The following is a 57,671-nucleotide window of genomic DNA, read 5'->3' as shown; positions in this document are numbered from 1 at the left end:
TCATTGGAATCAAGTCCTGTGTCCTGAGCGAGGTATCCGAGAGTCGCTGTTTTATTTTTAGCAATCTTTCCATCATCTGGTGCTTCAATTCCAGCAATGATCTTCAATAAAGTCGATTTTCCAGCGCCATTTCTGCCAACTAAAGCGACACGAGCGCCTGTACTGATTTCTAAATGTATATTTTCAAATAAGACTTCTGCACCAAAATGGCGAGCAATCTGATTGGCTTGTAATAATATCATGGAATCCTCTTTTCTACTTTGTGAATTCTCCTCAAATAAAAAACTATTTTTCAATTAGTAGTCTACCATAAATTCCATCATACTGCGAGATTTGCAGAAATGATAAATAAATGAATAAAGAATAAAATTTCACAATATCTGAGCAATGGAATTGATTTTTTCCTATAAATACTGCTATGATGGAGAAATCAAAGATGTAATTAGACAATACGTGGAGGTCATTTCGTGAAAGATCATATTATTCCAAAGGCGACAGCTAAAAGACTGCCTTTGTATTATCGTTATTTAAGGATTTTAAATAATGCTGGAAAGAAAAAAGTGTCTTCAACTGAATTAAGTGAAGCCGTTCAAGTAGATAGCGCAACGATCCGTCGAGATTTTTCTTATTTTGGCGAATTAGGAAAACGTGGGTATGGGTATGATGTAGAAGATCTTATGCACTTTTTTGCGAAGACATTAAATGATGATCAATTGACAAATGTTGCGCTGATTGGTGTAGGGAACTTGGGAAGTGCTTTACTAAAATATAAATTCCATCAAAGTAATAGCATACGTATCAGTTGTGCTTTTGATGTGAATGAAGAAATTGTTGGACGCATCGTAGACGGTATCCCCGTTTATCCAATGGAAGATATGTCGGAACAAATCAAGATCCAGCAGATCGAAGTAGCGATTTTAACGATTCCCGCTGAAAGAGCGCAAGAAGTAGTCAATCAGTTAACGGAAGCAGGAATCAAAGGAATCTTGAACTTTACCGCTGCTCGATTGAATGCTCCGTCAGATGTATTGATCCAAAATGTTGATTTGACGAATGAATTGCAAACCTTGATCTATTTCTTGCATTCTGACGCAAATGCGCATTCCGAAAATACAGCAGAATAAAAATAAAAAGCGATTGAACAAATGAAGGCAAAACTTTCACTTGTTCAATCGCTTTTTTCTGTTTGGATAATGTTTATTCTGTTCGAAAGATTTCTTCATAAGAAAGAGAGTCATCTTCTGCTGTCAGTTCGTCTAGTAAATGCCGGATTTTTTTAAAGTCGATGAACCGCGCTTGTCGAAAGACCTCTTTTCCTTGATGAAAAATCAGAACAACTGGCGCAGTCAATACTTCAAATCTGCTAGCTACTTCTGGCGTTTCGAATGCATCCAAATGAAGTGCCGGAATATCATAATGGGTGAGCAGCTCCTCCAATCGTGGACGAACAGCGTGACAAACACTGCAATTAGGCATCGAAAGATAAACGATGGCAACGGATGATTGTTGCAGTATGTCTTGAACTTCAGACAAGTTAGTGGTTTGTTTCATTTTCATTCTCCCTTTTGTGATAGAAGTGATATGTACGAGACCTTAATTTAATGGGAATAATAGAAAAAGTCAATTGAAGTGCTTCGATAAAAAATAAGAGTTGTGTAAAAATTGACAGAGCAACTTGTTTTTTTTTGAATAAAAGCGTATATTTGCAAAGCGAATGAACTAGAAATGAAAAGGAGGAAACTCATGTTTTCTTTTATTCCCAATTCGGTTTTGCAGATGAGTACGATTTTCTTATCGATCGTTATCGAAGCATTACCCTTTGTACTATTAGGTTGTCTTATCTCAGGCGCCTTACAAGTATTTTTGACCCCAGAACGTGTGAAGCGATGGCTTCCTGAAAATCGTCTATTCTCTATTTTTACTGGTTCGATCTTAGGATTTTTCTTTCCATCATGTGAATGCGGCATCGTACCAATCGTTCATCAGTTTGTTAAAAAAGGCGTACCAGTCCACACAGCGTTTGCTTTTATGCTGACTGCTCCGATCATCAATCCAATCGTGATTTTTTCTACTTTTATCGCATTTGGCAATTCTTGGCAGATGGCAAGCTGGCGGGTGATAGGCAGCTTTTTTGTTGCCCTTGTGATTGGTGTCTGGCTTGCCTATTTTCAAAAAGACGCTGTATTGAAAGAAAAAATCTCCTCTAAAGTAGTAGAAGAACACCATCATCATGTCCATGAAGAAGAACACGGCGATAAGAATGAACCAAAAAATCGGCTGATCCATCAAACGGGGCATGTGCTGACACATTCAATCGATGAATTTTTTGATACAGGTCGTTATTTGATCATTGGTGGGTTAATCGCAGCTGCGATGCAGACTTATTTACCAACTAGAATGATGCTAACGCTCGGATCAACAAAGATTTTAGCCATCATTATCATGCTGTTATTAGCTTTTACGATGTCTCTTTGTTCAGAAGCAGATGCGTTTATCGGGTCTTCATTGTTAAGTCTGTTCGGCACAGCACCTGTAGCTGCCTTTTTGGTCTTTGGTCCAATGGTCGATATCAAAAATCTATTGATGATGAAACGATATTTTACAGGACGTTTTATTCTATCGCTGATCGGACTGATTGCCCTTAGCGTTGTTGGATTCACATTATTTATTTAGGAGGAAAAATATGCTGCGGTTTTTGATTTTATCTGGCTATTTCGAATTGATGATGTATTTGCAAGTCTCTGGCAAACTTGATCAATATATCAATGTCCACTATCGTTATTTAGCTATTCTTTCGATGATTTTATCCGCTCTTTTGGCTTTAGTTCAGCTGTATTTGTGGGTCAAAAACGGAAAAGCAGAGGAAGAGACGTACGAGCATGATCATGATCACGAGCATGGGTTATCGAAACCTTATCAACGTGGGATCGCTTATGTACTGCTAGCTTTGCCAGTGATCGTTGGTACGTTGTTTCCAACAGTTAGTCTGGATACTACGATCGTAGAAGCCAAAGGCTTTAATTTTCCGGTAAGCAAAGAATCAGTAGGGGACCCGGAGATGCAGACGCAATACCTAAAGCCAGATACAAGTATTTATTTCAACAAGTCAGACTACTTAGACCAAATGAATGAACTGAAAGAGAAGTATGGGGATAAGCAGACTATCGAGATCACAGATGAAAATTATTTAGAAGTCATGGAGCTGATCTATAATTACCCTAGCGAATTCATTGGCAAAAAAATCAGCTATGAAGGATTTGTTTACCAAACACCGAACGATAGCAATGCAGATGTCTTCTTGTTCCGATTCGGTATTATCCATTGTGTGGCAGATTCAGGAGTCTTTGGCTTGTTAACACATATGCCTGAAGGAGTAACGGTTAAAAATGATGAGTGGTATAAAATAGAAGGAACCATCCAATCGGACTATTATCAACCATTCAAGCGTGAAATTCCATCTGTAGTTGTGACAAACGCTGAGAAAGTCTCTGCTCCGAAAAATCAGTATGTGTATCGTTCTTTTTAAAAGAAAAAATAAATGAACATAGCTCAGACAGTTGACGTGTAAGGACGTCGGTTGTCTGGCTTTTTTTGTATGAGATATTTGGCTATTTGATATGTTTTGTAAAATGATATTTATTTTAGAAGTTGCATACTGAATGTAGTTAATAGCGGTTTCAAAGGTGTTGGAAAAGATTGTGAAGAGAATTACAATTTATTCCTAACATGTATGTTGAAAAGTTGTATGAAATGATTTTGATAGTAAAATATCGAGTGGAGGTACTTTGTATGATAACACGTATATTTATTTTGGATGACAGTTTGGTTTTTGAAAAAATGATAGAAGATATTTTGGAAGAATCCAGAAATTTACTGATTCCTTGGAATTTCGAGATAATCAAGGGATTGAACGTCATGCAGTTTGTTGAATTTGTCAAAAACAATGATATTCGTTCATCGGATATTTTTTTTCTTGATATCGATTTAAACGCTTATCACAGCGGGATTGAACTAGGAGAAATGCTTAGAGAAAAGAACGCGAAGTGTAAAATTGTTTATTTGACCTCTCATCCGAATAAAGCAATAGCTGTTATTAACCGAAATATTACGCCTAGCGGGTATTTGATAAAAGAATTCACTTATGAAAAAAATAAAAAAAACATCCAAAGTTACTTATTGAAAGAAAAAGAGAACGAGCCTGTTCAACAAGCGAACAAAAAAAAGTGGACGTCTGTTCGTTATGGCAATAGCGATCATTATATCCATTACGATGAGATTCTTTATCTAATGAGCATGCCAGGTTATAAAAATAAGATAGGCTTGGTATTGAAAGACGAAGAGACACTCATAAACGGTACAATAAAAAAATATAAAAAAACACTGGAATATGAGTATTTATGTAAAGATTTAAAAGCCTACATCATTAATACTGAAAACATTGCATCTATTAGCCGAGTAAATGAAGTAGTAACGTTTACGAATGGAGAACAACTAGAGATGGGTAAGAGAAGTATTGATAAACTAAAGAAATTTATTCAAGAAAAGATAAGGAATGAATCATTTTAAAAAATTAAAAATAAAGGATCATATCTCACTTTTTAGTAAACAGACTTAAGTTAATCATGCAAGTTTCTTTTTCCATTTTGTTTGCTAATACTCAGACCAAGACGCTGATCTCACCAATTCTACTAAACAGTGTTCCAGAAGTAGCTTCTTCGAAAAATAAGATAGGATTCACAAAAATTTAAGAAACCATTTTCGTGAATCCTGTCTTATTTCGTGAAGCTAATCACTTCTGTCATAACCTTTTCTTTGTTACACTTCGTTTATTTAAAAAGCCGTTTTTTTCGTTTCAACATGATGGCATCACGCTTTACTTTGAAGTTGCGGATGTTATGGTTAAAGACTTCCGATAATACGAGACCTAAAGCAATTGCTCCAGCTATCATGATTGCTTGGACCGCATAATGAGCTGCTTCTTGATAGGATTCAGTAACGAGATTCCGAACCGCTTGATAAGCCAAACCACCCGGAACTAAAGGAACCATCCCAGGAATATTGAAAATCGTTACAGGCATTCTCAAACGCTTAGAGAAAAGATCACTGATGAATGCGACTCCTAAAGAGCCAAGCAATGACCCGAAAGCAGCAGATCCGCCCATTTGAACACAGATCCAGTAGATCATCCAGCCGAAAGCACCAGAAAGACCACAACAAATCAATGAACGCCTAGGGACATTTGTAACAATGGCAAATGCCGCAGTCGCTAAAAAACTAAAAGAAAATTGAATAAATATCGTGCCCATACTCGTGCTCCTTTCTTAATAAAAAAGCTGGAAAATAAAAGCAATCGCAAAACCAATCATCGTAGCAGTCATCATCGCTTCTGTTCCGCGAGAAACCCCTGACACATAATGACCAGCTAGCAAATCACGGATAGCATTCGTAATTTGAACCCCAGGAACCAAAGGCATCACACATCCGATAATAATTAAATCCTGATTGCTTCCTAAGCCAAAACGAACACTGTAGATAGCAGCTATGCCAATCAATAAAGAAGATAAAAATTCCGATAAAAATTTGATTCTAAAAAATTTCAAACTATACAGATAAACTGCGTATCCCCATCCACCAATAATTAAAGTCACAGGCAAATCGGTCATCTTTCCGCCGAATAACACCATGATCGTTCCGCTGATAACTGCCGCACTAACGATCTGCAACCAGACAGGAAAGAACGAACGGTCTCGGTCGATTGCCTGCAATTCACTGTATAGTTCTTCTAACGTTAGTTCTGAAGCAACAAACTTACGTGAAAGATCATTCACTTTTACTACTTTTTCTAAATTGATCGAACGGTTGGTAATTTGTTCCATTCGAATGGTCGAGGTACGATCAAGACCAATAAAGAGACCAGTCTGCGTGACATAGCTGACCAAACGGAAATTTCCAGAAGCTAAAGCAATTCGACTCATCGTATCTTCTACCCGATACATCTCTGCATTGCTTTCCATCATGATTTTCCCAGCGAGTAGACAAGTGTCTAGCAGCAGATCTAATTCTTTTCCCGTCATAGCATCTTCTCCAATAATTGATTGATTAGTTTTATTTTACTACAAAACATATCGGAAGCGTAAAGAATAAAAAAACTTGAGGAAGGAGTGAAAGAGGCGTATACTGTTTTTGTATCGCGGGTGTAGTTTAGTGGTAAAATCCCAGCTTCCCAAGCTGATGTCGCGGGTTCGATTCCCGTCACCCGCTTAAAAGAGGCTGTGAAAAAGCTGCCCTGCATCAAGTAATAAGAATAGTCAAGCAAAAAAGCTTCTTATGTTTTTGACTTGGTTGGACTTATTACCGCAGATGCAAGCTTTTGAACACTGTTTACCAAGAGGTCGTACAGAAGCCGTTTAGTTTTGAGTATTAAGAAAAATTTTTTGAATGATAATAAATACCTTGTAAATAGTGTTTTGTGATTGAGTAGAGACGATGAATCCGTCTCTTTTTTGTATTCTTAAGCCGTCTAAAAACTGGTTTTATTTTTTTACTGTTTCTATTTCTTTCCAGTATTTATTTATAGGGGAACATATGTTAAGATTTAGGGAGCTGTTAGTAAAGGAGTAAAGAAATGAGCAAAAAAACAACCAAGGCGATCGTGGGGATCGTCGCTGCTGTGATTGCAGGGGCACTCGGTATTTCCACCACACAAAAAGATTCAGATATCTTCCAACAAATTACAACCATTTTTGATTCCACACCGCAAGCTTCTCAAGTAGCGGATGTGCCAGAATATGATGGAAAACATCAAGAAATAGAAATCAATGGGAATCAGCCGGAGTTTACAAAAGAGGATCTTAGTCTTTCCAAAGGGACATGGGAAAGCTATTCAAATATAGACAAATTGAACAGAGTAGGACAAGCCAATGCGATGTTGGGAAAAGACTTGTTTCCTACTGAAAAGAGAGAACCTTTGTATATTGATCCGACAGGTTGGAAACAAAAGAAATTAAGTGACGGACAATGGTTATACAACCGCAGCCATTTGATTGGTTTCCAGTTGACTGGTCAAAATAATAACATTAAAAACTTAATGACAGGGACACGTTCGTTGAATGCTCCGTACATGCTTGCCCACGAAAATGATATTGCGGCATATATCAAGGAAACAAATCATCATGTACGCTATCGTGTCACTCCTCATTTCGAGGGAAATGAACTGGTAGCAAGAGGTGTGCAGTTGGAAGCAGAAAGCATTGAAGACAAAAAAATTGAATTCAATGTCTTTATCTACAATGTCCAAGATGGCTACACCATCAATTATGAGACAGGGCAAGCAACGAAAACGAAAAATTAGTAGCAGCAATTCGAATTTTTTATGAACTTTATGAAAAAATTGTGTAAAAACATACTTTCAAAGAAATATAGCGTATACTTTATGGAAAGAGGGCTTTTGAAAAAGCCACAGAAAAAAGGAAAAATCAGACAAATCGTGTTTCTTAATTTATTCAGAAGTTTGGAATATTTGTTTGTAGTTTTCCCTTTCTTCGAGTAAAATAAGGGTGTAGAAGGTAAGCTGGAATTACCTTGCGGGAAAGAGGTGTAGAATCATGGGTTTTACAGATGAAACCGTACGTTTTGGTTTTGACGATAGTCGCAAAAAAGAAGTGAGCGAAACATTAGCGATTGTTTATCGGGCTTTGGAAGAAAAAGGCTACAATCCAATCAATCAGATTGTCGGCTACTTGCTTTCTGGAGACCCGGCCTACATTCCTCGTTATCGTGATGCACGAAATTTGATTCGCCGTCACGAACGCGATGAAATCATGGAAGTAATTGTCAAAGACTACCTCTCAAATCATGGAGTGAATTTATGAGAGTAATGGGCTTGGATGTCGGTTCTAAGACAGTAGGCGTTGCTGTGAGCGATCCCTTTGGCTGGACAGCTCAAGGTGTAGAAATCATTCGAATCAATGAAGCAGAAGAAGAGTTTGGCTTTGATCGGTTGAAGGAATTAGTGGCGCAGTACGAAGTAGACCGTTTTGTAGTTGGATTACCTAAGAATATGAACAATTCCATCGGACCAAGGGCAGAAGCTTCCATGTCATATGGAGAGAAGATCAAAGAACTATTCTCCTTGCCGGTTGATTATCAAGATGAACGACTAACCACTGTTCAGGCAGAACGTATGCTAGTAGAGCAGGCAAATACTTCAAGAGCGAAACGAAAAAAAGTCATCGATAAATTAGCAGCTGTGATGATTTTACAAAATTATTTAGACGGCTCAGGTAAGCAATTATTTTAATAATAAAAAGAAAAGAGGTAATCTTATGACAGAACATAACCATTCCCACGAACACGAAGGACACGAACACATCACATTGGTGGATGACCAAGGAAATGAAACATTATACGAAATCTTGTTAACAGTTGACGGACAAGAAGAATTTGGACGTAACTATGTTCTTTTATATCCAGCTGGTGTTTCAGAAGATGAAGATGTAGAATTACAAGCTTATGCATACATCGAAAACGAAGATGGAACAGAAGGCGAGTTAGAACAAATCGAAACAGACGCAGAATGGGATATGATCGAAGAAGTATTCAATACATTCATGGCGGAAGAAGAAGAATAGAACAAAAGAATCGATAAGGTGTAAGAAAAGCTGGACTCTCTGAAAAGTAGAGCCCGGTTTTTTCGTTTAGCACTAAATTTCCTTAAAAAGTAGAAAAGCTTTCGAAGCCTTGTTTGTTTCTTTTACTGTATAATAAAAGAAAAGAGTAAAAATCGCTAAAAGATATAAACAAGAGAAAGGAAATACAAGATGATTGGTCTGATTTATTTTGTGGTGATCGTTCTGGCGAACACAGTTGGCGCTATTTCCGGGATGGGTGGAGGCGTGTTGATCAAACCGATTCTTGATCTTATCGGTGCCCATTCTGTTGCAGGGATTTCTTTTTACTCAACAGTTGCGGTATTCACGATGTCCATTGTTTCGACTGTGCGACAAGTATCAAGCGGGAAATCACTGAATTGGCAGATTGTCGGTTGGGTATCTAGTGGAGCTGTTGTTGGAGGAGTAGTCGGCAACATTGTATTCGAAGTTTTTTTACAGTTATTTGAAAACGAGAAGCATGTGCAGCTGATCCAAATTTTTTTGACGGTATTGACCTTGGTTTTTGCGTTCTTCTACACCAAGCATCATCAGCCAAAATTTCATTTGACGTCATGGACTTGGTACCTTATATGTGGGGTGGTTCTGGGCTTTTTAGCTAGTTTTTTAGGTATTGGTGGTGGACCAGTCAATGTTTCTTTGTTGATGCTGATGTTTGCATTGCCAATAAAAGAAGCAACACTATATTCTCTATCTACGATTTTCTTTTCTCAACTGGCAAAATTGGTAACGATTGCTTTAACAAGTAGCTTTATGCGCTTTGATTTATCTATGTTGTTTTATGTTATCCCCGCTGCTATCATTGGAGGTTTGTGGGGAGCAAGTTTTAGCAGGATTTTGTCTCCAAAAAAAGTGACCTTTATTTTTCAAGCGATTGTCATTGTGGTTCTTTTGATCAATCTTTACAATGCTTTCGTCATCTTGCAAACATTAGAAGGATCTGGATTCAAGCAAGTCAAAATCACTGAAAAGTCTTTTTTTAAATGAAAAAAGGAGTATACTATGATAAAAAAATTCATTTAAAAAAATAGAAATTGGCTGGTGATTTGGATGTTGCGGGAAATGCGTTTAGGAGATGCAGAAGCACTACGAGAAATCAATGCGGAACAATTAGGGTATGATGTACCATTAACCGTTACGGTGAGACAAATGAAGAAACTGTTGAAGGAGCCAGAAAAAAATTTTTTCTTGGTTTATGAAGATCCTACTTCTAAAAAAGCAGCTGGCTATGTACAAGCGGAGTCCTATGAATCGATTTTCAGCGATCCGATGTTCAATATTATGGCACTTGCTGTGTCTAAACATGCTGAAAAAAGAGGAATCGGAAAGGCCTTGATGACTGGCGTAGAAGAAGAAGCGAAAAGACGAGGAATATCAGCAATAAGACTTAATTCTGCAGAATACAGAGTAGAAGCACACCGATTTTATGAACGCATCGGTTATCATTCCGATAAAATGCAAAAAAGATTTTTGAAAATCCTGTAAATTTTTATCAAAAAATACCTGATCATCAAGCCGATACTTGATGATCAGGTATTTTTTTGACTAAGAAAGTAATTGCATCAAGAAACCTGAGATGATCAAAACGATGGCACCACCAAGCCGATTGCCCATTTGAGCAAAAGCAATAAGTTCCATCCGATTAGCTGCAGATAAGACAGCTACATTTCCTGTACCACCCATCGAGTTGTTGCATAAGCCAGCAGTAATAGTTGATTCGATTGGATATAAACCAAACAAACGACCGACAAATCCTGAAACTACTGAAATCGCGATAACACTTGTCAAACATAAGACAACAAATTGCCATGTCAAAGCAGAAGCCAATACATTTAGATTCAATAACGCAATACCGATACCGGCAAGAACAGCTGCTGTCAAGTTTTTGACAATCAAGTTGTTGAACATGATAGCTGCATCTTCGTAATATTCTGGTAATAGGTTTGCGATTTTACAGATAACAACGATAATGATCATGAATGCGTAAGCATGGACTTTAGGAACAAAATAGTTACCGATTTGTCCTAAGATGAAGAAAGTCAATGATACCATCAAACCGACACCTAATTGTGGAATGGAAGGTTTTACATTTCTAGGTTTTCCATCGCCAAGGTCGCCTTTTTCCATTAATTTACCATTACCGTTGAATTTTGGCATTGATTGTCCCGCACGAGCAACTAACGCTGCACCAATGATAGCTAGGACATTTGTCATTGCTGTAGCAGGAATCAGGCGGGAAATGATAGAAGAAGCGTCCGTACCTAAAACATTTGCATAAATCGTTGATAAAGGTACAGCTCCGGCTCCAACACCACCAGCCATTGCGGGCAATGAGATATATAAAACGGAATTTGCAAAACCATTTCCGATAAGCATACCTACGAGTCCTACGGCAAAAAAGGAGACGACCATTGAAATAAGTGCAACGGGAATAAAACGAACAGAAGCTTTCATCAATAGATTACGGTTCATACCAAGGATGCTACCAGTAATCAAGGCAGCAATATAAAAGTCTAAAAAGCCCATATTGCTGACAAAGTTTTCTGTGGATTTTACTACATACTCAGGTAAGATCCCAAATGTAGCAATCGCGGCAGAGGCAAAGATCGCAAAAACGGAGCCACCACCTAAATAACTTTTGACGATAGGGATTTTTGTTCCGATAAAATGAAATAAATTACCGAAAATGACCAAAACAGCGATTGGGCCAATCATATTCGTCGGTAATTTTCCTAAAGCCATTGCAATGATCAGGACAAGGACCATGATCAAATAAAGGGGCAAACTTACGCCGGTAATTTTTGTTGACCAAAACCCTTCTTTTTTCTTTTCCTCAACTGCAGTTGCAGTTGTTGTTTTTTGTGCCATTTTTACAGATCCTTTCTTATTCTGTATCGTATGAAAAAAGCCAAAGAGAAGCGGCAAAAGAGCAGTAGTTGGCTGGCTGCTGTTTTGCCGCAGTCGCTTTTTTCTTTTTAGACGTCATACAAAGTTTCTGTATGTTCTTTTACTATAACAATCTTAATCTTCTAAAGATTTATATTCAGGAACCCATTTAGCAGATTCAACAGCTTCTTTGATATCCGTGATTTCTTCACGATTCAATTTTTGTGCAACAACTGATTTTGCGACAGTTTCAGCAATCGTTTGAGAGAATTCAGTGATTTTTGCTACTGGAGGCAAGATAGCTGCTCCTGGTTTTGTTACATCAACGATTCCGCCTAATGCTCGACTAGCTTGAGAAATGATTTCAGCATTTACTCGTGTAGCTGTTGAAGCAATCAAACCAAGCCCTAAACCTGGGTACATCAACGCATTATTTGCTTGACCGATTTGGTAAGTTACACCGTTATATTCCACATCAGCAGCAGGGATACCTGTTCCAACTAAAGCTTTTCCGTCCGTCCATTCAATCAAATCTTTTGCTTTTGCTTCTGCCAATTTTGTTGGATTAGACAAAGGCATGATGATTGGACGTGGGGTATGAGCCGCCATTTCTTTCACGATTTCTTCAGTGAATGCTCCAGGTTGGGTAGAAGTACCGATCATGATCGTTGGATGGATTGCTTTTACAACTGCTTCTAAGTTTGTCAATTCATCAGCATTAGTGAATTCTGAGCGTTTACGAGCGAATGGGATTTGACCAGGAGTCAACCCTTTTGTATCTTCAAACAATAAACCCTGTTTATCTACTTGATAGAAATGTTGGCGTGCTTCTTCTTCAGGTACACCTTGACGGATCATTTCATCTAAAAGGATGTTTGCGATACCTACACCAGCAGTACCAGCACCAAATGTCAAGATTGTTTGATTTTTCAATTGCTCACCTGATATATTCAATCCACCTAATACACCAGCTAGTACAACGATTCCTGTGCCTTGGATATCATCATTGAAAGTAGTGATTTTATCTTCGTATTTTTCTAAAATCGTTGCAGCATTTCCTCGTCCAAAATCTTCCCAATGTAATAACAATTCTGGGAATAATTCAGTAGCTGATTGAACGAATTGATCAATGAATTCGTAGTAAGTTTCGCCTTCTACACGAGCATGACGATTCCCTAAGTATAATGGATTATTCAATAATTCTTCGTTATTAGTACCAGCGTCAATCGATACAGGCAAGACTTGTGCAGGATTGATACCAGCCGCAGCAGTGTAGACCATCAATTTACCGATAGCGATGTCAACACCGTTCACACCCCAGTCACCCATACCTAAGATTCCTTCTGCATCTGTCACAACGATCAAACGAATGTCGCGTCCATCTGCTGCGTTTTTCAAACTTGCTTTGATATTTTCTGGTTCGTCGATTGAAAGAAATGCAGCATCTTGTGGTTTCAAGAAAATTTCGTTGTATTGTTCGATTGAATCCGCAACGACAGGATCATAAACGACAGGCATGAATTCAACTAAATGTTCGCCCATCAATTTATAAAACAATGTCCGGTTCGTATTGAATAGATTCATTAAGAAGATACGTTTTTCCAAATCGGTCTGTTTGCTTAAGTATTGACCGTAAGCTTGGACAGATTGTTGTTCCAATGTTTGGACAGTACTTGGAAGCATACCAGTGATTCCGTATTTTGCCCGTTCTTCTTTTGTAAAAGCTGTTCCTTTATTTAGAAAAGGATTATTTAATAAGTTTAACCCTGTAAGCATGAATGATTCCTCCTAAGTTTTAATACAAACGAAGTATAGGAGTCAGATGAGGATATAGTCAAAAAGAGCAGGTATAATAAATTTTATTTATATGAGTAATAGAGTCAAAAGAAATCAAAATAGCGGTATTTGTTCTTTTTATATCAACAATCCTTGCTTGATTACTATGCGTATCTCTTATATGCTAAAGAAAGAAAAGTAGAAGAATAAAAGATATGTTAATAAATAGAATCTCTGAAGAATAAATCACGTGATCGTGACGATAAAGTTCACTTACGTCAGGTGATAAAAAATACATAAGTAGAAAACTAAGAGGAGGATCAGAAAATGAAAGAAGTTCAATTGATCAAAAAAAGCGAACTATCAGAAGGTGGTTGCAATGCATGCGGCGTAGTAGAAGCAACAAGCTATACATTAAAGCTTGGTGCCAACAAAGCGATAATCTCTGAGTTGACAGTAGGCGGTCTTGTGGACAGTCTGGCGCTTGCTGAAGGTTTTATTGGAGAAGATATTTATGAGATGTTTTCAGAAATCCGTCAGTTAAAAAAAGGGGAAAACTGCATAGAGGTTCATCATGAGAGCCCGAATGTGAGATTCAAACGTGGTGATAATGAGATGATCTTCAATAATCATGTGTCCGATCACACCGAGCTATATGGAATCGTGAATCAAATACTAACTGAGCTTTTTGGATTGGGACCTTATGCGTTCAAGGAAGAAAACGGTAATCCAAAATTAAACGAAGAATGGCAAGAAACGATTGAAACACAAAGAAACAACCCGCACTTATTTCAATAGGCATCCACAGTATTTCGTAAAAGGGACTTTGACACGACTTTTGTCAAAGTCCCATCGTTTTTTATCTATTTGTGTTCTAAACATTTCTTTCAGAGTAGTAACAACTGGAATGACTGAAATGTAAACAGATTATTTGCCTGTATCAATACGGAAGAGTAATATAAAATGTGTAAACGCTATCATATTATTCATTCAATTTTTTATAGAGGGAAGGCATTGAAATGGAAAAAACGTATCAAGCAGGTACAAATGAAGGAATAGTGGATTTTATCAATATGGAAGATTTAGAAATAGCCGCTTCACAAGTGATTCCAGCTGGTGGTTATGGTTACATCAGCAGTGGTGCTGGCGACTTATTTACTTATCAAGAAAATGAACGGGCATTCAATCATCAGCTGATTATTCCTCATGTATTAAGAGATGTAGAATTACCCGATACAACTACACATTTTGACGAAGAAACGCTGACTGCACCAATCATCATGGCACCAGTTGCTGCTCATGGCTTAGCTCATGTGAAGGCGGAAAAAGCTTCTGCAAAAGGTGTAGCAGATTTTGGGACGATCTATACAGCAAGTTCTTACGCTTCTTGTACATTAGAAGAGATAAGAGAAGCAGGCGGGGAGAAAGCACCGCAATGGTTTCAATTTTATATGAGCAAAGATGATGGGATCAATTTGGATATTCTTGAAGTGGCCAAGCGTAATGGAGCAAAAGCAATCGTATTGACAGCGGATGCAACAGTTGGCGGAAACCGTGAAACAGACCGCAGAAATGGGTTTACCTTCCCACTGCCAATGCCGATCGTTCAGGCTTATCAATCAGGAGTAGGCCAAACGATGGATGCTGTGTACAAATCTTCCAAACAGAAGCTTAGTCCAAAAGATGTAGAATTTATTGCTGCTCATTCTGATTTGCCAGTCTATGTGAAAGGTGTCCAGTCAGAAGAAGATGTCTATCGTTCATTAGAATCTGGTGCTGGCGGAATCTGGGTATCTAATCATGGCGGCCGTCAACTAGATGGTGGTCCAGCAGCGTTTGATTCGTTGCAATATGTGGCAGAAGCAGTAGATAAACGTGTACCAATCGTGTTTGACAGCGGTGTACGACGCGGTCAGCATGTTTTCAAAGCAATCGCATCAGGTGCAGATCTTGTTGCTATTGGCAGACCCGTTATTTATGGATTGTCTTTAGGAGGAAGCACAGGAGTCCGTCAAGTGTTTGATTTCTTTAAAACAGAATTGGAAATGGTCATGCAATTAGCTGGAACACAAACAGTAGAAGATATCAAAAAAATAAAATTGCGTGAGAATCGTTTTATTTAAGATACAAATGACGAAAACAATAGGAGTGCGGCAGTTGATGCCGTACTCCTATTTGTATGGGTCAGAGAAGCATTAATAGAATAAGTTGAAATGAAAAAAAGAAAATTGAAATGTTTTTTCATACTTAATAAAAAAATAAGAATATTCATGTAAACGATTTTATTGCTTTTTTCTCTTTTATACAAAAAGGGTCAGAATTTCAAGTAAGCGGATGAATTCATGAGGATTTTTTGCATGCTGTCTCTACTATACTTAGGTCACTAAGAAAAAGGAGTGATTTATTATGAAAAAGAACATGATTGGGACATTATTACTTTCAACACTTCTTCTAGGCGGCTTGGCAACCCCAGCTTTTGCTGAAGGTCAAGCAACTTCAAAAGGAGATATTACCTTTACTGAGCCAACAAATACTGTCGTACCCCTTGATCCTACTGATCCTTCTAAACCAGTAGAGCCGGCAGATCCGGAAAATCCAGGAACTGGCCAGACAGGTCCTTTAACGCTGGATGTAGTTCCCGAATTGCCGTTTGGTACACACGAGATTGAAAGCGGAACAAAAACATATCAAATAGACGCTTCAAAAAATGATACACCTTATCTTCAAGTATCAGATCGTCGAGGTGTAGGTGCAGACGGGCAAGCGCAAGGATGGAACGTGACAGTTTCGGTTTCAGATTTTGTAAACGGTTCACAAGTTTTGCAAGGGGCTGAATTGGATTTTGGGACATCCACTGTGAAAAGTACCTCAGATAACGAAGCCACTGCACCAACTAGTCAAGCTGTGACTGGATTAAGTAAAGCAAGTGCAGCGACACCAATATTTACAGCAGCAAAAGACCAAGGTCTAGGAACATGGCTTTCTGTTTATGATCCAGCAAATATCACGCTGAAAGTACCTAAAGCAGCAGCTGGAACATTCACGGCTGATTTGACTTGGAACCTCGTGGCTGGCCCAGTAGCATAGAATATGAAATGAATTCAACAAACTGCGGTGAAAATACTATGGGTGAAGAATCTTTTTACCGCAGTTGTTGTTGAAAGGATGTGGTGGACAATGAATCAAAGTAAACGACTGTTTGTTTCGTTTTTTTCTATTTTAAGTCTATTTTTCATTTTTCCGTCAATCAGTCAAGCAGAGGATTCAGCAGGAGACTTTGGGATCAAACCGGTATTTCCAGAGAATCAAATAGATAAAGCAATCGGTTATTTTGATTTATTAGTGGCACCGGAACAAAATCAGACACTGGAAGTAATTATCAGCAATTCTTTAGATCAAGAACGAACATTTGAGGTCTCTGTTAATCCGGCGGTAACGAGTGATGGTGGAACGATCGATTATAGTCAAAAAAATCCAACGCTAGATGGGACCTTGCCGTTTGATGTCCGTGACGTTTTGACCGTTGCCAAAAAGGAAGTCAATGTACCAGCGCATGCTGAAACAACTGTACCTGTAGAAGTAAAAATCCCAGCTAAAAGCTTTAAGGGACGTGTATTAGCGGGTATTCATGTTTCACCTAAAGAAGAAGCTGAAACAGAAAATGCTACAGAAGGTGCACAAATAAAAAATCGTATTGCTTATAATCTCGCAGTCGTTTTACAAGAAAGTCAAGAGACGATAGAACCGGATCTGAAACTTTTATCAGGAGATTTGAACGAGGTCAATGCAAAGCCCACTGTCCAGCTTCGTTTCCAAAATCCTCAGCCTACGATTATCAGCAATTTGATATTTACGAGCAAGATCTATTATGAAAATCAGCTTTATATTGAAAATACGTCTAATGCATTTTTAGTTGCACCAAATTCGAATTTTCACTTGAATCTTGATTTAGCTGGTGATAAAGCAAAAGCCGGCGATTACCGCGCAGAAATCATAGCAAAATCAGGTGACAGTAATGAATGGCGATTTACACAAAACTTTACGATCAAAAAAGAAAAAGCACAGAAAGTAAATGAAAATTCCGTTTTTGAAGTACAAGAACAATCTTTCCCATGGCTTTATGCAGGATTGGTTGTTGCAGTTCTAGTGTTACTGTTGATTTTGCTGTTTTTATGGATCCACAAGAAAAAGAAAAAAGGAGAAACAATACGATGAGGTGATTTCGTTGAAAACATCAATCTTATTAGGAGGGATTATTGCAAGTTTGCTGTTCTTCAGCTGGCAAGAGCCAGTCCAAGCAGATACCAAAAGTTCAGGCACGATTACATTTTATGATCTAAGTCCAGTTCCGCATCCAAGTGGTTCAGTCAATGGCGCATCAAAACAGCAGACACAGCCATCGATTTATAAAGAAGCTAATCAACATGGCGTATTCCCGGAGACGAATGAACAAAGGATCCGTGTTCTTTATTTGATTATTGGTATAGAATTATGGCTTCTTGCGTGGTTGTTGTTATGGAGAAGAAAGGAAAAGGAGGATGAACATGTTGCTACAAAATAAATTTACATTTTTTCGCTCCTTCTTTTTTACTTCGCTTTTTGTTTTAAGTATATTTATCTTTTCACCTTCGGCAGAAGCTGTTGGAGCAACGCCTCCTACCATTTCTTATGATCCGTACACATACGAAAACATCGTACCTCCAAATGGTGGACGTAGTGCAGTGAATGGCGGGAAGCTTGTCCAACTAACTGGGGCTAACCAGTTGCCTAAATTGACTGCTACTTATTTGAACGATGGTTCAAATGATCCTTGGAAAGGTGGCACGGTCCGTTTTCATTGGGAAAGCCATGTGAAACTAACAAATGTACTTGATTTGGTGAATATCACTGCGCAAGGTTTTGCCTTCGTTGCAATCATCAATTTACCGGAACATGTATCAAGCAGTGATGTATTAAAAGCAATTGACTGGAACAACGCCTACTTGTATATTGCCGGTGCCCCCATCAAGGTTACTAGCGGAAGTTTATTATCAGCAGGAAGCCATACTTTACGTTTCGGGATGGGTTCATGGGATACAAATACTCTCCTGCCAGATATCATCGCTATTATTACGCGAGGCGAGTTCAATGTTGACGATGTCCCGCTTCAATTTGATATTACAGCTAATGTCGCGAAGATGACAGAAAACGGAGATAAATATGATACGAGTCCAAACAAAATTTTGACCAAAGGTAAATTACAACCTTCTATATCTAAAAAAGCTATTTTTTCTGTTGATTTTTATGACTCGAATAATATTATTCAAGATCGTATGTTCAATTCGATCTTAGCTCCAGCTGCAGGTAGATTTTATCCTAAATTAACTGGTGGAAAATTGAATCCAGGAGCGTATGCATTTTCTGCAAGTGCAGAGATAAATACGTGGAATAGTTACATTTCACCAAGTGATTCAACAGGAAAATATAATACATTTGCTGATACTACAGAATACGTGGATGGGAATAACCAGAACCTTCCAGGCTCAACCAATAATCGAACACTAACGATGGGGTTGACTGAAGGATGTTTTGATCAATTACCGTCTACTCGCTTTGAACGTGTAGTCAATTATTTTACAGGGAAAAACGTCACACAAGGAGCAACACTGACTCATACTCCAGCAGGCACAAGTGGATTGAATCAGTCAACCAATATCGTATATAGCGGGAAAGATGCGCAAGGTGGATTGCTTTCTCCCGTTGCTTTAAAGGTATTGGAGCAGTACAAGCTAGACGGTACGGTTCTACCAACAAACTTAACAGCCGATAGTCAGTGGGGAAAGCTCCTTTCTCCTGCGCCGTACCAAGTCACGGCCAATTGGTCAGCAACTGAATTAAAAACGGGGTCAATCCATTACAGGCTTTATTCGAAAGGAACCCAAAAATTAGCGGCAGGGTGGACAGATCAACTTTTCCAAACGATCTCATCAAATAATGGCGGCACAACTACAGCTACTGCTACACTACCTGCATTGGCTTCAGGGCAATATTATTTTGATTATCGCTTGGTGGACGATGTACTTACTAACCTGTATCCTTCTTTTGCGTACAAATGGCAGTCTGAACAAGCGGGAATCACCACTCTTCCCCAAATAACAGTGGCTAATTTTCCATCAGTGAGTGCAGACAGCCAGCTAAAAAATCTTAGCAGACAACCGGATGAAGGAACTCCCTTATCTGCACTATCAGGGGATACGATACAAGAAAATGTGACATTCACGTTGACAAAATCTGGGGATGCGATCACCGACAAAAAAATCACGATCTCACTTCCAGAAAATACTACTTATATCAATGGTACCTTAAAATTAAATGGTACAACTGTCGCAGATACCGGCGTTCAACAAGGAGTATCTGTCCCAGCAGATTTATTGAGCAAAGTCGGCGATACTATTCATCTTACTTACAACTATCAATTAAATACTGTAGATACTTCTGTGCAATCTGTCAGCATACCGACAAAGGCAGCTGTACTTTCTAGCAATCTTACATTAGCAGATGGTGTTAAGCTTCCTAATCCAGTTGTCCAAACATCTTCCAAAACAATTCTTGTCCCCAAACAAGAATTGACATTAGTTGATGTACCAGATGATTTTACATTTGGCAACGATCTCCCCAAACCGTTGAAGACAAGTTATTATGAAGCAAAAGGCGATTTTTCTTTTGATGTACGGGATACTCGGCTTCCAAGCACGTCTCCTTGGCAACTGACAGGTACATTGACTTCTTCATTTAAGAATGATCAAGGTCAAGAATTAAGCGGAACAAAATTGTACTTTAATCATGCTGGATCAAAGCAATTGATCCAACAAGGACAAAACACGATGATTTATCAAAGTGATGGCACAGCTAAAGGAGAGGTTCTCGTTGACTTTCCCGATACCGATGGTTTACTCTTAGAGGTAAATAGCAGTACGAACGCTCAACCTGGCGTAAGGTATCAAGGCACGATCACATGGGAACTGTCAGCTGGGCCAATCAGCTAAGTGATCAGAATTTGTATGGATCTGTGACAACTGTCGCAGATCCTCTTTTTCAAGGATGAGAAGGAAACTTCTGCTGTTAAAATCAGAAATGCTTGGAGGAGTGGACTTGGAACTTTTCAGTTTGCTTGAAAAAAATGAACAACGGCAAATCAAACTTTTTCAACTTTTATTAGAGGAAAAAGGAGAAATCTCTGTTAATGCCGTACTTGCCCGCTTATCAATCGATCGGTCTACCTTGAAAGAAGATTTATTTTATTTACAAGCTAGCTTGGAAAACATCGAACAACTGGAAATCGTTATCCAAGAAGGAAATATTTTATTGATCAGACATGGCAATATAGCAGCTATCGATGTTTATTATCATTGCTACTTGCGCTATTCTACAAAATATCAAATCCTTCTTTATCTGTTAGAATATGGCTCATTTGATCGGCAGAAACTTGTCATGGAACTTAATATCAGTTCGGCTACTTTGTCGCGTAGAGTGAAGGAATTAAATGATTCTTTAAAAGAGTTTCATTTGAAAATAAAAAGCGGGCGTTTGACTGGCCCAGAAAATCAAATCCGCTATTTCTATTTTCAATTATTCTGGTTTGGTCGCCCCTACCTTGAAAATAAAAAAGAATACAGCGATTTATCAGGAAACACTTTTTTAGATCTGCTACAAAAAGAGTTCAGTTTTGCCATTACAGAAGAAGGACGACTGAAATTTGAAATATGGCTTTCCATTATGAAGAAACGGATGCGCTGTACGAAAAAAGCCAAACCAGATTATAGTAATCTTCCTGTTGGATTGTTTCAAACGACACAATTTTTATTGGAGCTCCATACATTTTTGACCCGTTATTTCTTTCAATATGCCTTTCCTTGGGACCAAAACGAAACGTTGGTTTTTTATCTTTTCATGATCAGTAACTTTACATTAGATACACATAATTCACATGTTCAGGAATTTTTGATAAGCGAAAAATACAAAGATGACGTAGTGGCTCAATTGAATCGAACGTTTAAACAATCGATAGAAGAATATTTTTCTTTCTATGTTTTTCCAGAAGAGATTTCGCAAAAGATTGCGTTGACAGTGATGCAAAATCACGCTCATTTTGCCTATTTTAGAGGATGGATGAATATTTTTGGTCAAGAAGGATTGAAACAACGGTTAACTGAAGTAGAAGATAAACAATTCCTTGTTTTATGTGAAAGGCTGGTCAGACAAACATTTGCTATTGTGGATTTTACTGAAGCAGACGAGGAAAATGCCCGTTTTGAATTATTTGCTCGCTATGCATCTATTTTACGAACGCTAATCAAGCAATTGGAATTGCGTTTGCAAATTGCTTATGATCTTCCGTACGAAAGGCTAATGGCGGATATCGTGAAAGAAATCATTCAAGAACAGTTGTTGAATACGATCAAATATGATTTAGTGGAATACGAGAAAGACAAGCAATATGATGTTATTTTGACTAGCCAATTGAAAGAATACCCGTCACAGAAGTCCGCTAAAGTTTTTGTATTTACGAGTAATGAATTTAACTATGATTTTCCCTATTTGAACCAATTTTTAAAAGAATGCTATTTAGAAAAATTGAATTTAAGGATGAATAAAACATGAAAATCGTGATCATTGGTGCTTCCCATGCAGGCATCACCGCTGCCCTAAATCTACGCAAACTTCAACCGGAGGCAGAAGTTCTGTTGATCGATGAAAATCACAAAGATGGATTAGGCTATGTTTAAAATGGGATCAATCTTTATTTAAAAGGAAAGATACATAGTTTAGCTGAAGCTGCAAACAACGAGCGGACTCTTCAAGCAAGTGGTGCAAAACTGATCACCGAATGGAGAGTAACTGAACTTGATCCAGACAAGCATCAGCTCATCCTCACTTCTGAGGAAGGAAAAAAAGAACCCCTAACCTATGATAAACTAATCGTGGCAACAGGTTCATCTCCTGCTACTTTATATAAACAAATTGAAGCTGAAAATGTCTACACCTATAAAAATCTAGTGCAATCTAAACAAGTACTTGCCGCTTTGAAAGAAGCAAAAGAAGTAGTGATTTTTGGTGCTGGTTATATTGGGTTAGAATTAGCAGATGCTTTGAGAAATAAGGGACATATGATTCATTTAGTTGATTACATGCCGAATGTTTTATCAAGATATTTCGATAAAGATATGATTGGCAGTTTTCAAAATCAGCTGAAAACCAAGCAAATCAACTTTCATCCAAATGAATTTTTGATTGATTGGAAAAAATCAGGAGAAGAAGTAGTATCCGTACAACTTTTGTCTCAAACACTGAAGGCAGATATCGTCATTTTTTCTGCTCAAACTCGTCCAAATACGTCATTGTTAAAAGACAAAGTGGCATTGTATGAGGACGACACTGTGATGGTCAATGAATACCTGCAGACAAGTGATTCGGATATCTATGCGATTGGCGATATCGTTCCAGTCAGTTTTGACAAGAATGAACGGCATCTCTTTTTGCCCTTAGTTACTCGAGCTGTACATATGGCGAGAGCGGTAGCGTTGACTTTGTGCGAGCAGCCGACTGCTTATGATCTCAAACAAAAGATAACAGCAACGGTCATTACCGATTACTTTTTAGGAACTGTTGGGTTGACAGAAGACGAAGCACCATTTTTGGAACAAAGTGCCTGTTCTTGTTCAGGAGAGTTTGACCTATTTCCACAATACTATGAAGAAAATAAAACAGTAAATGCAAAACTGATCTATCATCCAGATACATTAGAAATCATTGGCGGACAGCTGATAAGCCAAGAATTTTTATTATCAGATTTGAACTTGCTTGCTGATATCGTGAAACAAAAAACCACGATTCCACAGTTAGCAGTTGAAAACTTTGGATTTTTGGCTGAATATACCCCACGTTTTCACTATCTCAATGAGTTAGCTTTTAAAGTACTAGCTAAGAGAGCAAATCGCAATAGAGTAGAAAAAAGACCGTGAGAAACATCACGGTCTTTTATTATGTGAAATGCTATTTTTATAATAAAAAAACTGAAAAACACTAACTAAAAAGCGTTTAGACATCATAAGGAGAGATAATAAAAAAGCGAAAATGTATTTTGAGCATAATATTCGCCAAAAATTTATCAAGTGATAAAATTATTGTATAAAATAATTATTTCAAGAGGAGGAATTAAATGTTTTTAGCATTAAATGAAATTATGCATTCAAAGTTACGTTACGCATTAGTTGCAGGGGTGATGTTTTTAATCGCCTACTTGGTATTTTTTTTGACCGGGTTAGCTTATGGCTTAGCTCAAGACAATCGAACGGCGGTTGACAAGTGGGAGGCAGATTCGATCGTTCTTTCAAAAGATGCAAATTCAAATCTAGGGATGTCCATGATTACTAAGAAGACCGCAGAAGAAGTCGAAGGTGGGAAAGTGGCGTATCTTGCCCAAACACCTGGAGTCGTGACTAGTAAAGACAGTACAGAAGAAGGAAAAATCAATGTTAGCTTCTTTGGTATCGATAAAGATCAGTTCATCATGCCGAATCTTGTTGAAGGAAAAGCTTTTAATAACGATGATGAGGCAATAGGCGATAGTAGCCTGAAGGAAGAATATGGTCTAGCCGTAGGAGATACGGTTAAGTTATCTGGTAGTGATAAGACGTTTAAACTAACTGGTTTTACGGATCATGCCAAGTTTAATGTTTCACCGGTTCTTTATACGACCATCAATGCTTACCAACAAATCCGTTTCGAAAAAGAAGACACAAGTGAGAATGCACGGATCAATGCAATAGTTGTCAGAGGAAAAATCAACGATTTACCTGAAGACTTGGAACAGATCAAAATTTCTAAATTCATCAATGAATTACCTGGATACAATGCACAAGTATTGACTTTTGGGTTTATGATTGGCTTTTTGATTGTTATTGCAGCTATCGTGATCGGGATTTTTATTTATGTACTGACGATGCAAAAAATCAATATCTTTGGTGTAATGAAAGCCCAAGGAATCACGGGAGGATTTATTGCACGCTCTGTAGTGGCACAAACATTCATTTTATCCTTTGTTGGTATTCTTCTTGGTCTAGTGGGAACAGTGGGAACATCTCTAGTTCTACCTGATGCGGTTCCATTCCAAAGCAATTGGCTATTTTTTGGCGTCATTAGCTTGTTGATGTTGGTAGTGGCTGTGTTAGGCGCACTATTTTCTGTTCGGACGATCGTGAAAATCGATCCGCTGAAGGCCATTGGATAAGAAGGAGGAAGAACATGAAAGCAATAGAATTTAAAGAAGTAGAAAAAAGTTTCCAAGATGGCGACCAAGTAGTAAAAGCATTGAAAGAAACAACAATGAGTATCGATAAAGGGGAATTTGTTGCAATCATCGGTCCTTCTGGTTCAGGAAAAAGTACCTTTTTGACTTTAGCAGGCGGATTGCAGACACCTAGCAGCGGCTCTGTATTTATCAATGATCAGGAATTCAGTAATCAAAAAGAAAGCGAACGCGTTAAACTCCGCTTCAAAGAAATTGGTTTTATTTTGCAGGCATCAAATCTGGTTCCTTTTCTGACAGTAAAAAAGCAGTTGTTATTAGTAGATAAAATCAAACATGAACATCGGCAAAAAGAAGCAAAAGAATTATTTGAGCAGCTTGGTGTGGATAAGCTGATTAACAAGTATCCAGAAGAACTATCTGGTGGTGAAAGACAAAGGGTGGCAATTGCTCGTGCATTGTACAATGATCCGTCTATTATTCTAGCAGATGAACCAACTGCCAGTTTGGATTCAGAAAAGGCAAGAGAAGTAGTCGATATTTTGGCAAAAGAATCAAAAGAAAAAAATAAAGCAACGATCATGGTGACGCACGACACACGGTTGATTGACAAATGCGATAGAATATTTATGATGGAAGATGGTGTATTGAAAGAAAAAGAATAACCAAAAAGTAGGTGGAAAAATGGTCCATCGATACAATAAAGACACGCAACAAAAAATTTTAAAAGAAGCGACTGACTTGTTCATGTCCAAGGGCTATGTCGGTACTTCAACAAGAGAGATCGCACAAAAAGTTGGGATCACCCAGCCCAATCTTTATCACTATTTTAGTGATAAAGAAAAGTTATATACAGCAGTATTAGAAAAACACTTAGAAGATGTTGGGAAAGCGTTGAGAGAAATCGTCCAAACAAGCGAAACGAGATTTCAAGTGACGTTGACAAAAATGGCTCAATTTTTGATTGAGACGCATCTTGTTGATTTATTTCTGATGCTTCACGACCTTGAAAGCAATCTTTCCAATGAAACGAGAGATCATCTTTTCTTTCTATGGAAGAAAAATTATCGTGAACCATTTGAAGAAATTTTTTCAACAAACCAATCCGTGTTAAGAAACGGGATTACCAAAGAAATCGCAGCAAGGCATTTTTTCTTAGTGTTGGCACCGTACATCACTCGATCAAAAAGACCTGTAGAAGAACCGCTAAATGTGGCACAATTGATCGATTTATATTTGAATGGTGTATTAGGACAAACGTAAAGCTGTTATATGTGGAGAAAAATAGTTAGGTAAAGAAACAAGATATGACGAAAATCGTTGTATCTTGTTTCTTTTTTATGCGGCTAGTTTTTCATGCATAAAATTTTGTTATTCTCTCATAATTATCAAGGGATATTTTATTTATTATTTCATTCTAATTGAATCGTTATCAAAAGGGATTTAACCAAAAAGTAGTTTTTGTTTACTTATAAATAACGTATACAATGCAAAAGAAAACGTTTGCAAACAGAATTACAGAATGTTACTATTTAGTTGTAATTATAAAGTCAATGTTTCTGGTGCGTTTGTTCTGTCGGTAATCTAGGAGGTGTTTTTATTTAATAACACAAATAATTAATTATTTGTAGAATGAAAGAAACTATTTATTTGGTGGATGAATCATAACGAATAGACAAAAGGAGGGTTCAAAATATGTCAAAAATGAAAAAAATCAGTTTAGCCGTAATGTTATTTTCATCGGTGATGTCTGTCACATCTCCGTTATTAGGACAAAAAGACTCTGTCTATGCCGAAGAAACAGCTCAAGTTGTTCAAGCAAAAGAATACCGGAATGTCATGTATTATGGAGATTGGTCCATCTGGGATGGTGAAGGGAAATTTCTTCCTCAAGATATTCCAGCGGATCAGCTAACACATTTGAACTTTGCCTTTTTAGATTTTGATAGCGAGGGGAATCTGAAATTTACAGATGCAGATGCTGCTGTAGGTGCATCTTTAGAACAACCTGGCGTAGGATGGAACACACCAAGTTCTGGGATTTTGAATGCAATCCAAGATTTACGCGGCAAAAATAAAAATCTAAAAATAGGCGTATCTTTAGGCGGATGGTCAAAATCAGGAGACTTTTCAGAAGTGGCAGCTGATCCAGTAAAACGTAAAAATCTAGTAGAAAATATCACGAAATTTATTAAGTATACCAATATGGATTTTGTCGATGTCGATTGGGAATATCCAGCTGATGTCCGTCAGCCAGATCTAGTAGATAATGTAAACGATGAAGGAACACCACATGCCAAACCGGAAGACAAAGAGAATTACATCACGCTTTTAAAAGAGATTCGCGAGTCAATTGATCAACAAGGAAAAAAGTTAGGGAAAACATATGAATTATCTGTAGCGCTTCCTTCTTCCAGAGAAAAATTAAATGATGGGATTGACATTCCTACATTATTCTCTGTGGTCGATTTTGCCAATATCATGACCTATGATTTGAATGGGGCATGGAGTCCAAACAGTGCTCACCATACGGCACTATATGGCAATCCAGCTGATCCTAATTATGAAGAAGGTCTTTCTGTCGATCAGACAGTCAAATTTTTACAAAAAGAAGGAGCTCCTTCCGACAAAATCGTGATTGGTGCAGCTTTTTATACACGCGGCTGGCATGAGGTAGAAAGCGGGGATAACAAAGAGCTACCTGGTTTGTTCCAATCAGCAAAAGCAAGTAACCAAGATGCCGATCAAACACCTTCTTACGGTGCCAAAAACAAAAACGATCTCGTTTCAGGAAATGGTGGTAGAGCTGGCGGCGTCTGGCCTTATCGGAATATCGCTGATTTGATTGATCAAACAGCAGACTTAAAAGAATATTGGGATGATGTAGCGAAAGCACCTTATATGTACAGTAAAACAACAGGAGAATTCTTTACTTATGACAATGTCAAATCTGTCAGCTACAAAGCAGAATATGTAAAAGAAAATGAATTAGGTGGAGTAATCTCCTGGATGCAATCACAAGATAAGGAAACCAACAGTAGTAAGAGAGACGAGCTGACTAATGCAATCAAACAAGGATTATTCGGTGACGAAAAACTGTCAGAACAAGAAATAGTTTCCTCCCCGTTAGCGATTGATGTGGATATTTCTACTTATAGTGAATATGGTGCGAATGGTTATAACATCACTATCAAGAACAACGAGCAGCTTAACGAAACTTCTAGTGTATTGAGTGCAGTGGAATTAGCCCAAGAAACAATCAAATTCCCTAAACTATATATTCCAATCCATTCAGCTGAAAGTCTAAGTGCGGGAGATTACAAAGCTGGAACAGTAACGATAGAAAATGGGTATGTCGTGATTGATTTAGCTTCTGTATATGACGGTAAACATATCGAGCCAGATGCTTCTTATGAATTTAGATTAAGATCAAGTGATGAAAATCCAACAGTCGATCGAATTGGCCATATTGCGTTAGTCCAAAGAATCGGAGATGAAGGAGCGGAAATCAATCGGCAAGTCATCTATGGAAAAGAACTGATACCGGATCCATCCGATACGCAACCCCCATCTGTACCCGAAAATCTAGCTGTTTCAGATATTCAAGGAACACAAGTTACTTTGAGTTGGGAAGAATCAACAGACAATAATCAGGTGGCAGGTTATTACATCTATCGTGATGGTCAGCGTGTAGCACAAACAGCTCATACTCGATATACAGATACAGGTTTGGAGACAAATACACCGTACACTTATACAGTCAGTGCATTTGACGCTTCTGGAAATGTATCTGAGAAAAGCTTGCCGATAACGATCACAACGAAAAGCGAAGACCCTGCTCCAGGATACGAAGAATGGAACCCAGAAAAAGCTTATGTCAAGGGAGACATCGTCACTTATAAAGGGAAAGTTTATCAGGCAAAGTGGTGGAATCAAGGGGAAGAACCAGGTTCTAATGAGTGGGGCGCATGGGAACTGATTGGTTAAATTTGCTGTTTATTTGAAAACACGGGGCTGTGACAAAACGTTTGTCGCAGCTCCTTTTTTGCGTACTTAAGCTGATTTTAAGTTTTGACCCTTAGTCTGGATCTACGAGGTGAGAGTCAAGCATGAAAAAAATAATTGGAGCTTTTGTATGTGCAATCATTATCATTATTATCTGTTTTCAAATAGATGTTTTTGGTCAAAAAAAGATAGTTGGGCAAACAGTCAGCAGTACGAACAGTACGGTTACAAAGACAAAGGAATCATCTGATGACACAAAACAAGAGACATTAGTCAAAATCGGAAAAAATGACCGTACACTATATACAGATGACTCGCTAACGACCCCATTAGCAACTATAAACGGCGGAGAACTGACGGAGTTTCTTTCCGAAACAAAAAATGCTTATCAGATCAAGACAAATGATGGCTATACTGGATATTTAGCCCTCGAAGATGGAACCAAAGTCACAAAGAATATACAAACAAAACCGAAAGAATTATCTGATGCAGTGATTGTATTAGATCCTGGGCATGGCGGAAATGATACTGGGGCATTAAGCAATGATGAACAAACAGAAGAAAAGGATATAACATTAAGTACAGCCATAAAAGTAAAAAAGGCGCTAGAGGATGCTGGAGCAACGGTTTATTTGACCCACACTACAGATGAATTAGTACAGCTTGGAGATATATGCGACTACAGTGAAGAAAAAAAGGCAGATGTCTTTATCAGCTTACATGCAGACTCTACGGAATATGCGAATGAAGCAACTGGGATCACGACATATTATTACTATGGACAAGAGGAAACATTAGCACAAATAATCGCTGATTCCTTCACTGATCTGCCTCTGGATTCAAGAGGAATCTCCACTGGGAACTATCAAGTTCTTCGAGAAAATCTTCAACCTTCTATTTTAGTCGAGATGGGTTATATGAATAATGATGGTGATTTAGAGGAATTAGTAACAGACAGTTATCAGCAGCAAATCGCTGCAAGTTTGACACAAGCATTGACCACCTATTTTCAGCAATAAATAAGGAAAGAGGTTGTGACAGAAGTGGTCAGCTTCAAGAAATAAGAAGGAATTTACGAAAATTGCTTCTCAAATTTTTGTGAAATTTCGGCTTATTTTTCGAAGAAGCTACTTCTGGAACACCGTTTAAGAAAGAGGTCGTGAGCCTGCCGTTCAGCTCCGAGTCACAAGGAGCAATTTCAAAAAACAGCTCCTCATGTTTGATGAATATTGTGACTTGTGACCGAGGAGTTGGCAGGAGAACACCGTTTAAGGAAGAGGTTGTGAAAAAGCTGTCCTGCATCAAGTAATAAGAACAGCCAAACAAAAATAGCTCCTCATATTTTTCGTTTGGCTGGGCTTATTACCGCAGATGCAAGCTTTTGAACACCGTTTAAGAAAGAGGTCGTGAAATCAGCGTTTTGAACTAATATCGAGGGTCAGCTAATTGAACACCGTTTATTCGGAATAAGGGACTGTGACACGACTTATGTCACAGTTTTTTTATTTTTTTAGTAGCTTCAACGCTTTTTCTGTATTGGCAAAGTGAAGTTTGGCATATTTTTCAAGCATAGGCATGCCGCCTTTTTCCAATAGTTTTGCCGCTACTTGATCAGATTTCGTTCCAGCTCCTGAGGGAAGGGTGATTCCAGCTTCAGCTGATGCTTTGTCTAACTCTTCTAAAAAGCTGGCACGACTGATGATAGAAGCAGCAGCAACAGCTAAATGATATTGTTCTCCTTTAGTAACGAAGTACAGTTTTTCTTGCAAGTGATTTTTTTCTAAACGCGCATATTTTTTAAAATTTGCTTCTGGTGTAAACTGATCGATCAAAATCGCTTCTGGTTTTTCTGGTGCGATTTTTTTTAACAGCAAATGGATTGCTTGATTATGCAAAGCGACTTTCATCCGAACGGCATTGTATTTTGGCTGGATCTCATTGTATTTTTCTGGGGGCAAGACAAGTAGTTTGTAAGGGATAGTTTCTTTTAAGATATCAGCAAGTTGGATGATTTGGCTATCTTTTAACTCTTTTGAATCTCGAACACCAAGTTTACGTAATTCTGCAAGCTGATCACGTTTCACATAAGCAGCACATACTGTTAGTGGACCGAAATAGCTGCCATTTCCGACTTCATCGCTACCTAAAACGGATAATTGACTGATATTTTTTGGCAAAGAAGAGACCGTTCTTGCTGGTTTGGCCTGTTTATCCTGTGCCTGTCCCCAGCGCTGAGCTTCCGTTTCTGCGTTTGCCCCTTGGAACATCACTTTTCCTGATGTGTAAGCAGTGATGGTCGTCCCGTCTTTTTTTGCAGCAAAGATAGTATAAGGAATCTGTTTATTTAACAAATAAGAGCGATAGTATGCTTTCATTTGACTAAGTTGGTCGTTCGTTGCTTTGATAATGACGTTGCTCATAAAATTCTCCTCGTTTTTATACATAAATCTATACCGCAACTCCTGACTTTTCGTTTTCTAAGAGGTTGCGAGACATAGCATTTTTTTAAAGTTTATCATATAATAGTTAAGTATGTGAAAAATATTTGTGGAGAACGGTGAAAGAACCAACTTCATGGTACACTAAATAAAACTTTCATCAAATAGGAGGAAATGATTCGTATGGCGCACGAAAAAACACGCTACAAAGCAGTGATTGCCAACCAAACATATACTATTATCGGACGGGAAACCAAGCATCATATGGATATCGTAACGAAGCTGATCAATGAGCAGTTAGCAGAATTGAAACAATTATCACCACAAATGGATAATGAACAAGCAGCGATCTTGATGGCTGTCAATGCGCTTTCGGATCAATTGAAGAAACAAGAAAGAATCTTGGAGCTAGAAGAAGAAACAGCAGAATTAAAGAAAAAAATGATCAAATTTACAGAGCTTGAAAATCGCGTAAAACGCATGGAAGCAATCGAGAATGAAGCTCGAGAAGTACTGAAAGAAAATGGTCAAGCAGATTATACTATTAAAAATCATGTGGAAGCACAACAGATTTTAAATGAAAAACGAAAAGGACAAATCAAACAAAAATCTTCTAATTAAGATCCTTTTATCAAAATAAGAAAAATTTAAAAAAGTTAGAAGAGAAAGGAACGTAGCATGCTGAGTTTGCTGATTTTATTTTTATTGCTAATTGCGTTTTTTTCTGGAGCACGTCGCGGGTTTGCTTTACAAGTCATATTCGCAATCGGATATGTGTTGTCATTTATTGCTGCCCAGCATTTTTACAAACCATTAGCAAGTCATTTGGAATTATACATTCCATACCCAGCTGTCACCCCGACATCAAAGTTAGCATTTTTTGATCAAGTATTTGCCTTTCACCTAGATGAAGCTTTTTATGCAGGAACGGCTTTTCTGATCATTTTGCTGATTGGCTGGCTGATCACCCGATTTGTGGGGGTCTTTGTCCATGGATTGACATATGTGCCGATCTTGAGACAGGTAGACTGGATTGCAGGAGGTATCCTGTCACTAATCATGGCTTACGTTACTATATTTTTGATTTTGCAGTTACTTGCCTTTGTTCCATTAGATGTGGTCCAAAATCAATTCGGCGAGCATAGTTTCGCTCGTTTTATCGTTGAGAGAACGCCCTTTCTTACCAACAAGATGTATGAGCTTTGGGTAACGAATATTTTAAATTAAGGAAATAGGGCTAGAAAATATTTTTTTAGAAAAACTTTTACAAGAATGTTTTGTTTTTTGTACACAGTAGTTTATTTAAGAAGGCTGCGCAACGTATGTCCGGCACAGCCCTTTTTTTCATAGTGAAAGATAAGGTGATAAAATGAATAACCGAATCCTTGAAACATTGGAATTTGAAAAAGTCAAACAGATGGTCAAACAATTTGTAGTGACTGCACAAGGAAAAGAAGAACTGGCAGAATTGGTACCAGTGAGCGAGAAACAAACGATCACAGAATGGCTTCAAGAAACTGAGGATGGGTTGAAAGTACAACGTCTGCGAGGCGGGATTCCTATACCAAAACTTGAAAATATCCGCGCTCATATGAAACGGATCGAAATCGGGGCAGACTTGAATGGAGTGGAGCTTGCACAAGTTTCCAGAGTGTTATCTACGACAAGTGAATTGCATCGGTTCATTGATGATCTTTCTGACAGTGAAATTGAATTTGCGCGTTTGTATATGTGGGCAGATCAGCTAGTCACGATTCCTGTTTTAAGTCGCCGTTTAAAGGAAGCAATCGATGAAGACGGACGCGTGACCGACGATGCTTCTCCTGAGCTAAAAATCATAAGACAGAACATTCGTCGAAGTGAACAAGCTGTTCGTGAACAGTTAGACGGAATCGTCCGCGGGAAGAACGCAAAATATTTGAGCGATGCAATCATCACCATGCGAAATGACCGCTACGTTATCCCAGTCAAACAAGAATACCGCGGTGTATTTGGCGGTGTAGTCCACGATCAAAGTGCTTCAGGACAGACTTTATTTATTGAACCAAAACAAGTGGTGGATTTGAATAATCGTTTGCGTCAATATCAAATCGCTGAACGAAATGAGATTCAACGTATTTTAAGTGAACTTTCTGCAGAACTTGTTCCACATCGTCAAGAAATCATCCACAATGCTTATGTGATTGGTAAAATGGATCTGATGAATGCAAAAGCACGATTTGGTAAAGAACTAAAAGCCATCGTGCCGGGAATCAGTGAAGACAATCATGTCGTCTTGAAACAAGCAAGACATCCGCTGATCGATCAGGAAAAAGTAGTTCCTAATGACATCGCAATTGGAAAAGACTATCAAGCCATTGTCATTACAGGACCTAATACAGGTGGGAAAACGATCACGTTGAAGACTTTAGGTCTGTTACAGCTGATGGGGCAAGCAGGGTTGCCGATTCCTGCAGGAGAAGAAAGCCAAATCGGTATTTTTGAAGAAGTATTTGCGGATATAGGAGACGAACAGTCGATTGAGCAAAGTCTATCGACCTTTTCTTCTCATATGACGAACACTGTAGATATTTTATCAAAAGTCAATGAAAAAAGTCTGGTACTATTTGACGAGCTTGGTGCAGGAACAGATCCGCAAGAAGGTGCTGCTCTAGCAATCGCGATCTTAGATGATCTTGGTAAAAAGTCTGCTTATGTGATGGCAACAACACACTATCCTGAATTGAAAGTTTATGGATACAATCGGGCAAATACGATTAATGCTAGTATGGAGTTCGATGTGGATACACTAAGTCCAACGTATCGTTTACTGATCGGTGTGCCTGGTCGGAGCAATGCGTTTGAAATCTCCAGCCGATTAGGTCTTGATACAGATGTTATTAATGAAGCAAAGCAGTTGATGAATGATGAGAGCCAAGATTTAAATGAAATGATCACAGATTTAGAGAATCGCCGGAAAATGGCAGAGACCGAATATCTGGAAATGCGTCATTTTGTTTCTGAGGCACAAGAACTTCATCATGATTTGAAAGAAGCTTACAGCTATTTCTTTGAAGAACGTGAAAAAGAAATAGAGAAAGCAAAGAAAAAAGCAAATGAAGTCGTGTCAGAGGCGGAAGAAAAAGCAGAAAAAATCATTGCTGATATTCGTAAAATGCAACAGCAGATCGGGCAAGGAAATGTGAAAGAGCATCAGTTGATCGATGCAAAGACCCAATTAGCAAATCTACATCAAGAAGAAACATTGAAGAAAAATAAAGTATTGAAGAAGGCGAAAGAACAAAAAACATTAAAACCGGGAGACGAAGTGTTGGTTACGACTTACGGCCAAAGAGGGACGCTTTTACGTAAAAACGGGAATCAGTGGCAAGTAGAAATCGGTATACTAAAAATGAATGTGTCCGAAGACGAACTGACGCCTGTTGCTCCTCAAAAAGAGCCGACACAACGAGTTGTCCATGCTGTACGCTCTGAATCTAGCAGTCATGTGCCGAATCAATTGGACCTTCGAGGAAAACGATATGAGGAAGCGCTAAGTGAAGTAGATCAGTATTTGGATTCTGCCATCCTAGCAGGTTATCCTCAAGTGACTATTGTCCACGGAAAGGGGACAGGCGCACTTCGCAAGGGAATTACTGATTATCTTAAAAACCATCGGAGCGTCAAAAGCTTTGAGTTTGCACCGGCAAATCAAGGCGGAAATGGTGCAACAATTGTTAAATTTAAGTAAAACTTACTAAAGGTAAGCAGATGGTTCGCTATCCAAGGATAGAAATGCTATACTGGTCATAGATTTTAAAAATGGAGGTCTTTGATATGTCACAAGTAATTACAGATAAGACATTTAACGAAGAAACAGACAAAGGACTTGTATTAATTGATTTTTGGGCAACTTGGTGTGGTCCATGTCGTATGCAAGCACCGATTTTGGATCAATTGGAACAAGAATATGATGAAGAAGAATTCAGAATTGCTAAAATGGATGTGGATGAAAATCCAGAAACTCCTCAACAATTCGGAATCATGAGTATTCCAACATTAATGTTGAAAAAAGATGGTCAAGTAGTAGAAAAAGCTGTTGGTGTTCATTCAAAAGAACAACTACGTCAAATGATCGACCAATATTTATAAAAGCTTAAAGCAAAAATAAGCTGAGGATGGGACTGAATTCAGTTCCGTCCTCGGTTTTTTTGCGGTTGAGTTAAGGTTATTCAAATTAACATTTTTTGAGTATAATTACGTTGTCAGGCTGGATTGTTTTTTTGACAGACATGCTATAATAACTTTAATTGAATATGAAGGGGAGTACCAGATGAACGAACGAATCAAAAACAAACTAGCTTTACTTCCTGATCAGCCCGGCTGTTACTTGATGAAAGATAAAAATGGAACGATCATTTATGTCGGAAAAGCCAAAATATTGAAAAATCGCGTCCGCTCATATTTTACTGGCAGCCATAATACGAAAACGGAACGGCTTGTTAGTGAAATTGAAGACTTTGAATACATCGTTACAGAATCGAATATAGAAGCTTTGCTCTTAGAAATCAATCTGATAAAGAAAAATGATCCTAAATACAATATTATGTTAAAGGATGATAAAACCTATCCTTTCCTTAAGATAACGAATGAAAAATATCCCCGTTTGGTGATTACTCGCAAAGTACTAAAAGACAAAGCACTGTATTTTGGACCATATCCAGATGTCGGTGCGGCGAATGAGACAAAGAAGATCCTCGACCGATTATTTCCTCTGAGAAAATGCAAACCTAGTCAGACGAAGGAGCCTTGTCTTTACTATCATTTGGGGCAATGTCTGTGTCCTTATTATTTCGACGTAGATCCGAAAGTCTATACGAAAATCGTTGATGAAGTGAAAAACTTTTTAAACGGAGGACACGAAAAAATCGAGTCAGAGATCCATCAGAAAATGGTAAAAGCTGCTGAAAACATGGAATTTGAAAAAGCTGCAGAATACCGAGACCAGATCCGTGCTATCGAAACAATCATGACTCGCCAAAAAATGACAAATACTGATTTACTGGATCGAGATGTATTTGGTTATGCGATTGATAAAGGCTGGATGTGTGTCCAAGTGTTTTTTGTAAGACAAGGAAAGTTAATTGAACGAGATGTTTCAATGTTTCCTTTCTATAACGAAGCAGAAGAAGATTTTTTGACTTATATTGGTCAGTTTTATCAGGAAAATGAACATTTCATTCCTAAAGAAGTCTTGATTCCTGATACGATCGACAAGCCAAGTGTAGAAGCTTTGTTGGATACGAAAGTTCTACAACCGAAACGAGGCGAAAAGAAAAAATTAGTGGAATTGGCGAATAAGAATGCCTCAGTTGCTTTGAATGAACGATTTGATCTGATTGCTAGAAAGCAGGAACGGACGATCGGAGCAGTGGAACGTTTAGGAAACGCAATGAATATCCCGACCCCAATACGCATTGAATCATTTGATAACTCCAATATCATGGGGACGAATCCTGTGGCTGCGATGGTCGTATTCATTGATGGAAAACCAGCAAGAAAAGAATATCGGAAATATAAAATAAAAACAGTCAACGGACCGGATGATTATGCATCGATGAGAGAAGTCATCTATCGCAGATATTCACGAGTGATTCGTGAAGGGTTGCCTTTACCTGATTTGATCTTGATCGATGGAGGAAAAGGACAAGTCGATGTAGCAAAAGATGTCTTAGAAAATCAATTAGGAATCGATATTCCTATTGCTGGTATGGCAAAAAACGATAAACATAGAACAAATGAGTTGCTATTCGGTACAGATTTGGCTGTAGTACCACTTGAACGAAATTCACCTGAGTTTTTTTTGCTCCAGCGGGTCCAAGATGAAGTCCATCGATTCGCGATCACTTTCCATCGGCAGCTGCGTAGTAAAAACAGTTTTGCTTCCCGATTAGACGAAATTGAAGGGCTAGGACCGAAACGAAAAAAAATGTTGCTTAAAGAGTTCAAATCATTGAAAAATATCACAGCAGCTACGATAGAAGAATTACAAGAAATCGGACTACCGAAAAATGTCGCACAAAACGTATTCGATAAATTACATCAAGAATGAGAAAAGGGCACTTTACAAAGAAAGTAAAGTGTCCTATCATTTTATTTACAACAACAAGAGAGTATACGTTTTGTTGGTAAATAATAAATCGCTTACATCTAGTGTCTTAGGATATATGGATTTATGGAAGAAGGAGTGAAGAAATGTTAGAAGTCAAGGATCTTGTTAAAACTTTTGGGAACTACACAGCTGTCGATCATGTCTCTTTCCAAATCCCAGACGGAAAAATCATGGGGCTGATTGGTCAAAACGGTGCTGGTAAGACAACGACTTTTCGTTTGATCTTGGATTTTTTGACACAAGACCAGGGAGAAGTGTTATGGAATGGTCATCATCTTGGGGAGAAAGATTATGATATCATCGGCTATCTTCCAGAAGAACGAGGACTTTATCCAAAAGTAACGATTCAAGACCAACTGCTTTATTTTGCAGAACTTAGAGGGAAATCAAGAAAAGAAATTGAACCAAAAATCGATTTTTGGATGGAAAAATTTCAGGTAAAAGGGAAAAAGACGGATAAAGTAAAATCTTTGTCTAAAGGGAATCAGCAAAAAGTTCAGCTCATCGCCACATTGATCCATGAACCTAAATTGATCATTTTGGATGAACCATTTAGCGGGTTAGATCCGGTAAACGCGGAATTACTGAAAGATGGAATATTGGAATTGAAAAAACACGGTTCGTGTGTCATTTTTTCTAGCCATAATATGGATAATGTAGAAAAAATCTGTGATCATTTGATCATGCTGCGAAACGGAAAAATGGTTTTGAATGGAAAAGTCCATGAGATCCGTGAATCATTTGGCCGTACGAAGTTATTCTTGGAATCTGGGTTAAGTCAACAGGAAGTAGAAGAAATCGAAGGCGTGAAAAAAGTGATCCTTCGTGAGGATAATACGTTAGAGATCACATTAGAAGATCCTGAAGCTGGGAAAGAAATCTTTACTCGTGCGACACAATTCGGCTATATCCCTATGTTCAACCAGCAGCCGCCAACTTTGGAAGAGATTTTCAAATTGAAAGCAGGTGAAATCGATGCGTAAGTTTTGGATTATTACCAAAGATGTCTATTTAAAAAATGTCAAGTCGATTTCTTTCTTGATTATGATATTAGTCCCTTTCATCATGCTAGGTATTATTTATGTAGCAGGCAACTTTGCCCAGCAAAATAGTGATGTCAATAAAATCGGCGTATTGGCTGATAATGAGCAAATCAGTCAGCAATTGAGCCAAGTCAAAACAGATGATTTTGAGTTCAAAGCAGTGGATTCTGAAGAAAACGCACAAAAAGACCTTTCGAAAGAAAAAATTGATGCTTATTTAGTAGTCTCAACTGATAAAGATAAAGTAAATGGGACGCTTTATAGCGAAAATTCATTGGGACAAAGTACACAACTGCTGATACAACAACAATTGACTGGCTTGCAATCAATGATTCGAGCAAGTGAATTAGGCATTTCTCCAGAAGAAGTGGCAAGTTTGAGCCAACAGGCAAGTTTGACTCGACAAAAAGTCAACTTTGATTCAAAAGGAAAAATGTCGGTAGGAGAAGATAATTCGACAGTCCAATATGTTGTCAGCTATGTGGCCACGATTGTCTTGTTCATTATCATTCTGACTTATGCACAAATCATTGCACAAGAGATTGCTTCTGAAAAAGGCACGCGGATCATGGAAGTGATCCTGTCCAGTACGACTGCACAAAAGCATTTTTACGGGAAACTAACTGGTGTTTTGCTTGTTGCATTAACGCAAATGGCATTATACGGCATTATTTTTGGTGTAGGATACAATCAATTCAAAGATATGGAAATGGTCAAGAATATATTGGACGGTCTCTCATTGGATAACTTGATTGGACCATTCTTGTGGTATTCTCTTCTATTTATGATTTTTGGCATTTTGATTTTTTCTGTTTTGGCAGCTTTATGTGGCTCTTTGGTCAACAAAGCAGAAGATACAGCAAAAGCAATTTTGCCAGTGACTTATTTATCTTTAGGCGGATACATGCTTGGGTTGATATTAGGTGCGTCAGATCCAAATAATATCGTTATTCGGATCACTTCGTATATTCCATTCTTATCTTCTTATATTATGCCGGTTCGCTTGGCAAATGAGACAGTCGGTATGGGTGGAGCATTGATTTCCTTGTTGGTACTTGTAGCCGTGACATTCTTATTGATGATTTTGTCTGCAAACATGTACAAATCGAATGTACTCGTTTATAGCGAAGGCGGATTATGGAGTTCATTGAAACAATCGATTTCAATTATGAGAAATGAACGAAAAAAAGCATAAAATATAGATAAATATAGAAGGAAGCTGGACATTTATTGTTCCCAGCTTCTTTTTTGTATAGACCTATTTCTATTTTTTTATTATATTAGGTATATATCCATTGAAAATAGTGTATAACAACTTTATAATGTTAAGTATACCAATTTTTTGGAGGCGTTTTAATGGACCGCTATTTAGATTTACTTTCAGAGAAGTTCCCTACAACGGAAGATGTCATCACGGAAATCATCAATCTCGAAGCAATTTTACAGCTTCCAAAAGGAACAGAGTTATTTTTGAGCGATATACATGGCGAATTTCCTGCTTTTGATCATATTCTGCGTATCGGTTCAGGAAATCTTAAAGAAAAGATCAAAGACCTTTTCTCTGAACAAATGACGGAAACGGAGATCAGCCAATTCACTATTTTTACGGCTTATCCAGAATATGTATTGACGACTGATTGGTACAAAAAACAAGATAAATCCCAGCTGATTCATCGTTTGATTGATCTTTTACGGTTTACGACAGTCAAATACACTCGATCAAAAGTTCGAAAAGGATTGCCAAAAGAATATAGCTATATCATTGAGGAACTCTTGTATATCGATGATCGTATCAACGGGAAAAAAGACTATGTAAAAAAAATCATTGAACAACTTGTCTTGATGAAGGAAGAAGAAAAATTTTTAACAAAACTTGCGCAGACGATCCAAAAATCTGTCATCGATCATTTGCATATCGTGGGTGATATTTTTGATCGGGGAACTCAAGCAGCCAAAGTGATGAATCGAATCATGGATTTTTCCTCTGTAGATATCCAGTGGGGGAATCATGATATTTTGTGGATTGGTGCGTATTGCGGCTCTGAGGCATGTTTATTGACGCTTTTACGGATTGCCGCACGCTACAACTATTTATTTGAATTAGAGAAAGAATATGGATTAAATTTACGTCCATTATTTTCTTTTGCCCATCAAACCTACCAGAAGAATCCTGTATTTACACCTAAAAACAGGAAAGATCTATCTGAAAGAGAACAAGAAGAACTAGAAAAGATCCATCAAGCACTTTCTATCCTCCAATTCAAATCAGAACATCAGTTGTTGGATCGACGACCTGAATTTAAAATGGACGATCGTAAATTGTTGGAAAAAATCAACTATGAGGAATCAACGATCGTTTTAGAAGGTCAGCTCTATGAGTTGAAAGGGACTTGTTTTCAAACGATCCAGCCAGATGATCCTAAAAAATTCTTGGAAGAGGAACAAAAAGTGATCGATAGTTTGATGTATTCATTCCAGCACTCGTTAAGAATGCAAAAACACATGACGTTTTTGATCGAAAAAGGGGGAATGTATCTCACGAACAATCAGCATGTACTGTTTCATGGCTGTATACCTGTAGATGAAAAGGGGCAGCTCTTAGCATTTGAATTAGACCAATCTTATCGCGGAAAAGAATTACTGGGATTTTTTGAAAAACAGATAACTGAAAGCGCAAAAGATTTGACTGCAAAAGAAGATTTGGCGACCGATTTGATTTGGTATGCGTGGAGCGGGCCATTTTCGCCTTTATTTGGCAAGAGTAAAATGGCCACTTTTGAGCGCTATTTTCTCACAGAGCCTCATACGCACGTCGAAAAAAGCAATCCCTATTATCACTTGCGAGATGAAGAGTGGTTCAGTGAAAAAATTTTGGCAGAATTCGATGCAAAAGAAGAAGGTTCAGCAATCATCAATGGGCACACGCCAGTAAAAGTAAAAAAAGGGGAGTCACCGATCAAAGCAAACGGAAAAGCATTTGTTATTGACGGAGGTCTATCCAAAGCTTATCAAAAAACAACCGGGATTGCTGGCTACTCATTACTATGCAATTCTTACGGTTTCCAAATCGTGACACATTATCCGTTCTTGCCTATTGAACAACAATTTGCAAAAAAATCTGATCAAACGAATGTAAAAAAAGTGATCGAGCAGCAGCTCCCACGCAAACTTAATCGGGATACGACAAAAGGAATGGAATTACAGCAACAGATTACTCAACTCCAAAGGCTGTTGGATTATCGAAAGGACGATTGAGAAAAATGCTAGCCAACATTGCTCAATAGACTAAAAAGCGACTGCAACAAAAGGCGTGCCGCAGTCTCCTTCGGAATTAGCTCAAAAAACAGAAAAATATGAGGAGCTATTTTTCCGTTTATTTCTCTAATACTCAGGTCAAAACGCTGTTTTCACGACCTCTTCCTTAAACGGTGTTCAAAAGCCAGTTTCTCGGTATTAAGCCAAATTTATGTAAAAATGTGGAAAGCCATTTTCACAAAATTTTTCTTAATACTCGAAACTAAACAGCTTTTTCACAACCTCTGATTCACGGTGTTCAAAAGCTTGCATCTGCGGTAATAAGCCCAGCCAAACGAAAAATATGAGAAGCTATTTTTGTTTGGCTGTTCTTATTACTTGATGCAGGACAGCTTTTTCACAACCTCTTTCCTTAAACGGTGTTCTCCTGCCAACTCCTCGGTCACAAGTCACAATATCCAACAAACATGAGAAGCTGTTTTTTGAAATTGCTCCTTGTGACTCAGAGTTGAACGGCAGGCTCACGACCTCTTGGTAAACGGTGTTCTCCTGCCAACTCCTCGGTCACAAGTCACAATATCCAACAAACATGAGAAGCTGTTTTTTGAAATTGCTCCTTGTGACTCAGAGTTAAACGGCAGGCTCACGACCTAATCAGAAAAACGATTAAAATTCATTCACAAAGAAATCGAATAAACGCTGTTCAGATGAAACTACACGATGAGAAAGTTCCGGATGCCATTGGACACCAAGGATTTTGTGCATATTATCTTTACTTTGGACTGCTTCAATGAGTCCATCGTTGGAAAAGGCGATGGCTTTTAACAAAGGAGAAAGATCTTTGACTGCCTGATGATGATAGGAATTCACAAAGTATGAATCAGGGAGAAGGTCACTTAATAAACTGTCCGAAACGATTTTGACTTCGTGAGTCGCAAACTGAGGGGCGGTGGGCTGTTGTTCGTGTTTTACGGACCATTTTGGATATAATGAAAGATCTTGATAAAGTGTTCCCTCCAACACGACATTCAATAGTTGAAATCCTCGGCAGACTGCAAAAATCGGTTTTCTTTGTTTCAATGATTCCAAGATCAATGCCTGTTCGAATTGGTCTCGTTGAATATTTGTTTCCGTCAGTTTTGGATGAGGGTCTTCCATGTAAAGTTGCGGACTAACATCCTGACCGCCTGCAAGAATGAGTTTGTCGATTTTCTCAATTAGTTGAGGCGCTGAATCTGGAGACATGACTGGCAGAATAAGAGGTAATCCTTGAGCATCTAAAACTGCATCCACAAATCCCTGCGGTGTATAGCTTACTTGATTTCCTTGGAAAGTATCTGTCGCTCGAATCAGTTGATTCCCGGCAATGCCGATGATTGGTTTCATTTTTATTCCCCCTAAAGTAGACTAATTGTAACAAGGATTTAAAAAAATTTAAACTATGTAAGACTTGCCCCTATACTTATCTGTTCTTGCTGTGTTACTATCTGTAAAGAGAATTTTCGTGTGAAATTCATGACGATAGTTGAAAATATTGCTTAATTTGTTATAATAAAAAGTAAGCAGAAATAAAAAGGTTGGGCGTAAGCTTCAAGGATCTAGTTCTTCAAGGGGTGAGAAGGACATTTTATTGAAGGGGCCTGCCTATACTAAGTTATCTTTAGAGGTACATACTTTCAATGAAAAAAGAAAGCATGTACCTCTTTTTTAAATCGAAAGGAAGTGAAGCAAGTGTTAGAAGCTTTGGAACAAATCCGAAAAGCAGAAGAAGAAAATGAGAAGCGTGCCCGAACCCTACGGCAGCAGTTGAAGACCTATGCAGAAGAAAAAGAGCAAGAATTGGAAATAATCCAAACGAACAATCGGCAACAGCTGAAACAGTTGGTAGAAGAAAAAGAACAATTCGAAAAGCAAGAATTAGAAAAAGAAAAAATAAAATTGAAAGCAGAAGCAGACAAGGTGCAAGCTACTTTGAAAGACCAATATCAAAAGCATCAGAGTCAAGCAATCGGTGCAATCATTGAAAGGGTGAAAGAAACTTATGGCCGTCACTAAGATGGAAAAAGTGACCCTCATTTCAGATAAAAGAAATCAGGAGAGGATTTTACAAGCAGTACAAGGAATCCAAAATGTTGAAATCCGGGATCTGTATCAAAATAGAACAAACAACCAGTGGGTAGAAAAATATTTTCCAGATACCACGATTATTGATAAAGAAGCAAAATTAAGCGCTTTAGGCAATCGGCTGAAAGACATCCAAGAAGCTATCCAATTCATACAACACCACGGCGATAGCCGTCAAAAGAAACTCCATTTGAAACGTCAAGAACTTTCCTTACAAGACTTGGAAGCAAATTATTCCGAAGAAAATTTCATGAATAAATTAGAAGAAGTCCTCGATTTAAAAGAAAAGTGGGAACAGCTAACTGAAAAACGTGATCGTTTAGAAGAAGAGGAAGAATGGCTTCTTCATTGGCAACAGCTGGATATTGCTCCAAGTATGTATGCCAGTAAGACGACCATTTTTGAGATGGGGACTGTGAGTGCAGCAAATTTTGAAAGTTTCAAGGAAGAACTAAGTAAGCTTGATGACGTTTATATGGAAGAAATAGATTATACGCCAAAACAAGTTTATCTTTCGTATGTTGCTTTAAAAAAATCAGCTGCTGCTATAGAAGAAATTGCTGGGAAATACGGGTTCAATAAAGAAACGTATCCTTATGAACAAAATCCTAAAGAAAAACTGCAAGAAACCAAACAGCAATTGTCCGTTGTTCACGAGCACCAAAAGAAGATAACGACAGCGTTAGGTCAGTGCAGCGGCTATATCCAAGAATTTGAATGGGTAGAAGAAGTCACACTTGCCGTTGCAGAACGGGAAAAAGTAAAAGAACGGTTTATCCATGCGACTTATCTGATCGTTTTGCAAGGTTGGGTAGATGCAGAAGAAAAACAGAATTTGATGCATGTGTTAACCGAAACTGTATCAGAAGAAGATATATATATTAGTTTCGAAACACCAAACTCAGAAGAGATTCAGCAGGAAGTCCCTACTAAATTGAAAAACCATCCGCTTATCGAACCTTTTGAATTGCTGACTGAAATGTACAGTCTGCCAAAATATGAAGAAGTAGATCCAACGCCTTGGATGACACCATTTTATCTTGTCTTCTTCGGGATGATGGTCGCAGATGTTGGTTACGGATTGCTGATGCTCATTGGGACAATACTAGCTCAAAAACTATTTGTTTTACCACGCGGGATGAAACGTTTCGTAAAATTCTTTGAGATTCTCTCGGTACCATCGATCATCTGGGGATTGATCTACAGTTCATTTTTCGGACAGGCATTACCAAAAGAACTATTTGGCATCCGCTTGCCTTTCCCAATCCTATCTACGACGGATGACGTCAATACGATTTTGATTTTATCCGTGATTTTCGGTCTGATACAGATCTTGGTTGGGTTATTCGTGGCAGCAAAGGAAAATATCAGGAGAAAAGATTACTTGAGTGCTGTCAGTGATGGATTTGCCTGGCAAGGGATCCTGATTGGGATCGTTATTGCATTGATTGGTGTCATGTTGATAAAAAATACAGCATTTGTTTATCTTGGCGCGGGGCTATCGATCATTGCTGCTTTATGTATCTTAATCGTGCCGATTATCCAATCGCCGTCTAAAGTCAAGGGTGCTGCCAAAGGAGCGTATAATCTTTACGGATTGACGGGTTATATCGGTGATTTAGTCAGTTATACACGTTTGATGGCACTAGGTATTTCAGGCGGAAGTATTGGCGCGGCATTCAATATGCTAGTTGCTTTCATGCCGCCAGCCGCTCGATTCAGTGTAGGGATCCTTTTGATCATCGCTTTACACGCACTGAATATGTTTTTGACACTGTTGAGTGCCTATGTCCATGGCGCACGATTGCAGTATGTCGAATTTTTTGGGAAATTTTATACAGGAGGCGGACGTGCCTTTGACCCGCTGAAAACGGCGGAAAAATACGTCAACATCAATCATAAGAAAAAAAACAATAAATAATTGGAGGATTTTTATACAATGATGGATTACTTAATTAGTCAAAATGGTGGAATGGTATTTGCAGTATTAGCGATGGCAACAGCGACGATTTTTTCAGGAATCGGTTCAGCTAAAGGTGTTGGAATGACAGGTGAGGCAGCAGCAGCGTTAACAACAAGTCAACCCGAAAAATTCGGACAGGCTCTGATTCTGCAATTGCTTCCAGGTACGCAAGGGTTGTATGGATTCGTTATCGCCTTTTTGATTTTTATCAATTTAGGAAATGATATGTCAGTTGTACAAGGATTGAACTTTTTAGGCGCTTCTCTGCCGATTGCTTTTACAGGCTTGTTTTCAGGTATCGCCCAAGGGAAAGTTGCAGCAGCAGGTATCCAAATTTTAGCGAAAAAACCTGAACATGCTACAAAAGGAATCATTTTTGCTGCGATGGTTGAAACATATGCGATTTTAGGTTTCGTTATTTCCTTCCTATTAGTATTGAATGCCTAAGCATAAAGGAGGAAAAGCAGATGAACGCCATTGAAAAAATCATCTCTCAGATGAATGAAGCAGCAGAGCAAGAAAGAGCGGCGTTAGAGCAAGAAGAGCGAATGAAGATCGATCAAAACTTTGAACAAAAACGTACGCAAATCGAAACAGAACATCAAAAACAAAAAGAAAAACAAATCGAATTACTTGAAAAAAAATACCGTCAGCTTAGGAATCGCCAACAAGTAGAAGTACGACAAGAAAATTTGAACGCGAAGCAGGAATTTTTACGACGATTGTTTGCAGATGCAATAGCTGAAATGGAGAATTGGGATGAATCTGAACAAATCCAGTTTATCAAAAATTCATTGTATTCATTACCTTTGACAGGCAAAGTAACATTCATTGCTGGAGAAAAATCAGCAGCTTATCTTTCTCAGACATTGCTGGATGAATGGAACAATGAACTTCCCTTTACGATGGTTTTAAGTGATGAATCTGTTGCTGGTCAAGCTGGGTTTCTGATAAACGATCAAGGAGTTCAGTATAATTTTCTTTTCAGCAGCCTTGTACAAGATATCCAAGGAACGATGAGTTTTGAGATTGCCAATCAATTATTCGAATAAGGAGGGATCAGTGTATGGAATACCACGAACTAAATCCCTTGATTCGCGGAAGAGAGCTTGAACTTTTGTCCAATGAGACATTTGAACGGATGATTCAAACCAATTCTGTCGAAGCACTTGGTGAAATATTGAAATCCACGATTTACAGTCCATATATCTATGACGGATATGAATATGACTTCGAACAGAATCTTTTAAAGGAGCAGAGCCGTCTATTTCGCTGGTTAAAGGAATCAGCACCGGAGCCTGAAATCGTTTGGATCTATACGATGCGTTATACTTTCCATAATCTGAAGGTTTTGACAAAAGCCGAGATGACAAATCAAAATCTGGACCATTTGTATATCGACGATGGGTTTTATTCATTAGAAACCTTGAAGGATGCCATTCATACGCAAGTTTCAAATGAACTCCCTGAAAGTATTATGGATAGTATACGAGAAGTCCGCGATTATTTTGAAGAGTCTACCATTCTTCAGGGAATCGATGTGATCTATGATCGGCAGTTTTTGACTGAACAGCGACGGCTTGCCGATAAGCTAGGATATCAAGAATTGCTGAAAGAAGTCATTGCTTTTATTGACTTGACGAATATCACAACGATGGCTCGAGGAATATTGCAGAAAAGAACATATGGGTTCATGACGACGGTGCTTTCCAGTTCGGGAAGTATCGAAAAAGAAGTATTTTTGAACTTTGTAGATAAAGACATGGAAGCTTACACGAACTTTCTATTAGAGACAGATTATGCTGAGTTTCTGCGTCCTGTCATCCGTGAGGGAAATCTTGATCTCGTAAAGCTTGAACAGTTGAAAGATGATTATCTAAGTTCATTGTATCAAGAAGCACAAACCCAGGCTTTCGGACCACTGCCATTACTAGCTTTTTTGAACGCAAAAGAGGTAGAAAGCAAAAACCTTCGTTTACTGGTTATCGGCAAAAGAAGCCATTTCGAACCAGAAACAATCAGAAAGCGGGTGAGACAAGTCTATGACGCATAAGATCGGTGTAGTTGGCGACAAAGATTCTGTTTTGCCATTCAAATTGTTTGGCTTCGATGTTCGTTACGGTACAACCAAGCAGACCGTTCGTCAGGCAATTGAAGAAATGGCAAAGAATGAATATGGCGTGATTTATGTCACGGAGCAATGTGCAGCACTGAGCCCAGAAACGATCGAACGTTACAAGGAACAAATGATACCTGCTATCGTATTGATTCCCAACCATCAAGGATCATTAGGGATTGGGCTGGAAGAAATTCAAAAGAACGTAGAAAAAGCAGTAGGTCAAAATATCTTATAGTATGAAAAGGAGATAGAAATTTTGCAAATTGGAAAAATCATAAAAGTCTCCGGACCTCTTGTAATGGCTGAGAACATGTCTGATGCCAGTATCCAAGACATGTGTCTAGTGGGAGATCTAGGAGTTATCGGAGAAATTATCGAGATGCGTGGCGATGTGGCGTCTATTCAAGTATATGAAGAGACTTCTGGAATTGGTCCAGGCGAACCGGTTCGCTCTACTGGTGAAGCTTTATCTGTTGAATTAGGACCAGGGATCATTTCACAAATGTTTGACGGAATCCAACGGCCATTAGATACCTTTATGGAAATCACACAAAGTAATTTCTTAGGACGGGGAGTCCAATTGCCTGCATTGGATCATGAGAAAAAATGGTGGTTCGAACCCACATTAGAAGCCGGAGAAACGATTAGTGCTGGCGATGTGATTGGAATAGTAGAAGAAACAAAAGTTATCAAACACAAAATCATGGTGCCAAATGGGATAAAAGGTACGATCAAAACAATCGAAAAAGGGTCGTTCACTATTGATGAAACCGTATGTGTCGTTGAAACTGAAAATGGTGACAAAAACTTGACGATGCTCCAAAAATGGCCAGTCAGACGTAGTCGGCCAATCAAAGAAAAATTAAACCCTGATGCACCGATGATCACCGGACAGCGAGTGATCGATACGTTCTTCCCAGTGACAAAGGGGGGAGCAGCAGCTGTTCCTGGTCCATTTGGTGCAGGAAAAACAGTCGTTCAGCATCAAATCGCAAAATGGGCCGATGTGGACATGGTCGTTTATGTGGGATGCGGTGAACGCGGAAATGAGATGACGGATGTTTTAAATGAATTCCCTGAATTGATTGACCCTAATACAGGAGAATCGTTGATGGAACGTACGGTATTGATTGCCAATACATCTAACATGCCAGTAGCGGCTCGAGAAGCTTCTATCTATACGGGAATCACGATTGCGGAATATTTCCGTGACATGGGTTATGACGTTGCTATCATGGCAGACTCCACTTCGCGATGGGCAGAAGCACTTCGTGAGATGAGCGGACGTTTGGAAGAAATGCCTGGTGATGAAGGTTATCCAGCTTATCTTGGTTCCCGTCTTGCGGAATACTATGAACGATCTGGAAGAGTCATTGCTTTAGGATCAGAAGGTCGCGAAGGAAGTATAACCGCAATCAGTGCTGTATCGCCTTCTGGAGGAGATATTTCGGAACCAGTCACACAAAATACATTGCGGGTCGTAAAAGTATTCTGGGGACTTGATTCGACTTTAGCCCAAAAAAGACATTTTCCTTCGATCGATTGGATCCAAAGTTATTCTCTTTATTCAACAGAAGTAGGGAAGTACATGGATCATATCCTTCAAGCTGACTGGGCATCCATGGTCACTGAGGGTATGCGTATTTTGCAGGAAGAACAGCAGCTGAATGAAATCGTGCGTTTGGTAGGGATTGATTCCCTTTCAGATAATGATCGTCTGACATTAGAAGTGGCAAAATCCATTCGTGAAGATTATTTGCAGCAAAATGCTTTTGATGATGTCGATACATTCACTTCAAGAGAGAAACAATTCAAAATGTTGAAGATGATCTTGACCTTTGGTGAAGAAGGACGGCATGCGTTGTCGTTAGGTGCTTATTTAAGTGAGATCATGGACGGTACCGTATCGATTCGTGAAAGAATCGGACGAAGCAAATATATCCCGGAAACAGAATTAGAAAAACTAGATCAAATTATCGGTGAAATCAAGCAAACGATGCAAACAATCGTTTCAGAAGGAGGCATGAGCAATGATTAAAGAATATCGTACGATCGGTGAAGTCGTCGGTCCATTGATGGCGGTTGAAAAAGTTGCTGGTGTCAAATATGAAGAATTAATCGAAGTCCGTATGCAAAATGGCGAGATTCGTCGTGGACAAGTATTGGAAGTCCAAGAAGATAAAGCAATGGTCCAAATATTTGAAGGAACAAGTGGAATCAATTTACGTGACTCTTCTGTACGATTTTTAGGACATCCTTTAGAACTAGGTGTATCGGAAGACATGATCGGTCGAGTATTCGATGGCTTGGGACGTCCAAAAGATAATGGACCAGAAATCCTGCCTGAAAAGTATTTGGATATTAACGGAGAAGTAATCAATCCAGTAGCTCGGGATTATCCAGATGAGTTTATCCAAACAGGAATCTCTGCAATCGATCATTTGAACACATTAGTTCGTGGACAAAAATTACCAGTATTTTCTGGTTCTGGTCTTCCTCACAAAGAATTAGCTGCTCAGATCGCGCGACAAGCAACGGTACTTGATTCATCAGATGATTTCGCCGTAGTCTTTGCTGCTATTGGGATCACTTTTGAAGAAGCAGAATTTTTCATGGAAGATTTTCGACAAACTGGTGCAATCGACCGTTCTGTCATGTTCATGAATTTAGCAAACGACCCTGCAATCGAACGTATTGCTACTCCTCGTATGGCTTTGACTGCTGCAGAATATCTTGCTTATGAAAAAGGAATGCATGTATTGGTTATCATGACAGACATGACCAACTATGCAGAGGCATTGCGAGAGATTTCTGCAGCACGGCGAGAAGTTCCAGGAAGAAGAGGCTATCCTGGGTATCTTTACACGAACTTAGCTACTTTGTTCGAACGAGCAGGAAGGATCCGCGGACTAAAAGGATCAGTTACTCAAATTCCGATTTTAACAATGCCAGAAGACGATAAGACTCATCCGATCCCTGACTTGACTGGTTATATTACAGAAGGCCAGATCATCTTGACTAGAGAGCTTTACAAGAGTGGGATACAACCACCAATTGATGTACTTCCGTCTCTTTCGCGGTTAAAAGATAAAGGAACTGGACCCGGAAAGACAAGAGAAGACCATGCGGCTACGATGAATCAGCTTTTTGCAGCCTATGCACAAGGAAAACAGGCAAAAGAATTAGCCGTAGTTTTAGGAGAATCTGCTTTATCTGATGTAGACAAGATTTATGCGAAGTTTGCTGAGCGGTTTGAAAAAGAATATGTCAATCAAGGATTCTACACGAACCGTTCGATTACTGAAACACTTGATCTAGGGTGGGAACTGCTATCGATGTTGCCAAGAACCGAATTAAAACGAATCAAAGACGACATGCTGGACAAATATCTGCCAGAAGGGAAGTGAGTTCTGATGGCACGATTGAATGTGAATCCGACCCGCATGGAATTGACCCGATTGAAAAAACAGTTGACAACTGCCGCAAGAGGGCATAAATTATTAAAAGATAAGCAAGATGAACTGATGCGTCAATTCATTCTGTTGATTCGAAAGAACAACCAACTGCGTCAAGAAATGGAAGAGTCCATGACAGAAGCAATGTCTGATTTTGTATTGGCAAATGCTTCAATCACGGAACCTTTCATCGAAGAATTGTTTGCTTTGCCGGCGGAAAACGTTGATTTATCTATCGTAGACAAAAATATCATGAGTGTAAAAGTACCTGTGATGAATTTTGAATATGATGAACAGCTGACAGACACCCCTTTGGAATACGGGTATTTGAATTCCAGTGCCGAACTGGATCGGTCAATCGATCGGTTTACTACCTTGCTTCCAAAACTTTTGGAACTGACAGAAATCGAAAAAACTTGTCAGCTAATGGCAAGTGAGATCGAAAAGACACGTCGGCGAGTCAATGCATTAGAGTATATGACGATCCCTCAATTAGAAGAAACGATCTATTATATTCGTATGAAGCTAGAAGAAAACGAGCGCGCAGAAGTAACAAGGTTGATCAAAGTAAAAAATATGGGTACCACTGACTAAGTGGTATCCTTTTTTAAAAGAGGAAAACGATGATTAAACAAAACAAACAAATAAAGAAACGCTTGCCGGCCGTTCAGCTTCTCGCATTAGGATTTTTTCTCCTGATTTTAGTTGGCGGCGGCCTACTTACCCTGCCATTTTTTAGTAATAGTGGGCATGGGACAAATTTTATCGATGCGCTTTTCACTGCAACTTCTGCCGTCTGCGTGACGGGATTGACGACATTGAATACAGCAGAACATTGGAACAGTGCTGGTCAGTTTTTGATCATGCTTTTGATTGAGATTGGCGGTCTTGGCTTTATGATGGTTCCGATTCTATGCTTTGCATTGATAAAGAAAAAAGTCAGTCTCAGCACACGTATCATATTAAAAGAAGCGCTAAATCTAGAAGAAGTATCAGGTGTGATGAAGCTCATGCTTTACATCCTGAAATTGGCCTTTGTGATCCAATTGATTGGTACGATTGCTTTATCTTTTGTATTCGTGCCTGAATTTGGCTGGTTGAAAGGGATCTGGTACAGTTTGTTCCACGCAATCTCTAGTTTTTGTAATGCAGGGTTTGATTTGTTAGGAGACAGTTTAGCCAATCACCAGCAAAATGTTTATTTGATCATGGTGGTATCTGCTTTGATCATTTCTGGCGGATTAGGCTTTATCGTCTGGCGTGACTTATTGGAATATCATCAGAAAAAGAAGATGACGATTCATTCAAAAATCGCATTAACCGTTACAGGTACCCTTTTATTAGGCGGTTTCGTTGTGTTCTTTTTCACAGAACACAATGGGGCAACATTAGTGGAAGGGAATATGTTTCAACGATTGGCAAATACTTTTTTTATGAGTGTAACACCTAGAACGGCTGGATATTATTCAGTTGATTATCTCCATATGAGTCATGCCGGTCTGATCTTAACGATGTTTTTGATGTACATTGGCGGAACATCTGGGTCGACTGCCGGCGGATTGAAAACAACTACGTTAGGTGTGTTGCTGATCCAGATGCGTTCGATGCTTAAAGGACGTACGAGAGCGGAAGCATTTGGCCGTACAATCCGTCAAGGCGCAGTGTTGCGAGCACTCACGTTGTTTTTTATCACGTTGACACTGTGTGTAGTCGCCATCATGATTTTATCAGTGACTGAAACGATACCTAAAACTTCTGGCATCGAATATATTGCTTTTGAGGTCTTCTCTGCATTTGGAACAGTAGGACTTACGATGGGATTGACGCCAGACTTGACTGCAATAGGGAAATTGATCATTATAGCGCTTATGTACATTGGACGAGTTGGGGTATTGACTGTGGTCTTCTCTCTGATGACAAAAGCACAAAGAACTCAATCAAAATACAAATATCCAGAAGAAAGTGTCATGATTGGATAATTTCATCTTCTGACAGAAATCTAGTGATCTAGCAAAATAAGAAAATAAAATATAAGACAAATTTTTTTGCTGTTTGGTTACTTTAAGTGCAAAATGTTCATTTGCTTTTTGAGGCACTATCCGTTGTTGAACTTCGGGTAGTGCCTCTTTTTTATCGAAAGGAATCAATCAGCTATGATTCCTTTATTTATCAATAGATTATAATTCATATTTTTTTATTTTTTCTTTTACGATACTTAGTCCAGAAGCTAAAATCTCAAGGTTGTTTGAAGATAGGGAAATACGAACGAATGCATCCGGTTGTGCTCGCGTAGTAAAGCGTCGGGAATGATAGAGTCGGATGCCGTTAGACAGAAAGTCATTCTCAATCCTCTTAGGATCAATCTCAGGATCAACTGAAAGAATTCGATAATAAGGAACACGATTCGTTGGTTTTTCTACTTTGAAAAGAGAATCAAAAAGCTGATTAGCTCTTTTCGTAAGATTTAATTTAGTTTCTAAGATTCTATTTGCTTCATTTGAATGGAGGATTTGAGTGATGACCTCCACATCTAATCCAGAAGTTTTCACATTTATATTAAAAATTGCTTGTTCTATCTTGCTTTGGACATGTACTGGAGCTACAAGATAAGCAACTCGCAATCCAGAACAAATAAATTTTGTCATTCCAGCTAAGTAGATTGTTTGGTTAGGTAACAATTTTTGGAAAGGAGGAATAATCTTATGTTGATAATAAGTTGTTAAAAAAGAATGGATATCATCTTCGATAACCCATAGACCTTCTTTTTCAATTACTTCGGCTAATTGCTCTCGTCTTTGGTGAGAGATTTGAAACCCTATAGGATTATTGCAAGAAGGCATAAGAAAGACACCATGGATCTTCTTTTTTCTACATTCCTGAATCAATATATCAGGTCGCATTCCTTGCTCGTCAAAATCAATTGGAACGATCTCTAAATGATATAATTGAGCCAATTCAATGAAATTAGCGTACGTATATCGGTCTGTTGCTATTCTATCACCTGGAGAGAAAAGTGCAGAAAGTGTGATAGCCAATCCATTTTGAACACCGGAAACAATAGACAGAGATTCTAAAGACGGAATGACTCCTTGAGTTTTTAACCAATTTGCTGCAGTAGTCAATTGAAAATTTGTGCCTTTGGGATCTTGGTAATTAAGCAAACCAACAAGATTTGGGTTATTACCAGTTGATTGAATAAACGGGACAACGAATTTATTACATTCTTCAAAAGAACTAACCAGACCAAAATCAATGATATGTTCGGTTACTTCATTGGTAGAGATGGTAATGGATTCAAAGACATTGGGAGAAATAAAAGTGCCACTTCCAATATTCGTATACAGCAAACCTTTCTCAATTCCGTATTTATAAGCCTTGCCAACGGTAGTAAAATTTAAATCTAAATAATCAGCTAGCTCTCTTTGGGAGGGTAACTGAGTGTTTTTCTGTAATTTATTCTTTAAAATATCTTGTTCTAATTGTTGAATCAACGATCGATAATAAGGACGCTTCAATTTTTGTTTGTCTGGCCGCCAAGTTAACGGGTAGTTGTCATAAGAATTAATAGGCATTTTCTCCACTCCTTAAAATTGTATACCATACAATTTTACCATTGATTGTATTGATTTTAGAAGTTAATCTTTTGTGAGGAGGGAATTGTCTATGAAAATTATTAATTTTGAGGAAGTAGTAGCTTCTTTTAGTTTTGAAGAAGCGATCCAAGTAATGAAAAAATGTTTCTTTGATTATGAAAGTGGTAAAATCAGCCAAAATCCTCGATTGGTGGAAATTTTACCGGACGGAAAAGACAAAAATGTGTTTGCGATGATGCCTGCCTATTTGGGAGAGAATAGATATTTTGGAACAAAAGTCATTACCGCTTTCCCGGATAATCATCAGTATCATTTACCTTCTCATTTAGGAGAGATTTTCTTGTTTGATGCTCAAAACGGACTACCCAGAGCATTGATAAACGCAAATGCAGTCACTTGGATTCGAACAGCTGCTGTATCTGCGCTAGCAACAGATTACTTAGCAGATCAGCATGCAGAAACACTTGCTTTAATTGGAGCTGGTCAACAAGCATTGTCGCATTTGGCTGCGATTTCTACCATTCGTCGCATCACTACAGTGTTTGTTTACGATATTTTAGAAGAAAGACGAAATGCTTTTATCGCTAATGCTAAAAATCAGTATCCTAAAATGACGTTTATAAATGCAATATCAGTAGAAGATGCAGTACGCTCAGCGGAAATCATTTGTACGTTGACCCCTAGTAAAGAGGCATTTCTTCAAAAAGAGTGGGTAAGGGAAGACGCACATATCAATGCTGTGGGCACGTTTACTCCTGATACAAGAGAGATAAGTACACCATTGATGGAAACTTCTCAAATCTATGTAGATGATTACTCAGCTGCCTTAACAGAAAGCGGAGACCTACTTATAGCCATGTCAGAAGGAGATTTAGAGGAATCTTGTATTGTTGGTACATTAGGCGAATTAGTTTCTGGGAAAAAAACATTTTACAAAGGAGAATCGAGTCCGACGATTTTCGACGCAGTTGGTCTAGCTGTTGAAGATCTTTGCTGTGCAGAATATATTTATAACAAATTAGAGAGAGGATCTTTAAAATGAACTTAGATTATTACGTAGTTGATGCATTTGCAGATGAGGTGTTCAAAGGAAATCCAGCAGCAGTGTATGTTCTAGAAGAATGGCTGCCAGAAGGTACGATGCAAAAAATTGCCATTGAAAACAATTTATCTGAAACAGCATTTACAGTGAAGAAAAATCAAGGATTTGAGCTTAGATGGTTTACGCCAGATCGAGAGATCAATCTTTGCGGTCACGCGACATTAGCAACAGCATTTGTTTTATTTAACTATTACAAAATACTTGATGAAACGATTAAATTTTCTACTCAAAGCGGTAATCTATTTGTGACAAGAATTGAAGATTATTATTACATGGATTTTCCTAGTATTATGCCAAAAAAAGTACCGATATTGTCTGAATATGAAGAAGCGATTGGGGCTAAGATTAAAGAAGCCTACTTAGCACGTGATTTATTTTTCGTATTAGAAGATGAAAAAACAGTGGCTAAATTGCAGCCAGATTTCACAAGTATCAAAAATTTTGATTTAGGAATAGGGGTCATCGTGACAGCAGAAAGTGTACAAGAAGACTTTGTTTCTAGAACCTTCTTTCCAAAATTAACAATCAATGAAGATCCAGTATGTGGATCAGCACATTCTAATCTTATTCCTTATTGGGCAAAAAGAATGAGTAAAACAAAATTGTCAGCTTACCAAATGTCATCAAGGGGCGGGTATCTAGAGTGTGAATTAAAAGAAGATCGTGTGATAATAGGAGGAAAAGCAGTTTTGTTTTCTAAGGGTACCTCGTTTATTTGATTTCTTTCAAATGAACTAAAAATAAATAAGTGTAGAGTGGCAGCCTTATAGCTACAATAGTTGTTAAAAAAAGACGCAAACTTTTTCAATTTAAAGAAAGTTTGCGTCTCATTTTAATTATTGGCGTTTGTTTTTTGTTCAATCAAGAGCAAAATGCCCCCTACTAACTATCCTCGGATGACTTCGATTTTATAACCATCAGGGTCAATGACAAAGTAGTAAGAAGGCGCAGTGCCAGGTAATCCTTTTAAGTCAGTAATTTCAAGACCTGCAGCTTTATGCTGTTCATGTAATTTTTCTAAATCATCAGCTGCAATAGCGATATGACCATAACCATTTCCTAAATCATAGGCACCATGATCGTAGTTATAAGTCAACTCTAATTCATAGTCATCCCCAGGAAGTGTCAAATAAACAAGTGTAAATTTGTTTTCTGGAAAATCACGGCGGCGGCTTTCTTCAAAACCAAATGCCTTTTGATAAAATTCGATTGATGCTTCAAGATCTTTCACTCGAACACATGTGTGAGCCATTTTCATAGATTCATCTCTCCCTTTCCTTTTATTTAATCATAACAAAAAGAAGTAAGGAAATAGTTGATTTGTGCTTGTTCATGAGAAATTTCTCATGTAAAATGGATAGAAAATAAAACTGTTAAGGTGGAAACTATTCATGGATAAACCAGTTTTTGGTGAAAAAAAGCAATTTGCTGATTATCAAACCCGTTATGCAGCGTATATCATCATAGAAAGAGATCAGCAGATTGCAGTAATCGAGGCTCCAAATGGTGCTTTTTTTCTTCCTGGCGGGGAAATTGAAGGAGATGAGACGAAAGAAGAAGCGATCGTTCGTGAGCTAGTAGAAGAAATGGGGATTGCGGCAGAAATTGCTTTCTATCTGGGAGAAGCAGATGAGTACTTTTACTCGAATTATCGTGCAACTTATTACTATAATCCAGGATATTTCTTTGCTGCTGATTCTTGGAAGCGTATAGGAGAACCCACAGAAAAGACCAATAAAATCTGGTGGGTCAGCCCCCAAGAAGCACTTGAAAAATTGAAACGTGGCAGCCATCGATGGGCAGTC

At 38.4% G+C, this 57,671-nt stretch carries 53 protein-coding genes, 1 tRNA gene, 1 pseudogene and 1 other annotated feature (2 of these 56 running past the window's edge); of the genes and pseudogenes, 45 read left to right on the top strand and 10 right to left on the bottom strand.

The features are described from left to right. Positions 1-242, bottom strand: the start of a protein-coding gene (locus RWU19_RS08505) for an ABC-F family ATP-binding cassette domain-containing protein (RefSeq protein WP_070769788.1). The gene continues 1,693 nt to the left of window position 1, outside the view; only the first 242 of its 1,935 coding nucleotides appear in the window; it begins with the start codon at positions 240-242; its stop codon lies off the left edge, out of view. A 225-nt stretch (positions 243-467) separates the two neighbouring features. Here RWU19_RS08505 and RWU19_RS08500 point away from each other — a divergent pair, with 225 nt between their 5' ends. Beyond that, a complete protein-coding gene (locus RWU19_RS08500) occupies positions 468-1,124 on the top strand; it encodes a redox-sensing transcriptional repressor Rex (protein ID WP_002287746.1) in 657 nt (218 codons plus the stop codon). 73 nt (positions 1,125-1,197) lie between these two features. Here the strand turns inward: RWU19_RS08500 and RWU19_RS08495 are convergent, their stop codons facing one another. Next, entirely contained in the window at positions 1,198-1,551 is a 354-nt protein-coding gene (locus RWU19_RS08495; protein ID WP_002308437.1) for a thioredoxin family protein, read from the bottom strand. A 192-nt stretch (positions 1,552-1,743) separates the two neighbouring features. Here RWU19_RS08495 and RWU19_RS08490 point away from each other — a divergent pair, with 192 nt between their 5' ends. The 3 genes from RWU19_RS08490 to RWU19_RS08480 all read left to right on the top strand — a co-directional run bounded on the left by RWU19_RS08490 (position 1,744) and on the right by RWU19_RS08480 (position 4,566). Continuing rightward, entirely contained in the window at positions 1,744-2,673 is a 930-nt protein-coding gene (locus RWU19_RS08490; protein WP_123837929.1) for a permease, read from the top strand. Between the two features lie 10 nt (positions 2,674-2,683). Next, the gene (locus RWU19_RS08485) at positions 2,684-3,526 is read left to right on the top strand and encodes a TIGR03943 family putative permease subunit (RefSeq protein WP_123837928.1); all 843 of its coding nucleotides are present in this window, start codon (positions 2,684-2,686) and stop codon (positions 3,524-3,526) included. 263 nt (positions 3,527-3,789) lie between these two features. Beyond that, positions 3,790-4,566 carry a LytR/AlgR family response regulator transcription factor gene (locus RWU19_RS08480; protein WP_002320245.1) on the top strand — a complete coding sequence of 259 codons (777 nt, stop codon included), beginning with the start codon at positions 3,790-3,792 and terminating at the stop codon, positions 4,564-4,566. A 260-nt stretch (positions 4,567-4,826) separates the two neighbouring features. Here RWU19_RS08480 and RWU19_RS08475 read toward each other — a convergent pair whose 3' ends face one another. Beyond that, positions 4,827-5,306 (bottom strand): threonine/serine exporter family protein, encoded by a 480-nt coding sequence (locus tag RWU19_RS08475; protein WP_002290881.1) that lies wholly within the window; start codon positions 5,304-5,306, stop codon positions 4,827-4,829. A 15-nt stretch (positions 5,307-5,321) separates the two neighbouring features. Next, positions 5,322-6,074, bottom strand: coding sequence for a threonine/serine exporter family protein (locus tag RWU19_RS08470; protein WP_123837927.1), 753 nt, complete (start codon positions 6,072-6,074; stop codon positions 5,322-5,324). Between the two features lie 116 nt (positions 6,075-6,190). Between RWU19_RS08470 and RWU19_RS08465 the strand changes: the two genes are divergently transcribed. From RWU19_RS08465 to RWU19_RS08435, 7 genes are all read left to right on the top strand, one after another. Then, positions 6,191-6,261 (top strand) — tRNA-Gly (locus RWU19_RS08465). Between the two features lie 364 nt (positions 6,262-6,625). Beyond that, positions 6,626-7,351, top strand: a complete 726-nt coding sequence (locus RWU19_RS08460; protein ID WP_002290883.1) for a DNA/RNA non-specific endonuclease — start codon at positions 6,626-6,628, stop codon at positions 7,349-7,351. Positions 7,352-7,604: 253 nt separating this feature from the next. After that, a complete protein-coding gene (locus tag RWU19_RS08455) occupies positions 7,605-7,871 on the top strand; it encodes an IreB family regulatory phosphoprotein (RefSeq protein WP_002290885.1) in 267 nt (88 codons plus the stop codon). After that, positions 7,868-8,299, top strand: coding sequence for a Holliday junction resolvase RuvX (ruvX, locus tag RWU19_RS08450; protein ID WP_002290886.1), 432 nt, complete (start codon positions 7,868-7,870; stop codon positions 8,297-8,299). Before RWU19_RS08455 ends, ruvX begins: the two co-directional genes overlap by 4 nt. A gap of 25 nt (positions 8,300-8,324) precedes the next feature. Then, positions 8,325-8,630: a DUF1292 domain-containing protein gene (locus RWU19_RS08445; RefSeq protein ID WP_002308458.1), complete on the top strand. Its 306-nt coding sequence runs from the start codon at positions 8,325-8,327 to the stop codon at positions 8,628-8,630. A 189-nt stretch (positions 8,631-8,819) separates the two neighbouring features. Further along, the gene (locus tag RWU19_RS08440; RefSeq protein ID WP_002320248.1) at positions 8,820-9,656 is read left to right on the top strand and encodes a sulfite exporter TauE/SafE family protein; all 837 of its coding nucleotides are present in this window, start codon (positions 8,820-8,822) and stop codon (positions 9,654-9,656) included. A 63-nt stretch (positions 9,657-9,719) separates the two neighbouring features. Continuing rightward, positions 9,720-10,154: a GNAT family N-acetyltransferase gene (locus RWU19_RS08435; RefSeq protein ID WP_002290890.1), complete on the top strand. Its 435-nt coding sequence runs from the start codon at positions 9,720-9,722 to the stop codon at positions 10,152-10,154. A gap of 60 nt (positions 10,155-10,214) precedes the next feature. On the opposite strand, the gene RWU19_RS08430 is transcribed toward RWU19_RS08435, so the two are convergent. Together RWU19_RS08430 and RWU19_RS08425 are read right to left on the bottom strand one after the other, a co-directional pair. After that, complete coding sequence (locus RWU19_RS08430; protein ID WP_002308483.1) at positions 10,215-11,537, bottom strand: 2-hydroxycarboxylate transporter family protein; 1,323 nt, start codon at positions 11,535-11,537, stop codon at positions 10,215-10,217. A gap of 153 nt (positions 11,538-11,690) precedes the next feature. Next, positions 11,691-13,331, bottom strand: a complete 1,641-nt coding sequence (locus RWU19_RS08425; RefSeq protein WP_123837926.1) for a malolactic enzyme — start codon at positions 13,329-13,331, stop codon at positions 11,691-11,693. Positions 13,332-13,658: 327 nt separating this feature from the next. Between RWU19_RS08425 and RWU19_RS08420 the strand changes: the two genes are divergently transcribed. From RWU19_RS08420 to RWU19_RS08360, 13 genes and pseudogenes are all read left to right on the top strand, one after another. Beyond that, positions 13,659-14,129 (top strand): DUF4809 family protein, encoded by a 471-nt coding sequence (locus RWU19_RS08420; RefSeq protein WP_123837925.1) that lies wholly within the window; start codon positions 13,659-13,661, stop codon positions 14,127-14,129. A gap of 221 nt (positions 14,130-14,350) precedes the next feature. Next, on the top strand, positions 14,351-15,454 hold the full coding sequence (locus RWU19_RS08415; protein WP_002314634.1) for an alpha-hydroxy-acid oxidizing protein: 1,104 nt from the start codon (positions 14,351-14,353) through the stop codon (positions 15,452-15,454). Positions 15,455-15,737: 283 nt separating this feature from the next. Next, complete coding sequence (locus RWU19_RS08410) at positions 15,738-16,418, top strand: WxL domain-containing protein (protein WP_002318581.1); 681 nt, start codon at positions 15,738-15,740, stop codon at positions 16,416-16,418. 90 nt (positions 16,419-16,508) lie between these two features. Then, complete coding sequence (locus RWU19_RS08405; RefSeq protein WP_123837924.1) at positions 16,509-17,546, top strand: DUF916 and DUF3324 domain-containing protein; 1,038 nt, start codon at positions 16,509-16,511, stop codon at positions 17,544-17,546. Between the two features lie 10 nt (positions 17,547-17,556). Continuing rightward, positions 17,557-17,892: a hypothetical protein gene (locus RWU19_RS08400; RefSeq protein WP_025478385.1), complete on the top strand. Its 336-nt coding sequence runs from the start codon at positions 17,557-17,559 to the stop codon at positions 17,890-17,892. Further along, the gene (locus tag RWU19_RS08395) at positions 17,876-20,356 is read left to right on the top strand and encodes a WxL domain-containing protein (RefSeq protein ID WP_123837923.1); all 2,481 of its coding nucleotides are present in this window, start codon (positions 17,876-17,878) and stop codon (positions 20,354-20,356) included. Before RWU19_RS08400 ends, RWU19_RS08395 begins: the two co-directional genes overlap by 17 nt. Positions 20,357-20,411: 55 nt before the next feature. Further along, positions 20,412-21,971, top strand: a complete 1,560-nt coding sequence (locus RWU19_RS08390) for a helix-turn-helix domain-containing protein (RefSeq protein WP_123837922.1) — start codon at positions 20,412-20,414, stop codon at positions 21,969-21,971. Then, a pseudogene (locus RWU19_RS08385) lies at positions 21,968-23,332 on the top strand (NAD(P)/FAD-dependent oxidoreductase). The gene RWU19_RS08390 and the pseudogene RWU19_RS08385 overlap by 4 nt, the downstream one beginning before the upstream one ends. Positions 23,333-23,529: 197 nt before the next feature. Continuing rightward, complete coding sequence (locus RWU19_RS08380) at positions 23,530-24,600, top strand: ABC transporter permease (RefSeq protein WP_123837920.1); 1,071 nt, start codon at positions 23,530-23,532, stop codon at positions 24,598-24,600. A gap of 14 nt (positions 24,601-24,614) precedes the next feature. Then, positions 24,615-25,283 (top strand): ABC transporter ATP-binding protein, encoded by a 669-nt coding sequence (locus tag RWU19_RS08375; RefSeq protein WP_002290906.1) that lies wholly within the window; start codon positions 24,615-24,617, stop codon positions 25,281-25,283. 19 nt (positions 25,284-25,302) lie between these two features. Further along, positions 25,303-25,881 (top strand): TetR/AcrR family transcriptional regulator, encoded by a 579-nt coding sequence (locus RWU19_RS08370; protein ID WP_123837919.1) that lies wholly within the window; start codon positions 25,303-25,305, stop codon positions 25,879-25,881. Positions 25,882-26,313: 432 nt separating this feature from the next. Further along, the gene (locus RWU19_RS08365) at positions 26,314-28,605 is read left to right on the top strand and encodes a glycosyl hydrolase family 18 protein (RefSeq protein ID WP_123837918.1); all 2,292 of its coding nucleotides are present in this window, start codon (positions 26,314-26,316) and stop codon (positions 28,603-28,605) included. A 122-nt stretch (positions 28,606-28,727) separates the two neighbouring features. Beyond that, positions 28,728-29,642: an N-acetylmuramoyl-L-alanine amidase gene (locus RWU19_RS08360; RefSeq protein ID WP_073490274.1), complete on the top strand. Its 915-nt coding sequence runs from the start codon at positions 28,728-28,730 to the stop codon at positions 29,640-29,642. 483 nt (positions 29,643-30,125) lie between these two features. Here RWU19_RS08360 and rnhC read toward each other — a convergent pair whose 3' ends face one another. Next, positions 30,126-31,043: a ribonuclease HIII gene (gene rnhC / locus RWU19_RS08355; RefSeq protein ID WP_002314644.1), complete on the bottom strand. Its 918-nt coding sequence runs from the start codon at positions 31,041-31,043 to the stop codon at positions 30,126-30,128. 201 nt (positions 31,044-31,244) lie between these two features. Here rnhC and zapA point away from each other — a divergent pair, with 201 nt between their 5' ends. The 8 genes from zapA to RWU19_RS08315 all read left to right on the top strand — a co-directional run bounded on the left by zapA (position 31,245) and on the right by RWU19_RS08315 (position 41,510). Then, on the top strand, positions 31,245-31,682 hold the full coding sequence (gene zapA, locus RWU19_RS08350) for a cell division protein ZapA (RefSeq protein WP_002290800.1): 438 nt from the start codon (positions 31,245-31,247) through the stop codon (positions 31,680-31,682). 57 nt (positions 31,683-31,739) lie between these two features. Next, on the top strand, positions 31,740-32,288 hold the full coding sequence (locus tag RWU19_RS08345; RefSeq protein WP_002333754.1) for a CvpA family protein: 549 nt from the start codon (positions 31,740-31,742) through the stop codon (positions 32,286-32,288). 142 nt (positions 32,289-32,430) lie between these two features. Continuing rightward, positions 32,431-34,791 (top strand): endonuclease MutS2, encoded by a 2,361-nt coding sequence (locus tag RWU19_RS08340; protein WP_123837917.1) that lies wholly within the window; start codon positions 32,431-32,433, stop codon positions 34,789-34,791. An 86-nt stretch (positions 34,792-34,877) separates the two neighbouring features. Further along, positions 34,878-35,192 (top strand): thioredoxin, encoded by a 315-nt coding sequence (gene trxA / locus RWU19_RS08335; RefSeq protein ID WP_002290803.1) that lies wholly within the window; start codon positions 34,878-34,880, stop codon positions 35,190-35,192. Between the two features lie 181 nt (positions 35,193-35,373). Next, complete coding sequence (gene uvrC, locus RWU19_RS08330) at positions 35,374-37,152, top strand: excinuclease ABC subunit UvrC (RefSeq protein WP_123837916.1); 1,779 nt, start codon at positions 35,374-35,376, stop codon at positions 37,150-37,152. 143 nt (positions 37,153-37,295) lie between these two features. Then, positions 37,296-38,195 carry an ABC transporter ATP-binding protein gene (locus RWU19_RS08325; RefSeq protein WP_002314648.1) on the top strand — a complete coding sequence of 300 codons (900 nt, stop codon included), beginning with the start codon at positions 37,296-37,298 and terminating at the stop codon, positions 38,193-38,195. Beyond that, positions 38,188-39,450, top strand: coding sequence for an ABC transporter permease (locus RWU19_RS08320; protein WP_123837915.1), 1,263 nt, complete (start codon positions 38,188-38,190; stop codon positions 39,448-39,450). The genes RWU19_RS08325 and RWU19_RS08320 overlap by 8 nt, the downstream gene beginning before the upstream one ends. Positions 39,451-39,611: 161 nt before the next feature. Next, positions 39,612-41,510 carry a fructose-1,6-bisphosphatase gene (locus RWU19_RS08315; protein WP_316002733.1) on the top strand — a complete coding sequence of 633 codons (1,899 nt, stop codon included), beginning with the start codon at positions 39,612-39,614 and terminating at the stop codon, positions 41,508-41,510. A 666-nt stretch (positions 41,511-42,176) separates the two neighbouring features. On the opposite strand, the gene RWU19_RS08310 is transcribed toward RWU19_RS08315, so the two are convergent. After that, on the bottom strand, positions 42,177-42,896 hold the full coding sequence (locus tag RWU19_RS08310; protein ID WP_316002732.1) for a gamma-glutamyl-gamma-aminobutyrate hydrolase family protein: 720 nt from the start codon (positions 42,894-42,896) through the stop codon (positions 42,177-42,179). A gap of 189 nt (positions 42,897-43,085) precedes the next feature. Next, positions 43,086-43,133 (top strand) — a sequence feature (sodium ion sensor (DUF1646 type); this cis-regulatory element may regulate processes involved in with the transportation of sodium ions). Positions 43,134-43,232: 99 nt separating this feature from the next. Here RWU19_RS08310 and RWU19_RS08305 point away from each other — a divergent pair. Genes RWU19_RS08305 through RWU19_RS08260 form a run of 10 tightly spaced genes read left to right on the top strand, consistent with a single transcriptional unit; the run spans position 43,233 to position 53,150 of the window. Further along, on the top strand, positions 43,233-43,565 hold the full coding sequence (locus RWU19_RS08305; protein WP_123837912.1) for a hypothetical protein: 333 nt from the start codon (positions 43,233-43,235) through the stop codon (positions 43,563-43,565). Further along, positions 43,552-45,555: a V-type ATP synthase subunit I gene (locus RWU19_RS08300; protein ID WP_123837911.1), complete on the top strand. Its 2,004-nt coding sequence runs from the start codon at positions 43,552-43,554 to the stop codon at positions 45,553-45,555. The genes RWU19_RS08305 and RWU19_RS08300 overlap by 14 nt, the downstream gene beginning before the upstream one ends. A gap of 18 nt (positions 45,556-45,573) precedes the next feature. Then, positions 45,574-46,044 carry a V-type ATP synthase subunit K gene (locus RWU19_RS08295; protein WP_002292848.1) on the top strand — a complete coding sequence of 157 codons (471 nt, stop codon included), beginning with the start codon at positions 45,574-45,576 and terminating at the stop codon, positions 46,042-46,044. Positions 46,045-46,064: 20 nt separating this feature from the next. Continuing rightward, complete coding sequence (locus tag RWU19_RS08290) at positions 46,065-46,649, top strand: V-type ATP synthase subunit E (protein ID WP_002308528.1); 585 nt, start codon at positions 46,065-46,067, stop codon at positions 46,647-46,649. A 14-nt stretch (positions 46,650-46,663) separates the two neighbouring features. Next, a complete protein-coding gene (locus tag RWU19_RS08285; RefSeq protein ID WP_002344455.1) occupies positions 46,664-47,650 on the top strand; it encodes a V-type ATPase subunit in 987 nt (328 codons plus the stop codon). Continuing rightward, positions 47,640-47,951 (top strand): V-type ATP synthase subunit F, encoded by a 312-nt coding sequence (locus RWU19_RS08280; protein ID WP_002292844.1) that lies wholly within the window; start codon positions 47,640-47,642, stop codon positions 47,949-47,951. Before RWU19_RS08285 ends, RWU19_RS08280 begins: the two co-directional genes overlap by 11 nt. 21 nt (positions 47,952-47,972) lie before the next feature. Further along, the gene (locus RWU19_RS08275; RefSeq protein ID WP_316002731.1) at positions 47,973-49,754 is read left to right on the top strand and encodes a V-type ATP synthase subunit A; all 1,782 of its coding nucleotides are present in this window, start codon (positions 47,973-47,975) and stop codon (positions 49,752-49,754) included. Continuing rightward, positions 49,747-51,123: a V-type ATP synthase subunit B gene (locus RWU19_RS08270; protein WP_002313473.1), complete on the top strand. Its 1,377-nt coding sequence runs from the start codon at positions 49,747-49,749 to the stop codon at positions 51,121-51,123. The genes RWU19_RS08275 and RWU19_RS08270 overlap by 8 nt, the downstream gene beginning before the upstream one ends. A 6-nt stretch (positions 51,124-51,129) precedes the next feature. Further along, positions 51,130-51,765 (top strand): V-type ATP synthase subunit D, encoded by a 636-nt coding sequence (locus tag RWU19_RS08265; protein ID WP_123837910.1) that lies wholly within the window; start codon positions 51,130-51,132, stop codon positions 51,763-51,765. Between the two features lie 29 nt (positions 51,766-51,794). Beyond that, positions 51,795-53,150: a TrkH family potassium uptake protein gene (locus RWU19_RS08260; RefSeq protein ID WP_002334872.1), complete on the top strand. Its 1,356-nt coding sequence runs from the start codon at positions 51,795-51,797 to the stop codon at positions 53,148-53,150. A 198-nt stretch (positions 53,151-53,348) separates the two neighbouring features. On the opposite strand, the gene RWU19_RS08255 is transcribed toward RWU19_RS08260, so the two are convergent. After that, entirely contained in the window at positions 53,349-54,743 is a 1,395-nt protein-coding gene (locus RWU19_RS08255) for a PLP-dependent aminotransferase family protein (protein WP_123837909.1), read from the bottom strand. 91 nt (positions 54,744-54,834) lie between these two features. On the opposite strand from RWU19_RS08255, the gene RWU19_RS08250 reads away from it, so the two are divergent. Together RWU19_RS08250 and RWU19_RS08245 are read left to right on the top strand one after the other, a co-directional pair. Continuing rightward, positions 54,835-55,806, top strand: coding sequence for an ornithine cyclodeaminase family protein (locus RWU19_RS08250; RefSeq protein ID WP_002292838.1), 972 nt, complete (start codon positions 54,835-54,837; stop codon positions 55,804-55,806). Next, the gene (locus tag RWU19_RS08245; protein WP_065772910.1) at positions 55,803-56,585 is read left to right on the top strand and encodes a PhzF family phenazine biosynthesis protein; all 783 of its coding nucleotides are present in this window, start codon (positions 55,803-55,805) and stop codon (positions 56,583-56,585) included. Before RWU19_RS08250 ends, RWU19_RS08245 begins: the two co-directional genes overlap by 4 nt. A 167-nt stretch (positions 56,586-56,752) precedes the next feature. Here the strand turns inward: RWU19_RS08245 and RWU19_RS08240 are convergent, their stop codons facing one another. After that, on the bottom strand, positions 56,753-57,124 hold the full coding sequence (locus RWU19_RS08240) for a VOC family protein (protein ID WP_002308538.1): 372 nt from the start codon (positions 57,122-57,124) through the stop codon (positions 56,753-56,755). A gap of 133 nt (positions 57,125-57,257) precedes the next feature. Between RWU19_RS08240 and RWU19_RS08235 the strand changes: the two genes are divergently transcribed. Next, on the top strand, positions 57,258-57,671 hold the 5' portion of the coding sequence (locus tag RWU19_RS08235) for an NUDIX hydrolase (protein ID WP_123837908.1). It continues 30 nt past the right edge of the window; 414 of the gene's 444 nt are visible here — the first part of the coding sequence; its start codon is at positions 57,258-57,260; its stop codon lies beyond the right edge, outside the window.

The sequence above is a fragment of the Enterococcus sp. 2STP genome (assembly GCF_032465635.1).
GTDB classification, from domain to species: domain Bacteria; phylum Bacillota; class Bacilli; order Lactobacillales; family Enterococcaceae; genus Enterococcus_B; species Enterococcus_B lactis.
The sequence above is the reverse complement of the archived record's forward strand: the minus strand, read 5'-3'. Positions and strand labels throughout refer to the sequence as shown.

What these genes read in the sequence shown, in the direction of transcription:
- RWU19_RS08270 (WP_002313473.1), top strand. Translation starts at nt 49,747, where the DNA reads ATGATTAAAGAATATCGTACGATCGGTGAAGTCGTCGGTCCATTGATG.
- RWU19_RS08340 (WP_123837917.1), top strand. Translation starts at nt 32,431, where the DNA reads ATGAATAACCGAATCCTTGAAACATTGGAATTTGAAAAAGTCAAACAG.
- RWU19_RS08300 (WP_123837911.1), top strand. Translation starts at nt 43,552, where the DNA reads ATGGCCGTCACTAAGATGGAAAAAGTGACCCTCATTTCAGATAAAAGA.
- RWU19_RS08295 (WP_002292848.1), top strand. Translation starts at nt 45,574, where the DNA reads ATGATGGATTACTTAATTAGTCAAAATGGTGGAATGGTATTTGCAGTA.
- RWU19_RS08280 (WP_002292844.1), top strand. Translation starts at nt 47,640, where the DNA reads ATGACGCATAAGATCGGTGTAGTTGGCGACAAAGATTCTGTTTTGCCA.
- RWU19_RS08380 (WP_123837920.1), top strand. Translation starts at nt 23,530, where the DNA reads ATGTTTTTAGCATTAAATGAAATTATGCATTCAAAGTTACGTTACGCA.
- RWU19_RS08495 (WP_002308437.1), bottom strand. Translation starts at nt 1,551, where the DNA reads ATGAAACAAACCACTAACTTGTCTGAAGTTCAAGACATACTGCAACAA.
- RWU19_RS08480 (WP_002320245.1), top strand. Translation starts at nt 3,790, where the DNA reads ATGATAACACGTATATTTATTTTGGATGACAGTTTGGTTTTTGAAAAA.
- RWU19_RS08470 (WP_123837927.1), bottom strand. Translation starts at nt 6,074, where the DNA reads ATGACGGGAAAAGAATTAGATCTGCTGCTAGACACTTGTCTACTCGCT.
- RWU19_RS08460 (WP_002290883.1), top strand. Translation starts at nt 6,626, where the DNA reads ATGAGCAAAAAAACAACCAAGGCGATCGTGGGGATCGTCGCTGCTGTG.
- uvrC (WP_123837916.1), top strand. Translation starts at nt 35,374, where the DNA reads ATGAACGAACGAATCAAAAACAAACTAGCTTTACTTCCTGATCAGCCC.
- RWU19_RS08430 (WP_002308483.1), bottom strand. Translation starts at nt 11,537, where the DNA reads ATGGCACAAAAAACAACAACTGCAACTGCAGTTGAGGAAAAGAAAAAA.
- RWU19_RS08345 (WP_002333754.1), top strand. Translation starts at nt 31,740, where the DNA reads ATGCTGAGTTTGCTGATTTTATTTTTATTGCTAATTGCGTTTTTTTCT.
- RWU19_RS08405 (WP_123837924.1), top strand. Translation starts at nt 16,509, where the DNA reads ATGAATCAAAGTAAACGACTGTTTGTTTCGTTTTTTTCTATTTTAAGT.
- RWU19_RS08440 (WP_002320248.1), top strand. Translation starts at nt 8,820, where the DNA reads ATGATTGGTCTGATTTATTTTGTGGTGATCGTTCTGGCGAACACAGTT.
- rnhC (WP_002314644.1), bottom strand. Translation starts at nt 31,043, where the DNA reads ATGAGCAACGTCATTATCAAAGCAACGAACGACCAACTTAGTCAAATG.
- RWU19_RS08475 (WP_002290881.1), bottom strand. Translation starts at nt 5,306, where the DNA reads ATGGGCACGATATTTATTCAATTTTCTTTTAGTTTTTTAGCGACTGCG.
- RWU19_RS08260 (WP_002334872.1), top strand. Translation starts at nt 51,795, where the DNA reads ATGATTAAACAAAACAAACAAATAAAGAAACGCTTGCCGGCCGTTCAG.
- RWU19_RS08370 (WP_123837919.1), top strand. Translation starts at nt 25,303, where the DNA reads ATGGTCCATCGATACAATAAAGACACGCAACAAAAAATTTTAAAAGAA.
- RWU19_RS08485 (WP_123837928.1), top strand. Translation starts at nt 2,684, where the DNA reads ATGCTGCGGTTTTTGATTTTATCTGGCTATTTCGAATTGATGATGTAT.
- RWU19_RS08255 (WP_123837909.1), bottom strand. Translation starts at nt 54,743, where the DNA reads ATGCCTATTAATTCTTATGACAACTACCCGTTAACTTGGCGGCCAGAC.
- RWU19_RS08375 (WP_002290906.1), top strand. Translation starts at nt 24,615, where the DNA reads ATGAAAGCAATAGAATTTAAAGAAGTAGAAAAAAGTTTCCAAGATGGC.
- RWU19_RS08435 (WP_002290890.1), top strand. Translation starts at nt 9,720, where the DNA reads ATGTTGCGGGAAATGCGTTTAGGAGATGCAGAAGCACTACGAGAAATC.
- RWU19_RS08245 (WP_065772910.1), top strand. Translation starts at nt 55,803, where the DNA reads ATGAACTTAGATTATTACGTAGTTGATGCATTTGCAGATGAGGTGTTC.
- RWU19_RS08265 (WP_123837910.1), top strand. Translation starts at nt 51,130, where the DNA reads ATGGCACGATTGAATGTGAATCCGACCCGCATGGAATTGACCCGATTG.
- RWU19_RS08420 (WP_123837925.1), top strand. Translation starts at nt 13,659, where the DNA reads ATGAAAGAAGTTCAATTGATCAAAAAAAGCGAACTATCAGAAGGTGGT.
- RWU19_RS08315 (WP_316002733.1), top strand. Translation starts at nt 39,612, where the DNA reads ATGGACCGCTATTTAGATTTACTTTCAGAGAAGTTCCCTACAACGGAA.
- zapA (WP_002290800.1), top strand. Translation starts at nt 31,245, where the DNA reads ATGGCGCACGAAAAAACACGCTACAAAGCAGTGATTGCCAACCAAACA.
- trxA (WP_002290803.1), top strand. Translation starts at nt 34,878, where the DNA reads ATGTCACAAGTAATTACAGATAAGACATTTAACGAAGAAACAGACAAA.
- RWU19_RS08285 (WP_002344455.1), top strand. Translation starts at nt 46,664, where the DNA reads ATGGAATACCACGAACTAAATCCCTTGATTCGCGGAAGAGAGCTTGAA.
- RWU19_RS08390 (WP_123837922.1), top strand. Translation starts at nt 20,412, where the DNA reads ATGAGAAGGAAACTTCTGCTGTTAAAATCAGAAATGCTTGGAGGAGTG.
- RWU19_RS08490 (WP_123837929.1), top strand. Translation starts at nt 1,744, where the DNA reads ATGTTTTCTTTTATTCCCAATTCGGTTTTGCAGATGAGTACGATTTTC.
- RWU19_RS08360 (WP_073490274.1), top strand. Translation starts at nt 28,728, where the DNA reads ATGAAAAAAATAATTGGAGCTTTTGTATGTGCAATCATTATCATTATT.
- RWU19_RS08455 (WP_002290885.1), top strand. Translation starts at nt 7,605, where the DNA reads ATGGGTTTTACAGATGAAACCGTACGTTTTGGTTTTGACGATAGTCGC.
- RWU19_RS08290 (WP_002308528.1), top strand. Translation starts at nt 46,065, where the DNA reads ATGAACGCCATTGAAAAAATCATCTCTCAGATGAATGAAGCAGCAGAG.
- RWU19_RS08410 (WP_002318581.1), top strand. Translation starts at nt 15,738, where the DNA reads ATGAAAAAGAACATGATTGGGACATTATTACTTTCAACACTTCTTCTA.
- RWU19_RS08425 (WP_123837926.1), bottom strand. Translation starts at nt 13,331, where the DNA reads ATGCTTACAGGGTTAAACTTATTAAATAATCCTTTTCTAAATAAAGGA.
- RWU19_RS08395 (WP_123837923.1), top strand. Translation starts at nt 17,876, where the DNA reads ATGTTGCTACAAAATAAATTTACATTTTTTCGCTCCTTCTTTTTTACT.
- RWU19_RS08250 (WP_002292838.1), top strand. Translation starts at nt 54,835, where the DNA reads ATGAAAATTATTAATTTTGAGGAAGTAGTAGCTTCTTTTAGTTTTGAA.
- RWU19_RS08415 (WP_002314634.1), top strand. Translation starts at nt 14,351, where the DNA reads ATGGAAAAAACGTATCAAGCAGGTACAAATGAAGGAATAGTGGATTTT.
- RWU19_RS08325 (WP_002314648.1), top strand. Translation starts at nt 37,296, where the DNA reads ATGTTAGAAGTCAAGGATCTTGTTAAAACTTTTGGGAACTACACAGCT.
- RWU19_RS08445 (WP_002308458.1), top strand. Translation starts at nt 8,325, where the DNA reads ATGACAGAACATAACCATTCCCACGAACACGAAGGACACGAACACATC.
- RWU19_RS08240 (WP_002308538.1), bottom strand. Translation starts at nt 57,124, where the DNA reads ATGAAAATGGCTCACACATGTGTTCGAGTGAAAGATCTTGAAGCATCA.
- RWU19_RS08310 (WP_316002732.1), bottom strand. Translation starts at nt 42,896, where the DNA reads ATGAAACCAATCATCGGCATTGCCGGGAATCAACTGATTCGAGCGACA.
- RWU19_RS08365 (WP_123837918.1), top strand. Translation starts at nt 26,314, where the DNA reads ATGTCAAAAATGAAAAAAATCAGTTTAGCCGTAATGTTATTTTCATCG.
- RWU19_RS08320 (WP_123837915.1), top strand. Translation starts at nt 38,188, where the DNA reads ATGCGTAAGTTTTGGATTATTACCAAAGATGTCTATTTAAAAAATGTC.
- ruvX (WP_002290886.1), top strand. Translation starts at nt 7,868, where the DNA reads ATGAGAGTAATGGGCTTGGATGTCGGTTCTAAGACAGTAGGCGTTGCT.